The following is a 55,736-nucleotide window of genomic DNA, read 5'->3' as shown; positions in this document are numbered from 1 at the left end:
CCTGCGGGGCCGTGCGGAGTTGGCGATGCTCGCCGCGTACGGCTTCGCAGCGGCCTTCGCCTACGGCACGCTCATGAACCTGTCCGGCTGGCCCTTCATGAACGCACTCACGTCGAGCGTCGCCTTCGACCCGGAAGCGGACGTCGCCACCAACCTGACCCGTTTCATCGCGTACTGCCTGGCCACGTCCCTCGGCTGGGACCTCGGCCGAGCGACAGTGACGGTCGCCCTGACCCTCACCCTGGGCACGACCGTCCTCAAGGCGCTGCGCCGGGCCACCCGCCGGGCGGCTTTCGAAACGCCGGTCACATTCGAGCGCTCGTAGATCCGCCGGCCGTGCACACCCAGCAGATCGAAAGTAGTACGAATTCCCGTACCAGTGCGGTACGATACTGAGTACCAGTCTGCGAGAGGATGGCCGCCATGACCCTCACCGCCAGCGAGGCACGCAAAGAACTCTTTCCCTTGATCAAGAAGGTCAACGACGACCACGCGCCGGTACGCATTCACTCCAAGAACGGCGACGCCATACTGATGTCCGCCGACGACTACGACGCCTGGCAAGAGACGATCTACCTTCTGCGATCGCCGGCCAACGCCCGCCGTCTCATGGAAGCTGTCGCCCGCGACCGTGCAGGCCAGACAGGAATCACCAAGACCGTGGATGAGCTCCGCGAACTGGCTGGCGAGGAGTGAGGGACGTCAACTTCGACCCGGGCGCCTGGGCGGACTTCGAGCACTGGCTGGAGACCGACCGCAAGATGGTGCGGCGCGTCGTTCGTCTCATCGGTGAGATCCAGCGCGATCCGTTCAACGGCATCGGCAAGCCCGAACCGCTCAAGGGGGACCTGTCCGGCTACTGGTCGCGGCGCATCGACGACGAACACCGCCTCGTCTACAGAGCAGACGACAAAGAGGTCAAGATCCTCAAGGCTCGCTACCACTACACCGCCTAGTGCTGTAACCGCCCAGGTTCACCGGGGCGGGTGGTGCGGACTGTTCCTCGTGGCCCCGGTCTCACCTCTGAGTGCCCTTCAGGAGCCGGTGTGCCGCTCCAGCAGGGGCCGGACGCTGAACGGCTGCACCTCGACCAGGACGATGACGGTGTTGGACCGGACAACCCCCGGCGCTTCGAGCAAGAGGTTCGTGATGCGGTGCAGGTCCTCGGTGTCCCGGGCCACGACGCGCGCGAGCAGGTCGCCGTCGCCGGTGGTGACGAGCAACTCCACCACCTCGGGAATGCGCAGGATCGCCTCACGGGTGGGCTGCCCCACGCGCTGGCTGATCGACAGCGTGATCAAGGCGAGCAGCGGATAGCCGAGACCCGCGGGTGCCACGCGCCGACTGGGCTCCCTGAGTTGACCGCTTTCTTCGAGTCGCTTCAGACGCGCCTGCACGGTGTTGCGGGCCAGCCCAAGGCGATCGGCCAGAGCAACCGTGGTGGCCCGTGGGTCCGCGTCGAGCGCCAGGAGGATCCGGGCATCGAGGCCGTCGACATCTCGCATAGTGCTCAGTGTGACACAGCATGCGCGCATCACATTGAGCATTCTGCTTATAAATTCTGCTGCATATTGCGCATTCCGATGAGCCTTTCTAGGTTCCCGCCATGCAAAGAGCGCAATGCGACAACACCTCGGCGAACAAGGAAACCCACGTCGACAGTCGGGTGTGGGGTGATGAGGACGAGATCGTGGCGGCCGCCATGGACTACGCCTGGCGGCGCATCCTGCAGGCTCCGGATCCAACGGCAGGGGCCCGCCCCGCCGCCGACCTCGCTCTCGCGGCCGGCACGGCCATCACCGCCTGGGGCATCGGCGGCGCCGCGGCCCTCAAACTGTTCGACCAAGTCCTGGCACCCGCCACCCGCGCCCAGAACGGATCGACGAACCTCGCGTACATCCCTGCGGCTCCCACCCGTGCCGCACTCGCCTTCGACGCGGTCACCGGTGCGGCGAACATCTTCGCGGGCACCTGGGAGTCCGGAGCCGGTGCCATTTACGCCGAGAACGAGGCACTGAGCTGGCTCACCCATCTACTCGGATGGCCCAGCACCGCGGCAGGATGCTTCGTCAGCGGCGGCACCATAGGCAATCTGTCGGCTCTCATCACGGCACGCGCCGCTGCCGCCGCATCCCGGCCCCGGCCGGCAGACGGCTGGAAGATCGTGTGTGCCGACAGCGCCCACTCCTCGATCAGGTCCGCAGCACAAGCAATGGACGTCGAGGTCGTCACCGCACCCGTGGACCAGCGGGGACACCTCACCGGAGCCGCCGTGAACACGGTCCTGGACTCCACGACCGGCGTCTTCGCCGTGGTGGCGACCGCCGGGACCACCAATGCCGGTCTCATCGACGACCTCGCCGACATCGCCGACGCGTGCGAACGCCACCACGTGTGGCTGCACGTCGACGGTGCCTACGGCGGAGCAGGCCTGGCCGCCCCAAGTGTGCGGCACCTCTACACCGGCATCGAACGCGCCGACAGCTTCATCGTCGATCCCCACAAGTGGCTCTTCGCGCCCTACGACTGCTGCGCACTGCTCTACCGGGATCCCGCAGCCGCACGCGCCACGCACAGTCAGTCGGCGCACTATCTCGACGCCATCGATCGCGACGTCCACAATCCGGCGGACCTGGCCCTCCACCTCAGCCGCCGTGCCCGCGGTCTGCCGTTCTGGTTCAGCCTGGCCGTCCACGGAACCGAGCGGTACTCGAATGCCGTGGAACAGACGCTGAACACCAGCCGACTCGTCGCCGATGCCATACGCGCCAGTGACCATCTACGCATCACGATCGATCCCGAGTTGTCCGTGATCCTCTTCGAGCGCCCCGGGTGGGGCCCGCAGGACTACGCTTCATGGTCCGCCCGGGCGGCCGAAACGGGCGCCATGCTGTGCGTGCCGACACAGTGGAACGGCGCAACGGTTCTGCGCATGGCCTTCGTCAACCCGCACACCCGTGCCGGCGACGTCATCGACATACTTCGCACGCTCCGCTAGTGCTGTGACCGCACAGGTTCGGCGGGTCGCTCAGGCCGCGGCGGCGCAGGGCCGTCCGCCCCGGCGGATGCCTTTCTCACCGGCTGCTCTGTGGGCTGTAGGGCTGGAGGAGTTGGTCGACGGGTGCGTAGTCGTCGGTGAGCAGTGGGGCATCGTCGATCCAGGAACTGAGGTCGTCGCCGGTGGCGATCTTCCAGCCGGTCTGCCGGGCGTCCAGCGCTTTCTGGGTCGCGCGCAGGTCGACCGGCCGGTTGGAGGCGAGCACCACCAGATTGCCGCCCTCGGAGGTGGCGGTCGGGTCGAGACCGATATCGGCGGGTTCGCCGACGAGGGCGACGTGCTCGAAGGTCTCGCTGAGGGTGGCTACTTCGGCACGTGCGAAGTCCATGCCCCCGTGGTCGATGAGGTTGGCAACGTACAGGCCGTCGTCGTCGAGCACCCGCCGTACGTCAGTCATCGCTTCCATCGTGGTGAGGTGCCACGGCACACTGACGCCCCCGAAGGCGTCACCGACGACGAGGTCACGACTCTCGGCGTCCAGTCGCCGCAGGCCGAGCCTGCCGTCCTCGACGCGTACGTCGATACCGCGTCCTGATCTCAGACCGAGTTGCTCACGGTTGATGCGTACGACCCCGCCGTCGATCTCGGACACCAGGCTGCGCGTCCCGGGGCGCGTGGCCGCGAGGTAACGGGGAAAGGTGAGCCCGCCGCCGCCCAGGTGGTGGGCGACAAGTGGCTCACGTTCGGGAAAGGCGGCGTCGACCACCGACGCGATGGCGCGCACATACTCGAACTCCAGGAAGGTCGGGTCGTCGACGTCGACGTAGGAGTGCCGCAAGCCGTCCAGGACGAGTGTGCGACCGCCGTCCCGGTCGAGGTCTGCGACGACCCGTGCGCAGTGGTACTTGGTCTCCGTGTCGCAGGCACCGGGCGCGACCGTGGTGGCGAGGCCGCCGGCTACGACCACGAGCGTGAGGGCAGGGGTTCCGGTCCACCCGCGTGTACGCCACTCAGTCAGCGCCGCGCCGACCACCAGCAGCGTTCCGAGGCCGATCAGTATGCCGCTGACCGGCAACCGCGATACGAGAACGAAGCCGGTGAGGACGGTGCCGACGATGGCGCCGACGGTGCCGACGCCGGAAAGCCGGCCGACAACCGTTCCGGTCTCGGCGAGGCTGGTGAGACGCAGCTTGGTCACGATCGGCGTCACTGCGGAGAGCAGCGCGCCCGGCACGAGGATGGTCCCCGCCGCGATCAACAAGAGCAGCGGTGCTGCCCACTCCGCAGTGGTGCGCAGCACGGCAGGGGTGAGCGCCACGACCGCTCCCGACACCCCGAGCGAGGGGCCTATGAGCCGGCGTGGATCAACCTGGTCGGCCATGCGCCCACCCAGCCAGGAGCCGGCGGCGATCGCGGAGAGGGCGATGCCGATCACCATGGTGCTGGTCTCCAGGGTGAGGCCGAGGTAGGGAGCCAGCAGCCGCAGAGCGACGATCTCGACCACCAGGACCGCGGCCGAGGACCCGAACACAAGGACGACAGCGGCACGGGAACCCAGGCCGTAGTTGCCAAGCGTGCCCTCGGCAACAGACGAGGAAGACGACGATCCGGTCACGGACGACATCCTTGCATGCGGCTCAGCGACCGAACGGCAAGGCGAAAATTGTGGACTTCGACCCGGACCTGCGACCGATCGACGATGTTTTCGACGCGCTGGACGAGCAGGCCGTCGTGGTCCCGGGCATCGGCACGCTCCATCCGGGTCCATCCCGCGGGAAAGACGGTGACGGCCCTCGTGCCGTGTCCCACCGCCGTCCGCCGCAGGACCGACTCGGCTGAGTCGGCTGCCTTTGGACTCACAGGTTCCACGGAGCACAAAGTGGTACTCGGCGGGAGCAGGAGGCCACGCTGCGCCGACGATTACACCGGCGTCAGGCAGTGGTCGCACTGGAGGTGTTTCTTCGGACGTGGGACTCCGTCGCCCCGGTAGCGCAACGAGATGACGGCCGAGAGGCCGCGGGCCTTGCGAAGGAACCCCTGATGAGCGCCGACGACGCGTACGACAGCAGCCACATCACCCAGTGGCTGCTGGAAACCGACTCACTGGAAGACTTCCTGCAGACATTGGCCGACGCAGCCCTCGAACTGTCCCGCGCCCAAGGCGCCGGCCTCACACTGCAACGGAACGGCCGCCCGCTGACCGTGGTCAGTGCCGGCACCGCGGCGACAAAGCTGGATGAGAAGCAGTACGGCCAGGGCGACGGCCCCTGCCTGCAGTCGTTGCGCACCGGCGTTGAACTGCTCATCAACGACATGATCGAGGAGACCCGGTGGGGCGACTACCCCGCCTATGCCGACGCCTGCGGGATCCGTTCCTCCCTCTCCCTGCCGATCGCCGCCCACACCTACTCCGCCGGCGCTCTCAACCTGTACGCCGCGCCGCCGAAGGCGTTCGAACAAACCGATGTCACCGCCTTGCGCGCACTCGCCTCGCAGGCCACCGGCGCCATCGCACTGGCCCAACGCCTCACCGACACGCAGGAATTCGCCACCCAGCTCCAGGACGCCATGAAGTACCGCAGCGTCATCGACCAAGCCCTCGGCGTGGTCATGGGTCAACGCAAGTGCACCGCCGAGGACGCCTTCGGCGTCCTGCGCTCCGCCTCCCAGAACCGCAACATCAAACTCCGCGACCTGTGCACCGAACTGATCACCAACCTCACCGGCGAGCCCCCCACCGCACCCGAACTGCGCTCCCGACCCTGAGCTCGGCCTGGCCCCGGAGTCGAACAAGGGATGGTGGACATGGTGCCGCCGCCTTCGGTCCGGGGATCTGGGGCAGGTCAGGTGAGGTCGACCGGGATTCGATGGTCCGGCTGCCCATCCTTGGCCAGGATCGAGTGCTCGTTGGCCACCGCGCGGTACAGCCTCAAGCCGACGGCGTCGCCCACGTCGGCGGCCGTCCAGACGCCGCCGCCGTGCGAGAGCGAGCGGCGGGAGAACACCTCGAGCGCGTACTCGGTCCCTGGGCCGTCTACCGGTTCGGCTACGGCGGGCATGTACACGCCTTGGCCGGTGCCGATCGGAGCCGACGAGTCGAAGATCGCGATGCCCACCTCGGGGCGCACCGCGATGTTGCGTGAATGTACGGCCTGGGGCGAGGAGACCCAGAGGAACTCGCGGCAGTTCAGGTGAGCGAAGTAGACCGGCGAACTCCACGGCCGTCCGGCCGCATCGGCAGTGGCGAGCACCATGTACAGACTCGCGTCAACGATGCCCCACGCGATCTCGGCAGGTGATGCAGGCGATCCAGGCGATGTATCGGGACTCATCTCAGCGGCTCCTGCGGTACGTGAAGTCGAAGTCCTTCTCCCATACGGCCGAACCGTCGGCGGCCGAGCCGTCGTACGCCTTCTCCCAGACGCCACGGATCGTGTTTCCGTCCTCACTCACATGCCCGGTGAACCGCTGCCGGAACGCCGGCGGCGAGAAGTCCGGCGTCTCCCGCAGCAGCCGCCGCACTCCAGTTCATACAACGCTCGTCGTGATGGACCGCGCTTCCGTGGCGCCCACGGGTGACCCAGCACCATCGCCCCGTGGCGTGATTCCTTCGTTTCTTGTGGAGAGTTCAGGCGCCTTCTGTTCACTTCGTTGACACGAGTCATCTCCGGTCATAGTTTCCGCTGCGTACTCGTGGTACCTGACGGCACGTCAATCACCCTGGCCCTCCGGTGGGTTCAAAGGTCGAACGTCGACTGCTGATGGCACGTGTACACGAGGTCCCACAACGACGTGCCCGCGCACCGAAGGAGTGACGGCTCATGTCCGACACCGCGTCCCGGCGATCGGCCCTGCGTCTGTTGGGCGGCGCGATACCAGCGGCTCGCTATGCGGGCGGGAGAGGAACGCCGGGTTACCGTACGCGTCGACGAACGCGCCCTCTCCTCATGGGACGCCGAACGCCACGGCTGGGGGCTCGGAACCGGCCGCCGCACCGTATCGGTCGGAGCCTCACGGGCGAGCTGCGCCTGCGTACGGTCGCGGAGGTGCACACGTGATGCGCCGCCTCACCATGCGCCGTCTCGCTGTCGTGCTGACCGCACTGGCCACCGTCGTCCTCACGGCCGGGTCCGCCGCGGCGGCGCCCGCCCCGACCGCGCAGAACCCCGCCCTCGTCCGGACGGAGTCCGGCTGGGTCCGCGGGGAGACCACCGCCGAGGGGCGGCAGTTCCTCGGCATCCCCTACGCGAAGCCGCCCGTCGGCGAGCTCCGCTGGCGAGCCCCACGGCCCGTCGAGCCGTGGTCCGGCGTACGCACCGCGGAGGACTTCGGCAATCGCTGTGTACAGACGGCGAGTTGGGACCCCGGCTACGAGAATCCCAGCCACACCGAGGACTGCCTCGACCTGAATGTGTACGTCCCCGAAGGCGCCGGACAGCGGCCGGTCATGGTCTGGCTGCATGGCGGCGGGCTCACCGCCGGCGCGGGCGAGGACATCGTGCCGGACACCTTCGCGCGGCAGACCGGCACGGTCGTGGTGACCGTCAACTACCGCCTGGGCGCGATGGGTTTCCTCGCCACCTCCGGCCTCGACCGCGAGGCGCGCGATCACGTCTCGGGCAACTTCGGGATGCTCGACCAGCAGGCGGCCCTGCGCTGGGTGCGGGCCAACATCGGCCGCTTCGGCGGTGATCCGGGCCGCGTCACCATCGCGGGCGAGTCCGCGGGGGGCCGCTCGGTCTGCACGCAAATGGCCTCGCCGACCTCAAGGGGCCTGTTCCGCGCGGGGATCGTCCAGAGTGGTGCGTACGCGGACTGCGCGGCCCGCACGCACAAGGAGGCGGTGGCTCAGGGCGCGGACTTCATGGAGAAGTTGGGGTGCGCGAGCGTCGCGTGTGTGCGCGGCAAGACCGCCAAGGAAGTCCTCGCCGCCCAGGCCGACTTCGACTGGGGGCCCGTGGCCGGCGGCGACTTCCTGCCGGTGCAGCCCTTCGAGGCGTATGCGACCGGGGCGGCCGCCCGTGTCCCCGTACTCAACGGAGCCAACCAGGACGAGGGGCGGATGTTCGCCTTCGCCCAGTTCGACGCGAACGGGACGCCGCTCACGGCCGAGCGATATCCCGAGGTGGTGCGAGCTGTGTTCGGTGCGGAGCAGGGCGAGCGGGTGCTCCGGCGCTACCCGGTCTCGGACCACCCTTCGCCGAGCCTCGCGTACGGCACCGCCTATGGGGACTTCCTGATGGCCTGCCCGGCGCTCCGGCTCAACGACGTCCTCGCGGCCCGCGGACCGGTCTACGCGTACGAGTACGCCGACCGCACCTCGCCACCCTTCGCGTCGCTGCGGAACCTCGGCACGGACTTCGACTTCGGCGCGACCCATGTGAACGAGGTGCAGTACCTCTTCAAGCACTTCGGTCTGAAGTCTCCGCTGAACGCCGAGCAGCGGGTGCTCTCGCGGCAGATGATCCAGTACTGGGGGTCGTTCATCCGGGACGGCGTGCCGCGTGCCGACGGGCAGCCGACGATGCCGGACGGGCAGGAGAAGGTGCTCTCCCTGCGAACCGCCTCACAGGGCGGCAACAGCCAGAGCACCACTGTCCACCGTGAGCATCAGTGCGACCTGTGGGACCGAGACCGTCCTTAGAGACTGTGGCGGCGGCCTTCGATCCCTGGGCCGCCGCCTTCCCTCTACAGGCGCTGGATGATCGTCCCGGTGGCCAGCGCCCCACCCGCGCACATCGTCACCAGCGCGAACTCCTTGTCCCTGCGCTCCAGTTCGTGGAGCGCGGTCGTCAGGAGCCGCGCCCCTGTCGCGCCCACCGGGTGACCCAGCGCGATCGCGCCGCCGTTGACGTTCACCTTCTCCAGGTCCTGCTCGAAGACCTGGGCCCAGCTCAACACCACTGAGGCGAAGGCTTCGTTGATCTCGACGACGTCGATGTCCTTCAGCGACATGCCCGCCTTGCCGAGCACGGCGCGCGTCGCGTCGATCGGCCCGTCGAGGTGGAAGTGCGGGTCCGAGCCCACCAGCGCCTGGGCCACGATCCGCGCTCGCGGGCGGAGTTTCAGCGCCCGGGCCATCCGCTTGGACGCCCACATCAGGGCGGAGGCACCGTCGGAGATCTGCGACGAGTTGCCCGCAGTGTGCACGGCCGTCGGCATGATCGGCTTCAGGCCGGCCAGCGCCTCCCTGGACGTGTCGCGCAGCCCCTCGTCCCGGTCGACGAGGCGCCACATGCCCTGACCGGCGCGCTGCTCGTCCTCCGTGGTGGGCACCTGCACGGCGAACGTCTCGCGCTTGAAGCGCTCCTCGGACCAGGCGATCGCAGCCCGCTCCTGGGAGATCAGCCCCAGCGCGTCCACATTCTCGCGCGTCAGCCCACGGTGACGAGCGATCCGCTCCGCCGCCTCGAACTGGTTCGGGAGGTCTACGTTCCACTCGTCGGGCGTCGGCTTCCCGGGCCCATGCTTGGAGGCCGACCCGAGCGGCACCCGCGACATGGCCTCGACTCCGCAGCTGATGCCGACGTCCACGACCCCGGCAGCGATCATGTTGGCGACCATGTGCGAGGCCTGCTGCGATGATCCGCACTGGGCGTTCACGGTCGTCGCGGCCGTCTCACAGGGCAGCCCCATGGCCAGCCACGCGGTACGTGCGGGGTTGCCCGACTGTTCGCCGGCGTGGGTGACGGCGCCGCCGACGACCTGCTCGACGCAGTCGGCGGGGATGGCCGTACGGCCCAGGAGTTCACGGTAGGTCTCGCCCAGGAGATAGGCGGGATGCAGATTGGCGAGCGCGCCACCGCGCTTGCCGATCGGAGTGCGTACGGCTTCGACGATGACGGGTTCCGCGACCATGCTCTCGCCCCTTCCTTGCGCCGAACTAGAACGCGTACTAGTTCTCACTGCAGTCTGCTGAGCGGACGCCCGGCACCGCAAGGGTCTTGCACCCTCCGAAGTCGCGATCTGCACGAACTCCGCACGCAATTAGCCCTGTCGTGCCTCTTGCTACTTCTAGAACCCGTTACTACCTTCACGGCAATTCACATTTCCTGATGGTCCGTCAGAACCTCGATCGCCCCGAGCGCTTCCGACCTCCAGAGCTCCAGACCAGCAGAGCTCCAGACCAGCAGAGCTCCAGACCGCCAAAGCTTCCAACCTCCAGAACCCGACCGTCGCACGACCCGGAGTTGCCGATGCCCTGTCCAGCGCTGCCCGACGGGTTCGATTTCACCGATCCCGATCTGCTGCACCACCGCGTGCCTCTCCCGGAGTTCGCCGAGCTGCGTCAGGCCGAACCGGTCCACTGGATCCCCCAGCAGCCCGGCATCGCGGGCTTCGAGGACGAGGGCTACTGGGCCGTCACGCGGCACGCTGACGTCAAGTACGTCTCCACGCACCCCGAGCTGTTCTCCTCCTGGCTCAACACCGCGATCATCCGCTTCAACGAGCACATCCCGCGCGACGCCATCGAGGTCCAGCGGCTGATCCTGCTCAACATGGACCCGCCGGAACACACCCGCGTCCGCGGAATCGTGCAGCGCGGCTTCACCCCGCGCGCGATCCGCGCCCTGGAGGACACGCTGCGCCGGCGCGCCCACTCGATCGTCCAGGAGGCCGTCGCTCAGACCGGTCCCTTCGACTTCGTCGCCCAGGTCGCGTGCGAACTCCCCCTCCAGGCGATAGCCGAGCTCATCGGCATCCCGCAGGAGGACCGCCTCAAGATCTTCGACTGGTCCAACAAGATGATCTCGTACGACGATCCGGAGTACGCGATCACCGAAGAGGTCGGCCAGGAGTCGGCCACCGAACTCATCTCGTACGCCATGAACATGGCCGCCGACCGCAAACAGTGCCCGGCCAAGGACATCGTCACGCAACTGGTGGCGGCCGAGGACCAGGGCAACCTCACCTCGGACGAGTTCGGCTTCTTCGTCCTCATGCTGGCCGTCGCGGGCAACGAGACGACCCGTAACGCGATCACGCACGGCATGCACGCCTTGCTCACCCACTCCGACCAGTGGGACCTCTACAAGAGGGAACGCCCTTCCACCACGGCCGAGGAGCTCGTCCGCTGGGCGACCCCCATCGTGTCCTTCCAGCGCACCGCGACCCAGGACACGGAACTCGGCGGACAGCAGATCAAGAAGGGCGACCGCGTAGGCCTCTTCTACTCCTCCGCGAACAACGACCCCGCCGTCTTCGACTCCCCGGAGGTCCTTGACATCACCCGCGACCCGAACCCCCACCTCGGTTTCGGTGGCGGCGGACCGCACTACTGCCTCGGCAAGTCCCTGGCCACCCTCGAGATCGACCTCATCTTCAACGCCATCGCCGACGCCATGCCCGGCCTCCGTCTCGTCGGCGACCCACGCCGACTGCGCTCCGCCTGGGTGAACGGCGTCAAGGAGCTCCAGGTCAGCGCCAGCTGACCTACGGGGTCTCGCAGATCAGGAGGCGGGGGCATACCCCTACGCCCCGCCCCCGCCTCCTGCCACCGCGTCGACGTGGGCCGGAAATGCGGCAACCACTGAAGGCGGAAATCGGAGTGACCGCAGTCCCCTTCGCGTCGTTGCATGGCTCGTGAGTGCGAGCCTCCCGGGCCACCTGTCGGGAATCAGTGAACGTTTTCATTCGAAAGCACGTCTTCGCACCTGATACAGCAAGCACACAGCCTCGAAGACTTCGAACGGAAACGCTGACCGTGGTCTCTGCCGCCGAGCTGTCCCCCACCCGTCCCCCTTCGCGTCCGGTCGAACCGGCCGGTTCGCGGAAGGAGTCGTTCCGGGAGCTCAAGGGGTTCTGGCGGCGGCATCGTGTGCCGTTGCTCGCCATGCTCCCGACGGTTCCGTTGTACGGGGTGTGGTTCGCGTTTCTCGCCACCGGTGGCGGGGATCTCGCGGCGCAGCAGGCGTGGGCGGAGTTCGCTTCGCGGCACGGGGGCTCGGCGTACAGCCTCTTCTGGTACGGCGGGATGCACACCGCCAACTACAGCCTGATCTCGCCGTACCTGATGGCCACCTTCGGCGTGCGCACGGTCACGGTCGTCGCCGGGCTGCTCGCCACCTGGCTGGCCGCGGTGCTGCTCGTGCGTACGGGGATCCGCCGCCCCCTCGGCCCCGCGCTGCTCGCGTCGCTCGCCCTGTGGTGCAACGTCGCGTCCGGCCGTACGACCTTCGCGCTCGGCGTCGCCTTCGGGCTCGCGGCCTGTGTGCTGCTCACGCCGGAGCGGCGGCTGCCGCTGGCCGTGGCGTACGCGGCGCTGGCGACCATGGCGAGCCCGGTGGCCGGGCTGTTCCTGGTGGTGGCGGGGGCCGGTCACGCCCTCGTACGGGACCGGGGGCGGGCCTGCGCACTCATCGCGCCGCCGTTCGTGGTGGTCGCGGTGACCACGCTGCTGTTCCCGTTCCGAGGCGAGCAGTTGATGCCCGCCGACCGGATCTGGCCGCCCGTCCTGTTCGGTGCCGTGCTGTTCGCCCTCGCTCCGCGCCGCTGGCGGGTGCTGCGGTGGAGCGGTCTGGTGTACGCGGCCGGGACGGTGCTGACGTATCTCATCCCCTCGCCCATCGGCACGAACGTGGAGCGGCTCGCCGAGCTGTTCGCACCCACCGCCCTGCTCGCCGCACTGCTCACGCAAAGGGAGAAGAAGGGGCCGAGACACAGGCTCGTCGCCCTCGCCGTGACCCTGGTCGTCTCCGTGGCCTGGGTCGGCACGAAGACCGTCGACGATCTGCGGATCTCCACCCAGGTGCCCGCCTGGGCTGCCGACACGCGCGGTGTCGTCCGCGCCCTGGACCGGCTCGGCGCCGAGCGCACCCGGGTCGAGGTCGTCCCGGCCCGCAACCACCGCGAGGCCACCGCGCTCGCCCCGCATGTGAACCTCGCCCGCGGCTGGAACCGGCAGCTGGACATCGAGCGCGGGCGGCTCTTCTACGACGGAACGTTCTCGGAGTCGACGTACCGGGCCTGGCTGGACCGCTGGGCCGTCGGCTTCGTCGTCCTGCCCGCCGGGAAGCCGGACGGCTTCGCCGAGGACGAGGCGCGCCTGGTCAGGAGCCGGCCCGCCTGGCTGGAGCCGGTCTGGCAGGACGCGAACTGGCAGGTGTACCGGGTGCGCGGCGCGGTGCCCCTGGTGTCGTCGCCCGGCTCCGTCGTACGGGCCTCCAGCGCCGAGGTCGTCGTCCGGATGCGGAGGCCCGGCTCGGTCACCGTGCGCGTCGCCTACTCGCCGTGGCTGTACGCCGAAGGCGGCTGCCTGGAGAAGCGCGGCGAGTTCACGCGGCTGACGGTGACCGAACCGGGCGTGTTCCGGATCAGCTCGGGGTACGGTCCTTCTCCTGGTCCGGCTCCGCGATGTTGATCTCCGCGGGTTTGGCGCGCGAGCTGACCCGGGGTCCCTGGAGCAGGTAGGTCAGCGCGAAGCCGGCACCGACGACGGCCGCGCCGCCCGCCGCGTCCAGCACCCAGTGGTTGGCGGTCGCCACGATCGCCGAGACCGTGAACAGCGGATGCAGAAGCCCCAGCCCCTTCATCCACCACTTCGGCGCGAGGACCGCGATCACCAGACCGCACCACAGCGACCAGCCGAAGTGCAGCGAGGGCATCGCCGCGTACTGGTTCGTCAGTGCGGTCAGCGTCCCGTAGTCCGGCTGGGAGAAGTCCTGCACGCCGTGCACGGTGTCGATATAGCCGAGGCCCGGCATCAGGCGCGGCGGAGCCAGCGGATAGAGCCAGAAGCCGAGCAGCGCGAGGATCGTCGCGAAACCGAGTGCCGAGCGGGCCCAGCGGTACTCGGCGGGGCGGCGCACATAGAGGATGCCGAGGACGCTCAGCGGCACCACGAAGTGGAACGACGTGTAGTAGAAGTCGAAGAAGACCCGCAGCCAGTCGACGTTCACCACCGTGTGGTTGACCCAGTGCTCGATGTCCATGAACAGGAACTTCTCGATCGCCAGGATCTGCTCGCCGTGCTGCTCGGCGGTGGCGCGGGCCGCCTCGTTGGAGCCGCCGTGCGCCTCCAGCCTGACCTGCTGGTACGCGGAGTAGCCGACGCGGATCAGCAGCAGTTCGAGGAGCAGGTTGGGGCGGGTGAGGACCCGGCGCAGGAAGGGCAGCAGGGGTACGTGTTTCCAGCGGGCCTCGACCGGTGGCGCGTACTGCGTGGGGATCGGGACCTGGTAGTGCGGAGAGGTGCGGGACAGGAACGGAACGGCGCAGGCGGCGGTGAGCGCGGCGAGCAGGACGACGTTGTCACGCAGTGGGTGGAGCACCGGCATGTTCGGCAGCATCATCTTCGCCGGGAGCGTCATCACCAGGACGACGGCTACCGGCCATACGTACCGGTCCGAGGCCCTCTTGCCGACCCGGCCGACCAGCGCGAGCAGCACCCACAGCAGCTGGTGCTGCCAGGTCGTGGGCGACACCGCGATCGCCACACAGCCGGTCAGCGCGACGGCGAGCAACAGCTGCCCGTCACGCGCGTAGCGCACGGCACGGCGGAGGCCCAGGACCGCGACGGCCCCGCCCACCAGCAGGAACAGAGCGATCTCCAGCGGCCCGGTCAGGCCGAACCGCAGCAGCGCGCCGTGCAGCGACTGGTTGGCGAGGTCGTCGGCGGGCCGGCCGAGGCCGACTCCGGCCAGGTGGTGCACCCAGTACGTGTACGAGTCGTGCGGCATCGCCGCCCAGGCAAGGGCCGTGCAGGCGGCGAAGGTGACGCCGGTGGAGACCGCGGCCCGGCGACGGCCGGTGAACCACAGCAGCGGAGCGAAGAGCAGCACGGTCGGCTGGAGGGCTGCGGCGACGCCTATCAGCAGCCCGCTGGTCCGCTCCCCCCGGACCGCGAAGCAGCCGAGCAGCACCAACAGCACCGGGATGATGCTGGTCTGGCCGAGATACAGCGTGTTGCGCACCGGCAGGGACAGCATCAGCAGGCTGATCGCCACGGGGGCGGCGAGCAGGGCCGTGCGTCTGCTCACGGGCTGCGGCAGGGCGCGGGCCGCGACCAGTCCGAGCGCGACGACCAGCAGCAGGGTGCCGAAGGTCCAGCCCCAGCCGAGGGCCTGCTCGGCCGCGCGCGTGAGCGGTTTGAGGACGAGTCCGCCGAATGGCGTGCCCGTGAAGCGCGTCGAGTCGTACAAGGATCCGTTCACATGCAGCACGCCGCCCGGACCGACCCAGGTCTCCAGATCCGTCAGGCGTTCCCCCTTCGGCGTGCTCAGGACGACGGTGACCTGTCGTACCGCCAGTACGGCGGCGATCAGCCAGAGGGCCGCGCGCACCATGCCCAGCCGTGCCTTCGCCGTGCCCGCGGCTCCCGCCGCGAAGGCATCGCCTGGTCGTCCGCTGTGCTCCACATTCGCCACGCCCCGTCGGCCCTCCCGCCCCGTTGGTCACCCGAGTCCCATGGGTGTCATCTGTTCGTTTTCACCATGCGAACCCTATGAGGCTCGCACTACCCCCGCGGAGAGACGCAGGCAACCCCCGATTTACCTGACGTCCTTCCATCTTTTGTCCGGAAGAGGGTGTGGCGCGACCGGAGGTTGCGGTGGCGTCCCTACGGGTTGCGCGACCCGGCGTTAACGCCGGGCGAACAAGGCGGTAGCGGGCTATATTCGACGCGAGAACTAGTTAGACCCTCTAACTAGGCAGACGAAAGGCATGGTGCATGACCGAGCCACGGCTCTGGAACGACGTGGACGACTACCTCACCGCGCTCCTCGCCCCACCCGACGACGCCCTGTCCGCCGCACTGCGCGACAGCGACGCCGCCGGCCTGCCGCACATCAACGTCGCCCCGACCCACGGCAAGCTGCTCCACCTCCTCGCCGTGATCCAGGGCGCCCGCCGCATCCTGGAGATCGGCACCCTCGGCGGCTACAGCACCATCTGGCTGGGCCGCGCCCTCCCGGCGGACGGGCGCCTGATCAGCCTCGAGTACGCCGAGAAGCACGCGGAGGTGGCACGCCGCAACCTCGCCCGGGCCGGCCTCGACAAGATCACCGAAGTGCGGGTGGGCCCCGCTCTGGACTCGCTGCCGAAACTGGCCGACGAGGACCCCGCTCCGTTCGACCTGGTCTTCATCGACGCGGACAAGGTGAACAACCCGCACTACGTCGAGTGGGCCGTCAGACTCTCCCGCCCCGGCAGCCTGATCGTCCTCGACAACGTCGTACGCGGCGGCGCCGTCACCGACGCCACCACCGACGACCCGACCATTCGAGGCATCCGCGCGGCCCTCGAACTCTTCGCATCCCACCCGAAGTTGGACGCCACGGCGATCCAGACGGTCGGCGTGAAGGGGTACGACGGCTTCGCGCTGGCGCGCGTACTGCCGTAGGCCCTGCGCCGCCCGGCCTCACGCCTCGTGGTAGAAGCCAACATTCACGCTGCGTGGGGCCGTGCGGTCCCGGACGATCAGTTCGCCGGAACCGTTCCGGGGCAGCTTGGCCGTCCCGCCGTACGGCAGGGGCTGCGGGGTCCCGCCGACCAGCACGAGCCGCACCTCGGACGAGGGGTCGGCGTGCGAGCCCCGCAGCCACGTCACCTGCCACGTCCCGTCGGGCCCGCACAGGAACTCCAGGTGCACCCGCGAGACGAACAGCCAGTCGTCGGGCGTCGCGAGGCGGCAGAAGCCCCGGTCCCGCCCCACCCGCAGCACAGCACCCGGTTCACTGGGCGAGTCGGCCATCTGCATCCCGGCCGTCGCACCCGCGTCCGCCTCCGACACCGTGGCCATGGTGAGTTCGAGCACGTGCGCTCCTTCGGTTCCCGCAAATCCAGTGGTTCGGCGCCGGAGCATGGTGGGGCCCTGGTCGGGCCCCACGCTCCGGCGACGTATTGCGGCCGAATGATAGATCGCCCGGGTGACATGCCGTCCGGCACACTTGACACATGACCGAGCGAAAACCTCCCGGGGTCAGCTTCGAGTCCTGGGTCGACAAGCAGATCCGCGAGGCGGAGGCGCGTGGGGAGTTCGATCACCTCCCCGGCGCGGGGAAGCCACTGCCTGGCGGCAGCGACACCTCGTACGACGAGTTGTGGTGGATCAAGCAGAAGATGGCTCGCGAGGGGCTGTCCGTGCTGCCGCCGACGCTGGCGTTGCGCAAGGAGGCGGAGGATGCGGTTGCGCGGGCGTTGGACGCCCCTTCCGAGCGGGTGGTTCGGGAGATCATCACGTCGATCAACGTGAAGATCCGTGAAGTGATGTTCAAGCCACCGCCGGGGCCGCCGTTGGGGCTCAAGCCGTACGACGTCGAGGCGGTCGTACGGGACTGGCGGGAGCGTCGCTCCGCTGGGAGCGCGGATTGAAGCTGCGGGTTCGTTGGTCGCGCCCCGCGGCGGAGCCGCATAGGTCACAGCCCCGCGCCTCCAAAGGGGCGCGGGGCTCGCGGTGTGCGGGAGTTCAGATGCGCAGTAGGCGTTCCGCCAGCTCTCGGTAGTCGCGTAGGGCCAGGCGAAGTTGCTCCGTGTCGGCCTTTTCGTCGCCGGTGGTCTGCCAGGACGTGCGCAGGGTGCGGCGGCGCTGGGTGACGGCTTCTGTGAAGCGGGCCGCCACCTCCTCCAGGACCTGGTCTGCCTCTTCGAGGGACTCCCGCGGGCCGTCGACGAAGCCGGTGACCGCGTGCTGGAGGCGCAGGGTCCACTTGTCGGCCTCGTCGTGGGACATCAGGCGACCGCCGGAGACTCCAACTGCCGGGTTGTCAGTCATTCGTCTCAACTCCCCTTCGCGTGGTGGCGCCTGTTGAACGCCCACGGCGTGTGCAGGCGTTCGCCGAGGCGGTTCGAGCGGGTGGGGGCGGGCTCGTCGGCCTCGCGGTGGTGCCTTGTGTCCTCGCGGACCGGTGCCACCAGGTCCTCGAAGAGGGCGCGGGCCTCGATCATGGCCTCGCGGAGTTCCTCCGTACCGGTGCGGCTCTCGTCGCCGTCGGCGAGGGGCGCGTGTGCGGCCTGGTGGATGCGCCGGTAGCCGTGGACCTGGTGTCCGTGGTGCACGGAGAGCGCGGAGAGCTGCTCGTCGTAACGGTTGCCGTCGGGGAAACCGCGGGCACCGGCCAGTTCGCCGAGCAGCCGGTCCGCCTCGGCCACGGCCTCCCGTGGCGAGTCGACGAACCGCTCCTGAGCGGCGGCCCAGCGCGCCTCGTACCGCTCCCGCGCCGCGGGCTCCAGCGGCTGCGTGCGCAGCGAACCGTGCCGCTTCACACGGTCCGTAAGCTCACGTTCGGCGGCCTTGGCGTCGCCGTCGTGCTGGGCGACGGCCCGGTCGTACTCGGGCCCGAAGCGCCGCCGCAGATTGCGCCCGCCGCCCGCTCCGCGGGGCATGGCGAGCCAGACAGCCGCGCCGATGATGATCGCCGCGACCACGATCAGAACGATGATCACGCCTGTGGACATGGAATACCTTCCGGTTACGGCCCGTTGGGGCCGGCTCCCTGCCCGAGTTGCCCTCAGAACGCCGGCCAAACGACTCCCGCGCCCGAGTAATTGGCTTGCGGGCGGCGGACCGTACATACGGACAATGCCCGCCATGACCACTCGCACGACGACGTCGACGTCCTGGACCGTCGCCCCCGAGCCCTTCGACTCGCCCGCCGCGGCTGCCCTCTGGCGGGCGTACTACACGGAGGTCAGCGACCGCTGGTACCTGCTCCACCGCGGCCACACCACCGACCCGGTCGAGCTGGAGCGCGAGATCGCCGCCGAAACCGGGGCCGCACTCGCCCCGCCCACCGGAGTGTTACTGCTCGCCCGGTACGACGGCGAGCCGGCCGGCACGGCGGGCGGGCGGCTGCGGGACGCCCGCACGGGCGAGCTCAAGCGAGTGTTCGTACGGGAGGAACTGCGCGGCAAGGGCGGCGGCGCCGTACTGCTCACGGCGGCCGAGGAGGCGGCCCGCGGCCTCGGTGTCGAGCGACTGCCTCCGGCGGTTGAGCAGGGCGCCCACCAGGTGGGTGGGTTCGGTTCATGGGCGAGTGCGGATTCGTTGTAGCTTGTCGCGCCCCGGGAAAGCCCGTACCCCCAACTACCCGCGCTCTCCCGCCGGCGGGAGGGGACGTGGGCCGGTGCGTCGTATGCCCGTCGCGTAGGTTCTGTCTCAGGCCACCCTGCGCCCTGTATCAGCGAAGGGCCGTATGCCCACCCAGCGACGGGCTGACGACCGGCCCACGGCCCCGACCCACCACCCACCCCAGGGGCGCGAGGAACTGCGCGACAAGCCACCCACAAACCCGCACCCGAAAACGAACCCCCCTGCTCAACCGCCGGAGGCAACCCGTGGGCGCTCCGCGTCCGAGCCGCACATTTCAGCGTTCAGTTCCTTGATGAGCTGGGCGAGGTCGGTGGGTCGGTCCGGGGTCCACCAGTCGCCCAGCAGTTCGGCGAGGGATTCCTCGCGGGCGTTGGCGAGTTGGCCGGCGACGTCCCGGCCCTCGGCGGTGAGGACGAGGTCGAGGCCCTCGCGTACCGCCAAGCGACGTTCCTCGACCTGGCGGGCCGCCGCCATGATGACGTTCAGCGGGACGGCGCTGTGCTCGGCGAGGACGCCGGGCTCGGCCCAGCCGTAGCGCCGGATGCGCAGCAGCAGCCAACTAGCGGCAGGCAGCAGGTCGTAACCGGCGCGGGCGGTGATCTTCTCGTAGATCGCGCGCCGCCCCTCGCGCGTACCGAGCACGGACAGCGCGCGGCACACCTCGTCGTACGAGGAGCGCTCCACCGGATTGCTGGCCAGCGTCTCCGTGGCGTCGGGCACCGTCACCGAGCCCCGCAGCTTGTCCTCGCGCAGGAACCAGGCCAGTACGAAGCCGAGTACGGCGACGGGAGCCGCGTACAGGAAGACGTCCGTGATCGCCGAGGCGTACGCCTGCACCGCCGACAGACGCAGCACGGAAGGGAGTTCGGCGATGCCGCGCGGGTCGCTCTCGAGGGAGTCCGGGCCGATACCGGGCGGCAGCGGCTGCCCGGCGAGCGCGGTCGTCAGCTTGTCGGCGAGGCGGCCGGCGAAGATCGTGCCGAAGATGGCGACGCCGAACGCGGCGCCGATGGACCGGAAGAAGGTGGCGCCGGAGGTGGCGACGCCGAGATCCTCGTACGAGACGGCGTTCTGCACGATCAGCACCAGGACCTGCATGACCAGGCCGAGGCCGAGGCCGAACACGGCGAAGTACGCGCTCATCTCGAACGTGGAGCTGCTCTCGTCGAGCTGATGGAGCAGCAGCAGGCCGAGCGCGGTGATGCCCGTGCCCGCGATCGGGAACACCTTCCAGCGGCCGGTCCGGCTGACGATCTGGCCTGACACCGTCGAGGCGAGCAGCAGACCGGCCACCATCGGCAGCATGTGCACGCCGGACATGGTGGGCGAGACGCCCTGGACGACCTGCAGGAACGTCGGCAGGTACGTCATGGCGCCGAACATTGCGAAGCCCACGATCAGGCTGATCACGGCGGCGAGGGTGAAGGTGCGGATGCCGAAGAGTTTCAGGGGGAGTACGGGCTCGGCGGCCTTCCGTTCGACGGACACGAAGGCCGCGCCCAGCACGACAGCGAGCACCGCGAGGCCGATGATCTGCGGCGAGGCCCAGCTCCAGGTGGTGCCACCGAGGGAGGCGACGAGGACGAGGCAGGCGGCGACGGCCGCGATCAGGAACGTACCCAGATAGTCGATCGTGTGCCGCGTGGCCCGGACGGGGATGCGCAGGACGGTGGCGATGACGGCGAGCGCGACCACGCCGACGGGGAGATTGACGTAGAAGACCCAGCGCCAGCTCAGATGCTCGGTGAACAGCCCGCCGAGCAGCGGGCCGAGCACACTGGTCGCACCGAAGACGGCACCGAACAGGCCCTGGTACTTGCCCCGTTCGCGCGGTGGGACGAGGTCGCCGACGATCGCCATCGACAGCACCATCAACCCGCCGCCGCCGAGGCCCTGGAGCGCCCGGTAGCCGATCAACTGGGGCATGTTCTGCGCCATTCCGCAGAGCGCGGAACCGATGAGAAAGATCACAATCGCCGTCTGGAACAGCTTCTTGCGTCCGTACTGGTCACCGAGCTTGCCCCAGAGCGGGGTGGCGGCGGTGGCGGCGAGCAGATACGCCGTGACCACCCAGGACAGATGGTCCAGGCCGCCGAGTTCGCTGACGATGGTCGGCAGCGCGGTGGACACGATCGTCTGGTCCAGCGCCGCGAGCAGCATGCCCAACAGCAGGGCGCCGATCGAGACGAGGACGCCGCCCCGTACGTACTCCTGACCGGGGGCGCCGCGGGTGTGGTCACGGGGCGGTGGCGGGTGGCCCCCGTCCGCCGTCTCGTGGGCGTTCGTACGGTGCACTTCCTCGGCCATGCAGACCTCCCGGCCGCGAGGGTCCCTCGGGTCCCCGTCGTCCTTTGCATTCTGGTCGGTGTGACCGGTTATGGCCCGTTGAATCCACAGAGGAGTTCGAGATTCCGGTGGTAACTGGGAGATGGTGTGGAGGAGGTCTGCACAATCACTGAAGTACGTTACGGGAGGGATCCATACGTGAGTGGCCGGAGCGTGTACGTCTGCCCGGAATGCGGGACACCGCGTGAGCCAGGAGGCGCACCGTCGTGCGCATGCGCTCAGCGGGCGGCGGACGAACTCCTGGAGACCCGCTCCGCGGAGGCTGCCGCGGCGGAGGACTTCGACCCGTTGCGAATACGGCCCTATGTGGATCTGGACGCGGATGAGTTCGAGGTCGACATGGAGGAGGGCCCGGGCAACGGGCCACCGGGGTTGTTAAGCGGGCTCGGGTCCTCGGAGGCCACTGACCCGCTGGTCGAGCCGATGCCCTCGGAGGCCACTGACCCGCTGGTCGAGCCGATGTCCTCGGGGGCGGGTGACGCACTTGGCGAGCCCGGGGGCTCGGGGGCAGCTGACCCGCTGGCCGAGCCCACGTCGCCGGGGGCGGGTGACCCGTTCGTCGAGCACATGCCCTCGACGGCGGGCGACGCGCCGGTCGAGCCGGGCGCGCCCGCGGGGCCGCCGCGGCCGTCCGGTCCGCCCGCAGAGCAGCACCGGTCCGGACCGCCCACGGTCCAGCACCGGCCCGAGCCGCCGTCGATGCCGGGCTCCTCTCCGGCGGGCCAGGCCCCTCCTCCGACCGTCCCGTATCCGGCGTCACAGGCCCCTTCGCCCGACGACGCCCCGACGGCAGGCCTCCACCTGACGGACCTCCACCGGTTCGAAGCACCGGCCCCCGGCCCGGACCCCGTAACCGGCCCTCAGCCTCTGCCCGAGCCCGAGCAGCCCGCCCGCAGGCGCGGCCGTCGGCGTCGGCTCGCCTTCGTCGGTACCGTGGTCGGCGCCGTGGTGATGACCGCCGCCGGGTTCGCAAGCGGACTGTTCTCGTACGACACGCCGTCTCGGGACAGCGCGGGCCCGGGCGACATGCGCGCGAGCATCCCGGAGGCGTCCTCGCCGCAGCCTTCGTCCCCGTCTCCGTCGAAGACGACACCGCCGGCGCAGCCCCCGTCGGCCCCACCGACCGAGCGGTCCGAACCAGCCACCCCGAGCACGTCCCCGCCGCAGGAGCCCACGGCCGAGCCCACCCCGCCCCGCGAGACCCCCTCGACACGCCCACCGTCGACCGAGCCCCCCTCCGACTCGGCACCGCCCGGCTCCGGTGGAGGCAGCGAGCGCGACAACCCGGGGGTCCTGCGCCCGGGCGACAACGGCGCCGAGGTAACGGAGCTTCAACTCCGCCTACGCCAACTGTTCCTCTACGCAGGCCCCACCACAGGCACGTACGACGACCAGACGGAAAACTCGGTACGAAGCTTCCAGGGCTCCCGAGGCGTCGACGACGAACTGGGCATATACGGCGAGCCAACACGAGAACGTCTGGAGTCGGAAACGGACGAACCGTAGGTCCCGCCGGGCTTCGGGGCTGTGCCAGTGTGCGGCTCCGCCGCCTGGGCGCGACCAGCCACAACGACCCCGCAGCCGCCGGACCGCCCTACCGGACCGAGCCCTCACACGCCCACGAGCACTCGAATCCCCCTGGCGCCCGCAGCCTCCACCCGCACCTGCGTAAGGTCCTGCACCACCACATCAGGCCGATGAAACCCGGCCCGGGCCCCCACCCCGACAACCCGCATCCCCGCGGCGCGCCCCGCCGCGATCCCCGCCCCCGAGTCCTCGAACACCACACACTCGGAAGGCGCGACCCCCAACTCGGCCGCCGCCTTCAAGAACCCCTCAGGATCGGGCTTGCTCGCCCCGACGGACTCGGCGGTGACCCGCACATCGGGCAGCGGGAGCCCGGCGGCAGCCATCCGTGCGGTCGACAGCGGCACGTCCGCCGACGTCACCAGCGCATGCGGCAACTCCCGTAGCGAGGCCAGAAGTTCCGCGGCTCCCGGAATCGCGACGACGCCCTCCATGTCAGCCGTCTCCTCGGCCAGCATGCGCTCGTTGTCCGCGATGTTCTTCTCCATGGGCCGATGGGGCAGCAGCAGAGCCATCGACGCATGCCCCTGCCGGCCGTGAACGACCTTCATGACGTCGCCCCCGTCCAGCCCGTTCCGCTCGGCCCACCGATGCCAGACGCGTTCGACGACGGCATCGGAGTTGACGAGGGTGCCGTCCATGTCCAGCAGCAGGGCGCGGGCGGTCAGCACGGTCGTGGCCGTCATCGGCATGCTCCAAAGCGTGGGAGAGGGGGCCGAGGGCCCCGGGACAAGGTGTCCCCAGGACAAGGTGGTCCCGCCCACCGGTCAGGGAAAGCGGGCGGGAGCCACTTTGTTCCCTCACGGTACAAAACCGATGGGCAATCCCGCCACCACTCAGAGGACCCGATTTCGCGGAACTTCGCGTAACAAAGGGCCGGCCAAAAGCCCAACAAAGGCACGCACGAGCCCAAAGCTCCGCCGACCCCGGCGCCGTACCCCTTGTTATGTCATGGCCACGACATTAACTTCTCACCCGGCGCACATCTCCCCGAAACGCGGCACCGCAAGCATTCGCACGCACCGTCAACTTCCCATCCCCCCAAAGGGAGTTCGCATGCCGAAGGTCTACGCGCGTCGACGGCTCAGCATACTCGCCGCCGCCGGCGGATTGATAGCCCTGGTCGGGCTGTTCAACGGTCCGACCGCCTCCGCCGCCCTGCCCACCCCCGTGAGCGCCTCCACCGCCCGCTCCTACCTGTCCCAGCTCACCGTGGCGAACGAGGACCGCACCGGCTACAACCGCGACCTCTTCCCGCACTGGATCACCCAGTCCGGCGCCTGCAACACCCGTGAGGTCGTCCTGAAGCGCGACGGCACGAACGTCCAGCAGGACTCCAGCTGCGCCGCGACCAGCGGCAGTTGGTACTCCGTCTACGACGGCGCCACCTGGCGCGCGGCCTCCGACGTCGACATCGACCACCTCGTCCCGCTCGCCGAGGCCTGGGACTCCGGCGCCGACAGCTGGACCACCTCGCGACGTCAGTCCTTCGCCAACGACCTGACCCGCCCGCAGCTCATCGCGGTCACGGACAACGTGAACCAGGCGAAGGGCGACAAGGACCCGGCGGAGTGGATGCCGTCGGTCAGCTCGTACGCCTGCACGTACGTACGCGCCTGGGTCCAGGTGAAGTACTACTACGACCTCTCCGTCGACTCCGCGGAGAAGAGCAAGCTGACCTCCGTGCTCAACGGCTGCTGAGCCGTCCGCAGTCCGAGAACCTCCACCGGAACCTCGCCACTGACCTCCGTCGTTCCGTACCGTACGGGGCGACGGAGGAGGGTGATCACGTGGCGAGGCTGCGGCTGGGACCACTGCTGAGGTACGTCGACGGTTCGTCCGCGACCGTCTGGGTCGAGGCGAGCCGTCCGTGCAGCGCCGAGGTGCGCTGCGCTGACGGCACCGGCGGCGAGACCCGCACCTTCCAGGTCGCGGGCCATCACTACGCCCTGATCCCGGTGACCGGGCTGACACCGGGCACGTCGACCGCGTACGAAGTGCGGCTCGACGGTACGACCGTGTGGCCGCTGCCCGGCTCGCCCTTTCCGCCCTCGCTCATCCACGCCCCGGCCTACGACCACGCACCGGTGCGGGTGGCCTTCGGCTCGTGTCGCTGGGCCGCTCCGCCCGCCGACGAGAAGGACCCGGTGGGCCCGGACGCGCTGGACACGCTGGCCGCACGCCTCGCCTCGGATCCGGGGGCCGAACGGCCCGACGTACTGGTGCTGTTGGGCGACCAGGTGTACGCGGACGAGACCTCCAAGGCCACCCGCCGCTGGCTGGAGGCCCGCCGCGATCTCTCGGATCCACCGGGCAACGAGGTCGCGGACTACGAGGAGTACACCCGCCTCTACTACGAATCGTGGCTCGACCCCGAGGTCCGCTGGCTGTTGTCCACGGTGCCCAGTTGCATGATCTTCGACGACCACGACGTCATCGACGACTGGAACACCAGCGCCGCCTGGCTCGCCGACATGCGGGCCACGCCCTGGTGGCGTGAGCGCCTGTTGAGCGGCCTGATGTCGTACTGGGTCCACCAGCACCTCGGCAATCTCCCGCCCGAACGCCTCGCCGCCGACCCCCTGTACGCAGCCGTACGCGCCACCCCGGACGGCACGGACGTGCTCCGCACCTTCGCCGCCGAGGCCGACGCGAACCCCACCTCTGTCCGCTGGAGCTACCGCCGCGACTTCGGCCGGGTACGCCTGCTGATGATCGATACGCGCGCGGCCCGCGTCCTCGACGAGAACGACCGCGCCATGCTCGCGCCCAATGAGCATGCGTGGCTGCGGGAGCAGGTGTTGGAAGGGCGGAGGGCTGGGGCCGCGGGCGCCGCAGGCAATAGGCCCGACGCCGTCGTCGCCGCATCCGGCACGAGCGACGAGGTGCGTACGGCACCCGGCGCGCCGTCACCTGCCTCGGCGGCCCAAGGTGGCCCGGACAGCATGGCGAAGGCCTCGGCCCGGCCGGCCGACGGCGGCACGAGCGACGAGATGGGCGGCGCCCCGGCGCGGTCGGCCGAAGGCCACGCCGCCACCGCCCGCACCCCCTACGACCACCTCCTCATCGGTACGTCTCTGCCCTGGTTGCTCCCCCATCTCGTGCACGACGCCGAGGCGTGGAACGCCGCGTTGTGCCGTGGGGAACGCGGGCCCCGGTGGGCGCGGTTCGGGGAGGATCTGCGGCGGCGGGCCGATCTGGAGCACTGGTCGGCGTTTCCGGCCTCGTTCGACGCACTGGCCTCGCTCATCGCCGAGGTCGGGTCGGGGCCCGAGGCCCCGGCGACGGTGTGCGTGCTGTCCGGGGATGTGCACCACGCGTACATCGCCGAACCCTCGTGGCCGCAGGGCGCCTCGGCGCCCGACGCGCGGGTGCTGCAACTGACCTGCTCCCCCGTCCACAACTCCATCCCGATGTCCATCAAACTCGGCTTCCACTTCGGCTGGAGCAGAGTGGGCCGAGCCCTCGGCCGCCGTTTCGCCGGACACGGCGGCGTCCCGCGCCCGCCGATCGACTGGCGCAGAACGGGCGGCCCCTGGTTCGGCAACCAGCTGATGACGCTGACCCTGCGCGGCCGCTCGGCACGACTGCGACTCGACCAGGCACGGGCGGAGAAGGGCGGCGGCGCCCGACTGCGGACGGTCGTCGAAACCGAGCTCACCCCATAGCCTCGGTCCGCAGTCCCCGCGACGCACCCGCAGCCCCGTAACCTCACACAACTCCCCGCACACTCCGCGTGCGCGAACACGCCCAATCCGCCAAGTGCATACGTGTATCGCGTACGTTGCCCCCCTATCGCGCCCGTTGCCCTTGATGCTCGTGAGGCATCCCACACCGGGCGCCGGTGATCCGCTCAAGTGCTCGGATCCCGTGGCGTACGACGGCATGATGATGCGGACCGTCCGCTTCCATCGGACGGTTTGCCGCTCAGCGCCCCAGATGCCCGGGAGTCACACCTTTGTCTGCAGCGACCGCGGAATCCTCGGCGAGCGCCGGGTCCGACGAGGTCTCCGTCGCCCTGGTCGGCGCAGGACCGCGCGGCACCAGCGTGCTGGAACGCCTCTGCGCCTCCGCGCCCGAGCTCCTCGCGCCCGGGGTCCGCCTGACGGTCCACGTCGTCGACCCCTCGCCGCCCGGCCCGGGGCGCGTCTGGCGGACCGACCAGCCGGCCGAGCTGCTGATGAACACCGTGTCCTCCCAGGTGACCCTCTTCACTGACGACAGCGTGGACTGCTCGGGTCCGATCCGCCCTGGCCCGAGCCTGCACGACTGGGCCGGCGGCGAGCTGGACCCGGACGAGTACCCGACCCGCGCCCAGTACGGGCAGTATCTGGAATGGGTCTTCGCCGAAGTCGTGCGCGGGGCACCGGCCTCGGTCCGCGTCGAGACGCACCGTGCCCGTGCCATACGGCTCGACGACGCGCCCGACGGCCACCAGCGACTCGTACTCGACAACGGCCGCACCCTGCGCGACCTCACCACCGTGGTCCTCGTCCAGGGCCACCTGCCGACGGTCGCGGACCGGACACAGCAACACCTCGCCGACTACGCCGACCGTCACGGCCTGCGCCATGTGCCACCCGCCAACCCGGCCGACCTCGACCTGTCCCCGCTCGCCCCCGGCGAACCCGTCCTGCTGCGCGGCCTGGGCCTCAACTTCTTCGACCATATGGCCCTGTTGACGACGGCCCGCGGCGGCCGTTTCCTCCACACGGCGCAAGGTGGCCTGCGTTATGCGGCGTCGGGCCGTGAGCCGCGCCTGTACGCGGGTTCCCGGCGCGGCATCCCGTACCAGGCCCGCGGCGACAACGCGAAGGGCCCGTACGGCCGTCACCTCCCGCTCGTCCTCACCCCGGACGTCATCTCCGCCTTCCGTAAGCGTGCGGACTCCGGCGACGCGCCCGACTTCCTTGCGGAGATATGGCCGTTGGTCGCGAAAGAGGTCGAAACGGTCTACTACGAGGCGCTGTTGGGGCGGGGCAGCGCGACAGTAGCGGGCGATGCAGCGACGGTACGGGGCTTCCGTGAGCGTTTTCTCGCCATTGCCCACCGCGACCCCCAAGAGGCCCTGCTCCTCGACAAGTTCGGCATCGCCAAGACCGATCGCTGGTCCTGGGACCGCATTTCGCGCCCGTCTGCGGGGCAGGTCTTCAACAGCCCGGCGAACTTCCGGAGTTGGCTGCTCGGGTATCTGCGCGAGGACGCCGAACAGGCGGCGCTCGGCAATGTCGACGGCCCTCTCAAGGCAGCCCTCGACGTACTGCGCGACCTGCGCAACGAGGTGCGCCTGATCGTCGACCACGGCGGCCTTGCGGGCACCTCGCGGCGGGAGCACCTGGACCGCTGGTACACGCCGCTCAACGCGTTCCTGTCGATCGGGCCGCCCCGGCGCCGTATCGAGGAGATGATCGCGCTGATCGAGGCGGGCGTCCTGGAGGTCCTCGGCCCACGCCTGGAGGTGCGGGCCGAGGACGGGGCGTGGGTCGCGCACTCCCCCGACGTGCCTGACTCGACGGTCCGGGTCACCACCCTCGTCGAGGCACGGCTGCCGGAACCGGAACTGCGGCGGACCGCCGACGACCTGCTCGCCCGGCTGCTGAAGACCGGCCAGTGCCGACCGCACACGGTGGACGGTTACGAAACCGGGGGGCTGGACGTAACACCGCGCCCATACCGTCTGATCGACCGCCGAGGACGCGCACACCCCCGGCGGTTCGCGCTGGGCGTGCCCACGGAGGGCGTGCACTGGGTGACCGCAGCGGGGGTCAGGCCGGGGGTGGACTCAGTCACACTCTCGGACACGGACTCGGTGGCGCGGGCAGTGCTGCACACGGCTTCACCTGCAAAAACGCCGGAAGAGACTCCGAAAATCCGGCCATATGTTGAACTTGCAACAATCGATTAGGCTAACCTAAAATCGATCACTCGCTCGGTTTACGTCCCCACCGGCGGTCCCCTCGGACCGCACCAGACCGAAGGAGTTCCCCCACCATGACCGGACGCTTAAACAGCGCCCAGCCGTACGCCATCGGCCTGTTCCGCATCGTCATCGGTCTGCTCTTCACCTGCCACGGCGTCATGTCGCTCTTCGGCGAGTTCGGCGGCGCCGACGGCAAGGGCGGCACCATCGAGCCGACCACCTGGCCGAACGGATACGCGGCCGTCATCGAGCTCGTCGGCGGCAGCCTGGTCCTGCTCGGCCTCGGCACCCGGTTCGCGGCGTTCATCGCCTCGGGCGCCATGGCCTACGCGTACTTCAAGGTCCACCAGCCGCAGGCGCTCTGGCCGATCGAGAACCAGGGTGAAGGCGCGGCCATGTTCTGCTGGTCGATGTTCCTGCTGGTCTTCACCGGCTCGGGCGCACTCGGCCTCGACCGGCTCTTCTCGCGGCGCGCCTCATCGTCCACGGCGAACCAGCGCAGCTCGGAACCTGTCGCGGCCTGACGCCCCGTACGAAACGGCGCCCACCTCTGTCGCTCCGGGGGTGGGCGCCGTCGTCGTATCCGGCCGCGCATACGGGAGGCCGTGCGGGCCACCCATCCGAACGGCACCGTGGCGGCCGGGTGAACGTGGTGTAGCGATCACACGTGCCCCCTGTGGATCTCCTGCCCGGCCCCCGGCGTACGCTGTATGGCTGTCACAGGCCGCACCTGCCGCTCCCCCGCGACATCGCGGTTCTCGGCACGGTTCGCGCCTACGGGGGAGACACAGGGGAGTTCGGGTGCTTGAGAGTGTGGGGCTGCTGACCGGCAGCCCATGGATCTACGCCGTGGTGGCCCTGTCCGTGCTGTTCGACGTGTTCGTGCCGGTGTTGCCGAGCGGAGTCCTCGTCATCGCGGCGGCGACGGCGGCCGCGGCCGGCTCCGGCGCGGCGACCGGGAACGTACCGGACCTCCTGCCGCTGACCCTCTCCGCGGCCACCGCCTCGGTCCTCGGCGACCTGATCGCCTACCGGCTGGCCCGGCGCGGCGGCGAGCGCCTTGACCGGGCCCTCGCCCGCTCCCGCCGCCTGACCGGCGCGCAGGAACGTCTCGGCGCGGCCCTCGCACGCGGCGGCGGCGCCCTTGTCGTCATCGCCCGCTTCGCGCCCGCTGGGCGCTCACTCGTCTCGTTCGGCGCGGGCGCAGCCCACCGCCGCGTCCGCGAGTTCCTGCCCTGGTCGATCCTCGCGGCCCTGGCGTGGGCCGCGTACAGCGTCGCCCTCGGCTACTTAGGCGGCCACCTGCTGGGGACGACGTGGCTCGCCACAGGCGTTTCGCTGCTCGCGCTGTTCGGTGCGGGAGCGGGGGCGGCGTACCTGATACGGCGGCCGGTGGCGGAGACGGGCACGAGCGTCTGAGGGCTACGGATTCGAGGCATCAAACGGCCGGCACCTACGGGCTGCGTACGGGGTCAGCCGGCCCGTCGCGCGGCCGTCTGCCCCCGCACCTCGAGCCCGTCCAGCAGCTCGGCCGTCGCCTCCGCGATCGCGTCGACCGCCCGGTCGAACACCTCACGGTTGTGAGCAGCCGGAGCCCGGAACCCGGACACCTTGCGGACGTACTGAAGGGCGGCGGCCCTGACGTCCTCCTCGGTGGCCTCTTCGGGGAGTACGGGCGGGCGGAGAGTCTTGATGCTTCGGCACATAGGTCCAGTTTCGCGCGTGGGCGGGAATTATGGGGGCCGGATCAGCCGCACCTTTTGGAAGTGGGAGCGGCGGTACGCCTCCAGGGACGTACCGCCGCTCCCGACCAGGTCGTCAGCCCTCGGCGATCTCGCGTACCTCGACCGTGAGCGTGAACTCCGCCGGGTGGATCTCGAGGAAGCGCTTGGCCCACTCCATGGCCTCGGCCTTGTCCTTGCACTGGGTGACGGAGTAGCCGCCGATCACTTCCTTGGTCTCGGTGAACGGCCCGTCGACCTGGTTGAACTTGCCGCCGGACCAGGTGATCCGGGTGCCCTCGGAGGTCGGGTGGAGCCCGGCCGTGTCCAGCATGACCCCGGCCTTGGTGATCTCCTCGAGCAGCGCCTCCATACGCTCCCCGAACTCCGGGCCCATTCCCTCGACGGGTACGTCGTTCTCCTCGATACGGACCAGCGTCAGAAAGCGCGGCATGGTGACTCCTCGGTCGTCGCGGTTGTCGCGGTGACAAGGACGGGGCTTCTCCCCGCCTCTCACCTGTGCGTCGAGCGGGCGACGGCGGGATCGACAGCCACCCCGAAGAATTTTCCGGGACCCCCACGTGACGTGCGTCACAAAGGGGTTACGCACTCGTCAGCGCAGGTCGAGCCGCATCAGGACCCGGGGATGACCGGCCAGCACAGAGGTGGTGTCGGCGGCGTGGACGAACCCGGCGCGTTCGAAGTTCTTCCGGATCCCGGCGTACGCCATGGTCAGGTCGACCTTGGCGTCACCGCTGTCGAGCGGGTACGCCTCGATCGCCGGCGCACCGTGGGCGCGGGCGAACTCGACGGCGCCGGCGATGAGGGCGTGCGAGACCCCCTGCTTCCGGTGACCCGGGCGTACGCGGATGCACCACAGCGACCAGACCGGCAGGTCGTCGACGTGCGGGATCTTGCGGTTGCGCGCGAAGGACGTGACCGAGCGCGGTGCCACGGCGGCCCAGCCGACCGGCTCGTCACCGTCGTACGCGAGAACTCCCGGAGGCGGATCGGCTCGGCACAACCCGGCGACGTACTCACCGCGGGCCGGTCCGCGAAGCTCGTTGTTGAGCCTGGACGGGATCCGGTAGCTCAGACACCAACAGACGTTGGCCGTGGGCGACTTGGGCCCGACCAGGGCACGGACATCTTCGAAGACCGAAGCCGGGCGAACCTCAATGGCCATGGATCCCACGATGCCACGGCGCACGGGGCGCCGTCGCTCGGTCTTCGGCAGCACGGAGCGGCCGGGAGTCACACCCGTCCGTGTGAAGTCCCCCAAGGAACTCGCATCCCAAATTCGAACAGGCGTAGCATTGGCGTGTGGCTGAGACCTATGACTTTCCGAGTGACCTCCTGGCCGGTCAGGAGGAACTGCATCAGGTCCGGGCCGAGCTGCTGGCCCTGCTGAAGCGACTCCCCTGGTCGGTCGAGCCCATGGAGGGCATCAGCGACAACCACGGCTGGCGCAAGGTGGAACTGCCCGCCTCACCCGGCTGGACCGCCGACGAACAGGCCGAGGTGGAGAAGCTCCGCGAGCGGGAGCGGGAGCTGGCCGTCTTCGTGACCTGCCACCGCTTCTGGGCCGAGGTCACGGGCGCGGAGAAGGTGGACGCGAGGATGCGCCTGAAGCACGTACGGGAGGCGGAGGAGGAGGGGCGGCCCTCGTGAGTCAAGGACCGCCGAGCCGTCGCGGGCGGCTCCGTGTTCAGGCCCGCAAGGGGTTGGTGCGCGTCGCCGCCAGCAGGTACCAGGCGGTCGCCCCACGGCGGCATGCCGGTACGGGTATTGACTTGCACCTCGGGCTGAAGCCCGAGGATTCTGGCCTTCCGTTCCGTTGCCGTGCCGCTACGCGGCACGGGGTTCGGTCGGGAATCCGTGGCTTCCTGTTTCTTCGCGCTGTGCCAGAACAGGTTCTGGTCTTACCGGCGCTCCGCAGGCCGATGCCGCCAGTCCGGCGGCCGTCTTCACATTGAGTGCGGCGTTGATGTCCCGGTCGTGGACGGTGCCGCAGGCGATACAGGTCCACTCCCGCACATCGAGGGGCTTGGGTCCGTCCACGGTGTCGCAGGCCGAGCAGACCTGACTCGTCGGCTCGAACCGGCCGATCTTCACCAGAGTGCGACCATACCGTTCTGCTTTGTAGGCCAGCATGCTGATGAACGAGGACCATCCGGCGTCGTGCACGGACTTGGCCAGCCTCGTGCGGGCCAGTCCCGCCACCGACAGGTCCTCCACGGCGATCGCTTGGTTCTCGCAGATCAGCTTCGTGGAGAGCTGGTGGTGGAACTCGCGGCGGGCGTCGGCGACCTGGGCGTGGGCGCGGGCGACCTTCAGGCGGGCCTTGGCCCGGTTCCTGGATCCCTTCTGCTTGCGGGACAGCTCCCGCTGGGCTTTCTTCAGTTTCTTCTCCGCGCGGCGCAGGAAACGCGGGGAGTCGATCTTCGTGCCGTCGGACAGGACCGCGAAGTGGGTCAGGCCGAGGTCGATGCCAATGGTGCGGCCGGTTTCGGGCATCCGGGTCGCGTCGGCGGCGGGGTCGGTGTCGATGACGAAGGACGCGAAGAATCTGCCCGCACTGTCCTGGATGACGGTGACCGAGGTGGGGGTGGCGGGCAAGGCACGGGACCACTTCACCTTCACCGCCCCGATCTTCGGCAGGTACAGCCGGCCGCTGTCGGTGATCTTCCAGCGGGCGTTCGCGGTGAACCGGATCGACTGCCGGGCGTCCTTGCGGGACTTGAAGCGGGGCGGGCCGATCCTGGGGCCCTTGCGGGTGCCCTTGAGGGAGGCGAAGAAGTTGCGGTATGCGGTCTCGGCGTCGCGCAGGGACTGCTGCAGGACCACCGCGGAGACCTCGCCCAGCCAGGAGCGTGAGGTGGTCTGCTTTGCCTGGGTGATCAGGCGGGTGGACAGCTCGCCGATCTTCGGGAACGGCTGCTGGGCCTTGCGGGCGTCCTCGCGGGCACGCACCGCGTCGTTGAACACGACGCGGGCTCACCCGAACGCCTTCGCCAGCGCCCTCTGCTGGCCGGTGTCCGGGTACAACCTGAAGGCGTACCGGAGCTGCATGCCGATCACACTAGAGACGCCGAACAAGCGCCGTCACCGGGAACATGTGAGCGACTCATCACCGGTGGTGAAGCGAAGTCCGGCTCCGCCGGAACGACACCGCGACGCTCCGCGTCGCAGGTATGAGCTTCGCTTCACCACCGGGGTGAACCCCGGCGCACTGCGAATGAACCCCGGTAGCCGCCGAGAGGTTCGTCCGTACGACCGTTCCGCTCGATCCACGTACCGATCCGCACCGCACCGGCGAGGAAGCGGCGCGTCCCGGTCCGGCGGGCGAGGGCGCTCAGCGCGATGCCCGCCCAGGCCATGTCGCCCACCGCCGTACCCGTGAACCCGAACTGAGTGCCGACGTCGGCCGTCCCGTCCGCCCGCACGAAGCCGTCCGGCTGACTCGTACCGTCGAAGAAGGTGTAGGCCCGACGTTGTAGGCCTGGCGCAGCCTGCCGTCGTCGTACGCCGGATCGTGGGCCTGGGCATAGAGCAACGCGTCGCCGAGCGCCACGGCTCTGGCCCGGCCGTCGGCGGAACGCACCGCGAGGTGGGCCAGGATCGTGAGGGCGTTGTCGTACGTGAACGCCGTGCTGAACAGACCCGCCTGGTCGGTGTAGCTCTGTCAAAACGATCGGCACACAGAACCAGCCAGGATCCCGATGGGCATCCTGGCTGGTCAAACGCGTGGGCGCGGACGGTTTCGAACCGCCGACATCCTGCTTGTAAGGCAGGCGCTCTACCCCTGAGCTACGCACCCGGGACGAGCCGACAGCCTACCTTGCCAGGGGCGGTGCCCGGCAAACACGTATCGGGCAACGTATCGGGGCGCGATCCCGCGCGAGGCGGGGGTTTCCCCACCTGGGATCCGGGGGCTAGCCGGATCACGCCATGAGCCCCCGCTCCGTACGGTCGAAGAGCGTCCCGGGCATGCCGAAAAGGGCCACGGAGTCCACGGTCGGGGCGCCCGACAGCAGGGGGAGCCCATCATGGCCGTACGTATCCGCCGTTCCGCAGCCGTGGCCACCGCGGCCGTCGCCGTCGTCACCCTGTTCGCCGCCGGGTGCGGTGCCAGCGCGGGGGACGACGACGAACCCGAGCACCGTTCGTTCGCGCTGGAGGGCCGCACGCTGACCGTCGACTCCGACGACTCCGCGCTCGAACTGGTCGCCGCCGATGTCGACAAAGTGAAGGTCACCCGGTGGTTCCAGGGCAGCGTCGTCGTCGGCGGAGACCCCAAGGTGACCTGGGCGATGGAGGACGACAAGCTCACGCTGCGGATGAAGTGCGCGGGCGTGGTCGCCGACTGCGCTGCCAAGCACCGGATCGAGGTGCCGCGCGGTATCGCGGTCACCGTGAAGGACGGGGACGGCAGCGTACGGGCGAGCGGCTTCAAAGAGGCCCTGAACGTCCTCACGGGCGACGGTTCCGTGCACGTCAAGGACTCCAGCGGGTCCCTGACCCTGCGCACCGGCGACGGCTCGGTCACCGCGACCGGCGTCGGCTCCAGGCGCGTGGACGTGCACACGCGGGACGGTTCCGTGCGGCTCGGCCTCGCCGCCGTACCCGACCGGGTCGCCTCGCGCAGCCAGGACGGCTCCGTCACCATCGAGCTGCCCGCGGAGGCGACGTACCGCGTGCAGACCGAGACCGGCGACGGCAGTGTCGATGTTTCCGTGCCCCGCGACGAGCGCAGCGCGCACGAGGTGTCCGCCGAGACACGGGACGGGAAAGTCACGGTGCGTACGGCGAACTAACCGGGCCGTGTGTTCGTCCCTACCTGGTGGGAGAATGACACCGGGCAGGGTGGACCACAGCACGGGAGAGGGATGTGACGGCGACACCTTCAGAGCCGTACACGCCGTTTGTGCCATGGGCACAGCAACTACCTCGCCACCGTGCCGATTTGAGGGCCGCGAGGGCCCCGAGCACGCGCGGCGCCGCCCGTGACCTGCTGACGCTGGTCCTCCTTCCGCTCCCGCTGCTCGTGCTCACGCTCCCCGCCGCGTTCACCGGCGGCGGGACGCGGCGGTGGTTCGGCGGCCGTTCCGACAGCCAGCGGGCCGAGGCGCAGACGGCCAAGGACGCCGCGGCGGCCGCTTTCTACGAACTCGACACCGCGCAGCGCGATCTGCGCATCTCGATCGAGACCATCACGGCCGTCGACGACTCCCCCGCGGCCCGGCGCGCGGTCGCCGACTTCGAAGCGCTGGGGCGTCGTATCGACGAGGTCAGCCATGCGTACATCAACGCGATCGACGCCCACGACCTCGACCGCGACGACCTGGAGGCCTCCGTCGCGGCCCGGGCGCGTACGGAGCTGACGAAGGCCAAGGACGAGCTGGCCCGCGTCAAGCAGGAGCTGGACCGGTTCGCAGGCGGGCTCGGCCCGCTGCTCGGCAAGGCCGAGACCCAGCTGGCCCGGCTCGCCCCGGCCGTCGAGCGCGCCCGCCAGGCCCTCCTCGCCGCCTCGAACGCCCTTGACGCCGTACGGGGCTCAGGGCTCAAGGCCGACGACCTGGCAGCCCGCCTCGCCATCCTCGGCCCCGAGCTGACCAAGCTCAATCAGGGCGCCGGGCAGCACGGCGTCCCGGAGACTCTGGAGCGCGCCGACCGGGTCGCGCGCGACGCCGAGGCGGTGCGCGCGGAGGCCGAGCGGCTGCCGGAGCGGGCCGCCGAGATCGACCGCCGCCTGGTCTCGCTGCGGACGCGCGCCCAGGCCCTGACCACCCGTTCCGGGCAGGTGGATCCGGTGCTGAGCGAGCTGCGGCGCCGGTTCACTGCCTCCTGCTGGCAGGACCTTCAGCACGTACCGGATCAGGCCGCCGAGACCGTACGGCAGGCCGAGTCGAAGCTGACGGAGGCGCGGGCGGCGCGCGACGAGCAGCGCTGGGCGGACGCGACGGCACTGCTGTCCACGGTGCGGGCGCTGCTGAACACGACCGACGAGGCCGTGTCCGCGGCCGGGGACCGGCTGCGGCAGCTGAACGAGGTGCAGAAGGATCCACAGCGCGAGATCGACCGCACACGCTTCGCGATCCGCGACGCCCAGCGGCTGGCGATGGCAGGCCGTCATACGCCCGACCCGCGCCACGCCCGCCCGCTCGACGACTCGGTGGGCCGTCTGGAGCGGGCCGTCGCCACCTTGGAGGGACGGCACCCTGATTACTGGCACTTCCTGACCGAAACGGAGGGCGTGCGGCGGACGGTGTCCCGGGTGGTGGCGCAGATCCGCGAGGAACGCGGCCACCCCTCATGAAGCGCCCGCCCCTTCGGAGCCCCGCCGACCGCTAATCTGTCCGTATGCCTCGCTACGAATACCGCTGCCGGACCTGCGGTGACACCTTCGAGAAAAGCCGCCCCATGGCCGAGTCGTCCGCCCCCGCGGCCTGCCCGGCCGGCCACGACGACACGGTGAAGCTGCTGTCGACGGTCGCCGTCGGCGGATCGGCCTCGGCGCCCGCGACCGCACCGGCGCCCAAGGCGAGCGGCGGAGGGTGCTGCGGCGGGGGCTGCTGCGGCTGACTCCTGGCGGCTTCCGGGCGCCGCCGCCGCGGAGGTGTCGCCGTGCCACGCAGCCGCGGTCCCATACTCGCTCCGGCCTTTCGGGCTCCCCAGAAGCCTCAAGTCCCCAAGTAGCGAAGTACGGCCAGCACCCTGCGGGAGTAGCCTTCTGCCCCGGTCAGTTCGAGCTTGTCGAAGATCGCGTTGATGTGCTTCTCGACTCCGCTGAGGGAGATGTGCAGCCGTTGCGCGATGGCCGCGTTCGTATGCCCCTGCGCCATCTCCGCCAGCACGTCCCGCTCGCGCGGGGTGAGCCGGTTCAGTAGGTCCGCGCGCTCGCTGCGGCCGAGGAGCTGACGCACGACCTCGGGGTCGAAGGCGGCTCTCCCCTGGCTCACCCGCTCCAACGCGTCCAGGAACTCGTCGACTTGGACGACACGGTCCTTGAGCAGATAGCCGACGCCTTCTGAGTCTCCGGTCAACAGCTCCGTCGCGTACCGCTTCTCGACGTACTGCGAGAGCACCAGCACGCCCACGTCCGGCCAGCGCTCGTGAATCTCCAGAGCGGCTCGCAGGCCCTCGTCGCTGTGGGTGGGAGGCATCCGTACGTCCGCGACGACCACGTCCGGCTGGTCCTCGGCGACAGCCGCCAGCAGCCGCTCGGCGTCGCCGACCGCGGCCAGCACCTCGTGCCCCTCCTCGGCGAGCAGGCGCACGAGCCCCTCTCTGAGCAGGGTCGAGTCCTCGGCAAGGATCACGCGCATGGCAGCTCCGCGGAGATGACGGTGGGCCCGCCGGGCGGACTGAGCACATGGAATCCGCCGTCGAGGGCGTCGACCCGCCGGGCCAGCCCGAACAGCCCGCTGCCCGTGGGACTCGCGCCACCCATGCCGTCGTCCTCGATCCGTATGCAAAGGACGCCCTCGGCCGCCCACAGGTGGACGGTGATATGGCTCGCCACGGCGTGCTTGACCGCGTTGGTCACAGCCTCGCAGACCACGAAGTACGCCACGGACGCCGTCGCCTTCTCCGGCTCAGCAGCCAGCTCGTACTCCACTCTCACCGGCACGGACGAACGCTCGGCGACCGTCTCCAGGGCCGCTCGCAGCCCCGCCTCGTCCAGCGTGGTCGGGTAGATCCGCCAGGCCACCTCGCGCAGATCGGCCAGCGCCTGCCGGCTCTCGTCGTGGGCCTGGCGCAGCAGCCGGTCCGCGCGCTCCCGGTCCTGACTGCGCAGGGCCCGGCCGAGCAGCATGCCGAGGGCGACGAGCCGCTGCTGTACGCCGTCGTGCAGATCCCGCTCGATACGGCGTCGTTCGTCGTCGACGGCGTCCACCACCGCGGCGCGGCTCGCGGCCAGCTCGACGATCCGCTGCTCCAACTCCTCCTGGTGGCTGGGCCCGAGGAAATGCCGGGCCAACTGCCGCTCCAGCTCGGCGACTCCGAAGACGCCCTGCACCGCCAGGAAGAGCAGGAAGAGACCGCCGAAGCCCGAGAAGACGATCGCCCAGGGGTGCTCGACGCCGCCGACGATCCAGGCGAACATCCAGTACGTGCTGTAAAGGAGTCCGGCCGCCACCGACAGCAGCACAATCGCACCCAACGCCCCGAGCGCCCAGCGGCACGCGATGTAACGCAGGGCGCGCGCGTCCTCATACACGGGAGAGACGGACACGCTCAGCCAGGTCCCGAGCCGTCGGCGCTCGAACTGCGTCAGCCTCCGTGCACCCGCGAACACGGGTCGGAGCGCGGCCTGCCGCCCGCGCGGCCAGGCCAGTACGGGTAAGAGGGCGAGGCCGGACAGAACGATGAAGAGCAGCTCGACGGCGGCCGAGGCGGCTCCGGTCATGAGCCCCACCCCGCACCACGCCCCACGTCGTGCCACATCTCGCATGATCGCCACGCTAGCCGGGCGTCAGGTCCGCGCGCACTGCGGAAAACCGTAATTCCGAGCTGCGGTTGACCGCCTGGAATCTTGCGGTCGCCCTCAGGGTCTCTTCAGCTTCGGTTTTCTAACGTGAGCGGCATGACACCCATCGCAGCCGGCGTCGCGGCGGACAGCGGCGCCCCTCAGTGGATCAACAGCCTTATGGACACGCTCGGTGCGCCGGGCGCAGGCATCGCCATCGCCCTGGAAAACCTGTTTCCACCCCTGCCCAGCGAGGTCATCCTGCCGCTCGCGGGGTTCGCGGCGAGCACCGGGCAGATGAACCTGTTCGCGGCGCTGCTGTGGACGACGGCTGGTTCCGTCATAGGCGCGCTCGCGCTGTACGGAGTGGGGGCGCTGCTCGGCCGTGACCGCACGGTGGCGATCGCGGCCCGGCTGCCGCTGGTGAAGGTCGCGGACATAGAGAAGACGGAGGCGTGGTTCGTCCGGCATGGCACCAAGGCCGTGTTCTTCGGACGTATGATCCCGATCTTCCGGAGCCTGATATCCGTGCCCGCGGGTGTCGAGCGCATGCGCCTGCCCGTCTTCCTCTGCCTGACCACGCTGGGCAGCGCGATCTGGAACACCGTCTTCGTCCTCGCCGGCTATCTGCTCGGCGAGAACTGGACGGAGGTCAGCGGCTATGTGTCGGCTTACTCGACGGTGGTGCTGCTCGCGGCGGTACTGGCGGTGCTGCTCTTCGCGGGCGTACGCCTCTTCAGGCCCGGGCGGGGTGGGCGAGGGCGCGCCCCGGACCGGGAAGCCCCCATGGCCTCGTCCTTCGCAGCTGCGGCGGAGGGCCCTGGCCCTGGTTCTACCGAGCTTCTCGTACCTCCCGGAGGAACTCCCGCAGAATCCGCTCACCCGCGGCGACACCCCGTTCCGGAAGAGAGGTGATCCCGGGGGCCGTCCAGCCCACGTCGGCCAGTTCGCCGTGGCCTGGGCGCCAGCCGCGGTCCGCGGCGAGGAGAAGGTCGGCGTCGAGGAGGGAGTCGCCGGCTGCGAGGGTGAGGTCGGCTCCGGTGCGGCGGGCGATCTCGTGCATCGCGGCGCTCTTGGTGAGTGGCTTCGGTACGGCGTAGATCTTGCGGCCCTGGAGGGAGACGGTCCAGCCGCGGTTCTCCGCCCAGACGGCCAGTTCCTTCACCCAGTCCTCGGGGAGCAGTTCGCGCTCGACGACGACGTATGCAAAGAGGTCCTCGGCGACACGGTGCTTGCGCACCCAGGCGGGGTCGGAGGTGGCGGTCATATGGTCCCGGACCTCGGCGAGCGGGGCGCACTCGCCGGCCAGCCGCTCGGTGACCTGCGCGTGCCACTCCGGGTCCGAGGCGCCGTCGACGAGGAGATGGCCGCCGTTGGCGCAGATCGCGAACTTCGGGGCGGGGCCGGGCAGTTGGATGCGGCGGTACTGCTGACGCGTACGGGTCGTGGTCGGTACGAAGAGGGCTGTCTCGCCGAGTTCGGCGAGCAGTGCGGCCGCGGTCTCGGTCATGTACGAAAGGGGCCGGCTCTCGTACACCTCGACGCACAGCAGCCGCGGCGCCCGCTCGTCCGGCAGGGGCAGCGCGAGTGCGGCGGCGGAGTAGATGAGCGTGCGGTCGAGGTCGCTTGCCACGAGCACCTTCGGCGAGGTCATCAGACCGTCACCGCCCTGCCGTCGGCGCCGGTCGCCCCGCGGGTGTACTTGGGGTGGATCAACCCGACGCAGGTGTACGGAAGTTCGGCGACCTCCTCGACGGGCACCCCGCGCTGTTCGGCGAGCAGGCGTACGTGGTCCAGGTCGGCGCCCGCTCCCGCACGGGCGAGGATCTTCCAGGGGACGCGGCGCAGCAGTACGCGGGTCGTCTCGCCGACGCCCGGCTTGACGAGGTTCACATCATGGATGCCGTACTCCTCGCTGATCCGCTCAACTGCCGCCCAGCCCTCCCAGGTTGGGCTGCGGTCCATGGAGAGCAACTCCTTGACCAGGGCATCGACCGCGTCGCCGACCTCGTCGAAGCGGTCGGAGATGGCGTCCAGGAAGTCGACGGAGACGTCCGATCCGGCGAGTTCGCGGTAGAACTTCGCGCCGTGGAAGTCGTGCTCCCCGACCAGGTCGGCACGGAGCACCGTACGCGAGATGAGTCCGGAGACTGTCGAGTTGAGGCAGGCGGAGGGGATGAGGAAGTCCTCGCGGGTGCCGTAGGTGCGGACGCAGGAGCCGGGGTCGGCGAGCACCGCGATCTCCGGGTCGAAGCCGGTGATGCCGTCGGAGGTCTCGAACTCCTCGATGGCCTGGGCGAGTTCGCGGGTGATGGCGCCCTTGCCGGTCCAGCCGTCCACGAAGACGACATCGGCGGGGTCGTGGTGGGCGGCCAGCCAGCGCAGCGCGTTGGCGTCGATGCCGCGCCCTCGCACGATGGAGACGGCGTAGTGCGGCAGGTCGAGCGCGTGCCGGTGCTGGGCCCAGCGGCGCATCAGGATGCCAATGGGGGTACCGGCGCGGGCGAGCGACACGAGGACGGGGCGCGGGGACCGCTCTGCCAGCACGGTCTCCGTAACGGCGCCCGCCGCGTGGGCGATGCGGGCGGCCGAGGTGTCCAGCGCGGCGCGGAACAGCTCCTGGTAGCGCCGGCTGGGCTGGTACTCCACCGGAAGCGACTCCGCGTAGTGCGCGCCCCCGCTCTGGATCGCCTCCTCGCGCTCCTCCGTCGGCGCCTCCAGCGTCACGTCCGAGAGGTCCTGGAGCAGCCAGCCGACCTCGTCAGGGGCGTACGAGGAGAAGTCGGGGCCGCGAAGGGGCTCGGACAGCATGGCGGGCCTTTCGGACAGCTGTGGGGTGGGGGCGTACGACGGGGTGTACGAGGGGACGACGGCGAGCAGCACGCTCGGGGTGTGTGCCGCGAGCCGCGCCAACAGGCCGTCCGAGGCGTGCAGTTCGTGCGTGTCTGCGACCGAGTCGACCACGGCGACGACGGCGTCGAATCCGGCGCCCGCGACGTTGTAGGCGTAGCGCTCGCCGGGGCCGTCGTCCGGCTTGTCGTGGGCGGGGAAGACGAGGCGACTGCGGATCGCGTAGCCGGGGTCGTCGACGGCGAGGACCGGGGAGCGGGTCGTGGTGGAGTAGCGGACCTCGGCGTCGGTCAGCTCCTCCAGCTGCTCCAGCGCGACGCCGAGCCGCAGCGGCGCGTACATCAGCTCCTCGAAGCCGAGGACGAGTACGCGGCGCGCCCCGTCCGGCAGCGCGTCCGCGAGCCGCGCGGCCATGGCGGGCAGCGCGCCCTCCAGGCGTATGCGGTGCTCGGGAGTGAAGCCGTGCCGGCCGCCGTCGGGCAGGTCCTGCGGCCAGCCGAGTTCCACGCGCGCGACGGTGCCGCGCTCCGCAAGCCCTGGCAGCTGTTCCAGGGCCGACTCGTGCTCGGCGACCAGGGCCTGCCCCTTCTCCAGTACGTCGTCGGGCAGCCGCACCGTCCCCGATGCCGCCGCCACCAGGTCCACGCGGGCGCCGATCTCCTGGGCGAAGGAATCGAGGCGGCCCTGGTCGGCGGGGGAGCGCATGTCGACGAGCGCGACGATCACGTAGTGCTCGCGCGGGTAGCGCTCATGCAGCGCGCGGATCGTGTTGAGGACGGTGTTGCCCGTGGAGAACTCGTCGTCCACGAGGACCAGCGCTCCGTCGCCCGCGAGCAGCCCGGGCTTCTCCGGCAGCAGCAGATGCGAGGTGGCGTGCGAGTGGGACTCCTCGAAGCCGCCCGCGCGCTCGACTCCCTCGACGGGGCGCCGCGTCGAGTGCAGGTAGGGCGCGAGGCCCAGGCCGTCCGCGACCGAGTGGCCGAGGCCCGTCGCCGTCTCCGCGTACCCGAGCACCACGGCCCGGCTCGCCGCTGCGTCGCCGAGCAGTTCACGCACCCGGTGGCCCAGTTCGTGCCCGGTCTGCCACACCGTGAGCGGGCTCTGCGGTACGTGCTTGCCCAGCACGTTCGACACCAGCAGATGCGCTCGCTTGGGGTTGCGCCGCAGGGCAAGCCCCAGCAGCTCGCTCAGCTTCTCTTCGCCGACGAGTTCGACGCCGAGCCGCTCGGCGACCCAGGTACCTGTCCACACCACGTTTCTCATTAAATCCCTGTGTTCGGCCGGGCAGCCCGGCAGCGAGCAGCCGGGCACATCGGCGGTGAGTTCGGCCGGGCGGACCCGGCGGCAAATCCTTATGTCTGGCCGGTCAGCCCGGCGGCGAGCAGCTCCACGAAGCCGATGTCCTCGTTCGCGACGCCGAAGACCTCGGCGCGCTGCAGGGTGCGCTCGGCCCAGGCGCGGTGCGGCTTCACCTCGTTCATCTTGTTCGTGTACGCGGACCGCATGACGCCTCCGCCGCCACGCTCGGGCCGCAGTATGTCCTGGGCATCGCTGTACTCCTCGCGACTGACCACGGACAGAGCGTGAACAGGCAGTACGTGCGAGGGGTGGATGCAGGTCTTGCCGAGCAGACCGTTGGCCCGGTCGAGAGAGATCTCGCGCAGCAGCCCGTCCATGTCGTGCTCGATCAGCGCGTTGCGCAGGTCCTCGGCCTCGGGGGTGAAGGGGCTGCGGCGCAGCTGCGGCTTGAACATACGTTCCTGGACCCGGAAGTACTCCCACACGGGCCCCGTCACCGTGAATCCGGTGCCGTCGGCCCGCCCCAGCACGTTCACCACGTCGGCGATCACGGACGCCACGATCTGCACGTCGTACGCCGTCATGTCGGGCGCCCGGCGCAGCCCGTAGGAGGAGCAGAAGTCGGTGACACCGAGCCTGAGCGCGAGGACCCGGTCGCGGTACTTGTCCACGGCGCGGAAGATGCCCGCCAGGGTCTCCACGCGCGACTCGCGGTACAGCAGTTCCGGCGATTCGAGGACGGGCATGGCGAACAGCCGCCGCTCACTCGCGGCCTCGGCCGCGGTGAGCGCCTCCAGGAACGGCACTCCCCGCTCCTCGGTGAACTTCGGCAGCACGAAACCGGACAGCAGCCAGGCCGCGTCGCCGAGCCGCTCCACGAGATCCGGGATCTGCTCCGGCGTACGAACGCGGATGAACAGCAGCGGCAGTTCGGTCTCCGGGCAACGCTCGGCCAGGTCTCGCAACTGCCGGACCAGGTTCTCCTCGGCGCCCGCGACCTCCGCGTCGTCTATGGAGTCCTCCAGGCACAGCACCATCGAGACAACGCCGCGCCCGGTCTGCTTCACGATGTCCTCGGCCAGCCGCTGTCTGGTAGCGGGGCTGTACAGCGTGGCGCCGAGGGCCGCGGAGAGCATCCGGGCCGGGGATTCCGCGGTGAAGACGCAGGGTTCCTGATGGAAGAGGCGCTGCCGCACCTCCGGAGCGATGTGCCCGAAATGACGCATGAGACTCCCCGGGGCGGCTGAGCGGCCTGACGATATGTGGCCGGTAATAGTACGTAGAGTTCCATGTCCGAGGTTCCCGCCCGGCATGAAATTCAGGTAACGCACACGAACACAGCCATATCCTCCAGCCTCACATCCAACGGGTTGTGACGCACCCGCGTTGTCGTGACCAGGACCGAGAAGGCAGGATGACCGCATGACGCACGCGATGCTGAAGGGGTCGAACGTACCGCTGGACGCCAAGGCGGTACGGTCCGTGCTGCGCTGGGCGCCGGGGCAGGGCGTTCCCGAGGTGGACGCCTCGGCGCTGCTCCTCGGGCCCGACGATTGCGTGCGATCCGACGAGGACTTCGTCTTCTACAACCAGCCCCGCCACCCCTCGGGCAAGGTCTGGCGGCTCGGCAAGAAGCGGGTCACCGAGGGGCTCACCGACACGATCCAGTCGGATCTGGCGGGCGTCGACAGCGCCGTGAAACGGATCCTGCTGGTCGCCTCGGCGGAAGGCGTCACCTTCGACCGCGTACGCGCCCTGCGGATCCTGCTGTACGACGCCGCCCTCCCCGACAGTGAGCCGCTGGCGTACTTCGACATCAAGCCGGAGACCGGCGAGGAGACCGCGCTGATCTGCGGCGAGCTGTACCGGCGCGGGGAGGGCTGGAAGTTCCGCGCGCTCGGCGAGGGCTATTCGAACGGCCTGGAGGGTCTGGCGAGCGACTTCGGCATCGCGGTGGACGAGTCCGAGCCCGCGTCCGCGGGCAACTCGGTGCCGCTGCCGCCCGAGCAGCCCGCCGCCTCCGGTCTGCCCCAGCAGCCGTCGCAGCCCGCCTACGGCTACCCCCCGGAGTCCACGACCCAGCCGGCGTACGGCTATCCGCAGCCGGCCTCCCCCGGCTCGTACGCCTACCCGCAAACCGCCCCGCCCCAGCCCGCCGCGGCGACGACCCAGCCCGCGTACGGCTACCCCCACCCGGTCCCGGCCCTCCCCGACCCGGAGTTCAAACTGCCGCCGCAGGGGCCGCAGTTCGTCGGGCGGTGAGCGCGGCTTCGTCGCCGGCACACCCGCTTCGGGAGAGGGATCGAATCCTTGATCGGGGGGTTGGTTCATGCTGGGAGGTGCTGTCCTTGCAGGTCAGCACTGCCCGGCATGATCCTTGATCCTGGTCATGACGGCTGCTGTCCGGCCATCCGCTCACGCGCGGAGGTTCCCGGCCGGCGTTAGGTGGGCTCTTGCCGCAGTGCTCGCGTGCCGTCGGTTACTCCAGGCCCGGTCGCGGGACATGGGCGGCTGGGCGGCGTCATCGAGGGGCTCGTCCCTGGAGGACGAGCCGCGCGTCCGAACTCGTCGCGAGCAGCATGGTTTCGGCGATGCTGCTTCCGGAAGAAGCGGGTCAGGAAGCCGAACCGTCGAGGCCGAGGCGGATCACGGCTAGTGCCTCGGCGATCTCGACGGTCATCTCGTCCTCGGGGCCGAACACCATGGACATGTCCTCGTGGAGCGGTTCGAGGACCTGCCGGGCTTCGGCGGCCCGGCCCTGGGCGAGCAGCAGCATCCCGATGTTGTGCCGCAGCTCCACGGCTTCCTCGCTCACGTCGCTGTCGACGGCCCGCACGACGTTCAGCACGCCCTGGAGCGCGGCGAGCGCATCGGTGACCTGGCCGAGTTCGGCGCGGCACCGGGCCGCCTGGGCGCGGCAGGCGCGGGCCTGCTCGCCAGTGGGTCCGGCGATACGGGCGTAGGCGTCGGCGAGGACGTCGAACTCGGGCAGGGCGGCCCGGTAGTCGCCCCCGAGGAGTCGGATCGCCGCTCGCTGGCGCCGCAGCGCCAGGACCTGCTTGCTCTCGGAGCCGAGGGCGAGGGCCGCGGGTTCGATGACCTCGCCGAGCACCTCGGCGGCCTGCGCGAACCGCTCCTCCTCCAGCAGGGCGTCGGAGTGGGCGTACGCCTCTTTGATGTCCTCGCGCAACTGGGCGGGGACGGGCACCGGCTGGGCCCCCGCGAGGACGGCTGTCGGCGTCGAACCACCGGGCGCGGGGGCCTGGGCGCGGGCGCGGGGCGCGAAGGGGTGACGGAACACGCCCGTCGGGTCGGGCGCACCGGCTGGCCCGGCATCCGCCGTGCCCGGCTCCTGGCCCGGCGGCGGGAGGAACGGCAGCAGCCGCGCGTACACCTCCTGCGTGTCGGCGGGCCGCGCCTCGGGCGCCTTGCGCAGCAGGTGCAGGACCAGCTCCTCCAGCGCCTCGGGGACGTCGGGCCGCAGCTGTCGCAGCGGGGTGGGGGCGGCGTTGACGTGCTGGTACATCAGCAGGTACTCGCTCTCCGCCTCGAACACGAGGCGCCCGCTGAGGAGTTCGTGCAGCACACAGCCCAGCGCGTACAGATCGGTCCCCGGGGTGATACGTCCGCCGCGGACCTGCTCGGGCGACATGTACTGGTGGGTGCCGATGGGGCTGCCGGTGGCGGTCAGCTTGGTGACGTCGGTGCGCAGAATCGCCGCGATGCCGAAGTCGAGGACCTTCACGGTGCCGTCGCGTGCGACAAGGATGTTGCCCGGCTTGAGGTCCCGGTGGATCACCGGCACGTCGTGCGCGTACGACAGCACGGTCGCGACCTGCGCGGCGACGGCGGCCGCCCAGCTGACCGGCAGCGGCCGGCCGGGGTCGAGGTAGGCGGACAGCGGTACGCCGTCGACGAGCTCCATCACCAGGAACAGCCGCTCGTACGACGCGTCGAGCACCGCGTCGTACACCTGCGGCACACCAGGGTGCTGAATACGCGCGGTGATGCGGGCCTCGCGACGGAAGCGCTTGGCGAACTCCTCGGCCAGCTGCGGGGAGGTGACCGACGCCTGCCGGATGAGCTTCACGGCGACGGGCCGGTCGAGCACCGCGTCGTAGCCGCGCCACACGTCGCCCATGCCGCCGTGGCTTAGCTCCTCCAGGAGTTCGTAACGGTCGGAGATCGCCTCCTGCGGCACCTTGCCCCCGGTGTGCGTGATGAACAGTCACGGTCTGGGGTCAAGTGTGACCGCTGTGTCGATCTGCCGTCCAGGGCTCGCGGTGCTACAGGGGCGCGGACGCGGCGGTGGACGACGGCAGAAGCGTGCGGCCACCGGTGGCGGCCGGTCGGCCTCCCGCCGGTAGGACGTACTCCGCCCAGACCGTCTTGCCGGGGCCGTCCCGGCGCGGGTGCCAGTCCCAGCGGTCGGAGAGGTACTCAACCAGGAGCAGGCCGCGACCGGTGTCGCGGAGGTCCGTGGGCGTCGCCACGACCGGTACGCCTTCGGTGCGGGTGTCGGTGACCTCGATCCGTACGGTAGTGGCGTCGCATGCCAGCGAGAGGTGGAAGTCGCGGCCGGGGACCCGGCCGTGCCGGACGGCGTTGGCGGCGAGCTCGGCGACGATCAGCGTCAGCGCGTGGTGTGCGTCGCAGTCGTAGGGGATGTCCCACGCGTCGAACCGCTGTCCGGCAAGCCGCCGAGCCAGCCGAGCGCCGCGAGGGGTGGAGCTGAAGCGCATCGCGAAGTGGCCAGTGGGGCTGGTGGGCCGGGGAGCGCAGTTGGGGGGCGCGGTCTCACTGTTCATGCCCTCAACGCTCCCGACGGTGGCGTAGCGTGACCAGTGGTGACGCGCCGTCGTGTTCTGGTTGTACGCGACGGGGCGGGAGGTGTACGAGGCGCGCTGCGTGACCGGCTCGGGGCGGGTGCGTTGGGCCGGGGAACTGGGCCGGGGAGGCGGTGGAGCCGATGGAGTCGGTGGAGCAGGGCGAGGGCGAGGGTGCGCGGGAGGACGCGGGGCCGAGGCCGGAGGACGAGCCGGGATCGGGCGTGGTGACGGCGTTCGGGCGGCAGTTGAAGCTGCTGCGGGTACGGGCGGGCCTGGAACGGCGGGAGTTCGGGAAACTCACGGGCTACGCGGGCCAGTCGATCGCGTCCTTCGAGCAAGGGCGGCGGATTCCCTCGCCGAGATTCATCGACCGCGCGGACGAGGTGCTGGACGCCGGGGGCGTCCTCAAGGCGCTCAAGGAGGAGGTGGGGCGGGCACAGTATCCGGCGTTCTTCCGGGACATGGCGCGGTTGGAGGCGGAGGCGGTCGAACTGTACGCATACGACACGCAGGTGATCAATGGACTGTTGCAGACGGAGGAGTACACACGGGCGTTGCTCGCCATGCGGCGCCCCCTCCTGGACGAGGAGACGATCGAGCTGCGGGTGGCAGCGCGGCTCGCCAGGCAGACGATCTTCGAGCGCTGGCCTGCGCCACTACTCAGCTTCGTGTTCGAAGAGTCCGTGTTGCGCAAGCCCTTCGGTGGGAAGGCAGTGCTGCGAGGGCAGCTCGAACAGGCGCTGCTCATCGGCCAGAAGCGCAACGTGGAGATCCAGGTCATGCCGCTCGACCGTGAGGACAACGCCGGCGTGGACGGCCCATTCACGGTGATCACGCGGAAGGGCGGAGAGCAGTTCACGTACATGGAGGTCCAAGGGCGAAGCAGCCTCCTGACGGACCGAGAAGAGGTGCGTCTCGCCGCCGCGCGCTATGGAATCATCCGGTCCCAGGCTCTCACTCCGCGAGAGACCCTGGGATTCATCGAGAAGTTGCTGGGAGAGCTATGAACACCGCAGAGAGTCCGGACGCCGCTCTGGAACTCGCCTGGTTCAAGAGCAGTTACAGCGGCGCCGAGGGCGGGCAGTGCGTGGAGATCGCAGCCGCCGTCGACGGCATACACATCCGGGACTCGAAGGTCCGATCCGGACCGGTTCTGACGGTCGCCCCCGAGGCGTGGGCCGGGCTCGTCCGGCTGGCCGCCGACCAGACCATCTGAGCCGTACCCCCGTAACCCCCGTGGGTGCCCAGTCGCACAGGCGGCTGGGCACCACCCACGTCTTGGACGGTTAGACGAGACAAAGAACGCCCCCGCTCCGAATAGCCGGGCGACCGCCGGATCAGACTCAGCTTTCCTCGGCGCCTTCCTCCTCTTTCCCGCGCCGACGGCGCGCTCGCTCGGCGATCCCGCTGGAGAGCTTGCCCTTTACCGAGCTGGCCCGATCGAGGGTCCCGTTGCCGAGGCTCCTGGCGGCATCGACGCCCTTTGCTCCGGTCTCGAGCGCCTTGTCCCTTGTCTCCGCGGCCGCGTCCACCCATCGTCTCGCATCCGATGACCGGCGACCGGACTCAATCCCGAGCCGCCCGTGGAAGTCATGGACGCCGGTTGCGACATGGTTGCTCGACCGGACTACAGCCGGGGACTTGGTCGGGTGCAGCAGCACCTTCGCATTGGCTGTGCCAGCAGCCTCATTCAACCGGGCCACCAGACGCTCGGTGCTCCGCGAGATGAGATCCAGCCGGTTCTGTCGGGCAGCCCGAAGCCCCAGGCGATGCCGGTCCAGCTCTTCCGGAGCCGTGTCCAGCACTCGGTCGAGTTCGAGCACGGCGATCGCGTCCTGCAGTTGGAAGCAACGAGCCAGAACAGCGAGCCACTCCTGAGCCCTGGACTCGGCTTCATTGGCCGCCGTGGCGAGATCGCCGATTTTGGACTTGCTCTTGCGCTCCACCTTCTCCGCGAGTGCGTCAAGTTGACGCAACGCGTACGCCTGGGTATCTGCGATCGTCGCCGGCGCGGCCTGCACCTTCGACCACGTGACCTCGGAGACCCGGCCCACCTGCTCTCGGATGGTCATGGTCTCCTCGATCACGAGGTCCACGCCGATCATGCGGGCCAACATAGCGTCCTTCTGGGCGCGGAGCACGTCGTCGACCTTCTCGTCGATCGTGGCGAGGTAGTCGGTGATCTCGTCCATGGTCTGCTGCATCGCGAGCTGAGCCATGATCCCCGCGGCACCAGCCAGACGCGCGGGGTTGGTCAGAAACGAGCCGGCCCCCTTCTCGATCTGGAGCCATGACTTGATTGAGCCAGGTTTCCCCACCATCGCGTGGCTGACGCCTGGTGTCTTGCTTTCCATCAGCCCGAACTTCTTGACACGCTGCGCGGACTCCGTGGTCAGCTTCACCCAGCGACCGGAGTTGGCGGCGATCTCCGAACCTGCCTGCGTCACTGCAGCCCCGGTACCGAAGACAGACTTGAGTCGTTGCAGCCCGAGGTCCTTCGACGACAACCCCTCCGAGACGAGGAAGCGTTCGACATCCGTCGGATTCCCGATGACCGCCAGTCCATCACCGTCGCTGATCAGCTGAATCGCGTTGTCCATTGCCCGCTCCTGAAGTGGCTTCTCGTATTTGAGGGTCGTCGGGGTGCGCGCGATGATCGCCGGGCAGGGGCCGAGGTCTTGCTCCAAAGGGTGCCCCGGCCGCACATCCAGCCGGGGCGTACGCATCAGACGTCGTCGTCCAGGCCCTCCTCGCGGCGGATCATCCGCCACGCGGCCTTGCGGGCGCTGCGGTCCAGGCTGGACTTGAAGCCCTTGTCGGGGCCGAAGTACTGGCGGCCCAGGCCTGCGATGGTGTCGATGTGGTCGGCCATCTTGTCCGCGAAGACGTTGTCGTAGACGAGGCCGAAGTTCTCCTCGTCGTTGACGACAGCCGCCGCCCGCACCTTGGGGTCGGCCATGGCCTCCTCGAAGGGCCGGATGAAGTCCTGCTCGGTGAAGTCCGTGCCGAAGCGCTCGTTGAACTTCTCGATCAACTGCGAGAGCAGCGACTTCTCCGCTTCCTTCGCACCGCCCGAGCCGTCGCCGAAGCCCTGCATCGTCGTCGGCCCCTCGGCGGTGAGGGAGACGTCGTACTCGCCGGTCCTCTCCACTCGCATATGGCTGAGGTCGATCTCGCCTATGTCCACACCGCCGTCCGCACGGCGCGGCAGCCGGTTGAGGAGGTAGCGGCCGTAGAGGTGCAGCCGCTCCAGCTCGGCGTCCCGGTAGGGGACGATCTGCGCGAGGAAGCCGTACTTCCTGACGTAGTCGTTGAGGTCGGCGCGGAAGCCCTCCGCCGTCTCCTCGTCGTCCTCGTCCTCGCTTTCGAGCAGAGCGGTGAAGCGGGCGACGGCGGGAGAGAGCAGCCGGTACAACTCGGCGTGCAGCTTCTCCCACTTGGACTGCGACCCCGCTGCCTTCTCCTTGGCGGCGAAGTACGCGGCGGCGAACTCGTCCATCTCCTGTCCGGACAGGATCGCCGCCTGCATGACCCGGCTCTGCGCGGTGTAGAGCAGGTTGGGGTCGGAGGGGAGGGTGTTCGCCTCCTCGAAGTACGGGCGGAAGGACTCCTGTATGTCGTTTGCGTCGTTGACGAAGTCCAGGACCGCCAGGTCCGCCTGGGTCTTGCGCTCGGCGGTCCGGTTCAGCCGGGACAGGGTCTGCACGGCGGAGATACCGGTCAGGGTCTTGTTGACGTACATCGTCGTCAGCAGCGGCTGGTCGAACCCGGTCTGATACTTCTCCGCCACCACCAGGATCTTGTACTCGCGCTGGCCCGCGCCGCCGGCTCGGGCGGCCTTGTCGTCGGCACGCGTGTACGCGAACGCCTTCGGCAGCGCGCTCTCCGACAGCCCGCCGTTCTCCTTCGGCTCGGTGGTCTCCTCGCCGTCGACGGTGAGCGAGCCGGAGAAGGCGACCAGGACACCGAGGTCGGGGTACTTGGTGTCGTAGTCCCGGTCCTTGATGTAGCTCTTGATCGCTCGCGCCATCTGCACGGCGGACTGCCGGGATGCGGTCACCACCATGGACTTGGCCCGCCCGCCGAGACGGCCCCGGCTGTGCGCCACGAAGTGCTCCACGATCACTTGGGCGTGCTGGGCGACCGTCGAGTCATGGGTCAGCGCGTACCGGGCGAGCAGGCCGTTCGCCTTCGACGGGTCGACCTCCCGCTCGTCGGGGTTCTGGTTCACCAGCTTCCAGTACGTGTTGTACGTGACGTAGTTGCGCAGCGGATCGAGGATGAAGCCCTCCTCGATCGCCTGCCGCATGGAGTACGTGTGGAAGGGCCGGTAGGCCGCCTTGCCGTCGATGTCCTGGAGCGTGCCGAAGAGTTCGAGGGTCTTGGCCTTCGGCGTGGCGGTGAACGCGAAGTAGGAGAGGTTCGCGGCGCGGGAACGCTGCTCGGCCCTCTTCTTGAGCTGCTCGTCCAGGCTGGCGGCTTCGCCCTCGGCCTTGACCGTGGTCGCGCCCGCGTCGTCCGAGTCGGAGTCCAGGCCGAGATCGCGCAGGGCGGCCCGTACGTCCTTGGCGGCGTCGCCGGACTGCGAGGAGTGCGCCTCGTCCACGATGATCGCGAAGTGGCTGCCCCGGATCTCGGTGGGGTTGCGCTCGATGTACGAGATCAGCGCCGGGAACGAGTGCAGGGTGACCGTGACGATCTTCCCGGTGTCGCGGGACAACGCCTTGGCGAGCTGCTCGCCCTTCGCCCCGTGCTTCTCGTCGATCTTCACGACGAGGCCCGCGGTCTGCTCGAAATTGCCGACCGTCTCCCGGAGTTGAGCGTCCAGGTTGCGGCGGTCGGTGATGACGATGACCTTGTCGAAGACCGGCACGCCCGGCTTGAGGCCCTTGGCCACGGCCTCGGGGTCGAGTTCGCGGGGGTCGGTGGGGGTGTGCAGGTCGCTGAGGCGGTGCGCGAGCCAGCCGATGGTGTTCGACTTGCCCGAGCCGGCCGAGGCCATGACCAGGTAGTCGTGCCCTGCGCCGTGCGTGGCGGCGTGCGCGGTGAGCTTCTTGACCGCGTCCCACTGCTGGAACCGGGGGAAGACCATCGTCTTCGTCGTGCCGCCGCCGGGCGTCTTGCTCTTGTGCAGGTGCACGAACCGCTGGAGCAGGTCCAGCCAGTTGTCCGGCTGCCAGACCTGCTCCCAGAGGTAGGAGGTCGCGTACGTGCCGAAGGCGGTCGGGGCCGGGTTGCCTGCGCCGCCCGGCTGACCGGGGCCGTTGGAGCCGGTGTTGAACGGGAGGAAGCGGGTGTTCTTGCCCTTGAGCTGGGTGGTGACGAAGACCAGGTCCGGGTCGACGGCGAAGTTCGCGACGACGCGGCGCGTGAAGATCAGCTCGGTGGGGTCGCGGTCGGTGCGGTACTGCTCCTTGGCCTGCTCCACCCCTTGCTTGGTCAGCGGGTTCTTCAACTCGGCCGTGGCGACCGGGATTCCGTTGAGGAAGAGGGCGAGGTCGAGCCGGTTGCCCCAGTCGGCCTGCTTGGTCGCGTACTCGAGTTCACGGACGACGGTGAGGCGGTTGGCCCGGTAGCCGTCGAGCACGGAGTCGTGGGCGACGAGGTTCGGCTTGAAGTAGGCGACGCGGAGCAGGACACCCCGGTCCTTGACGCCGTTGCGGAGGACGTCGAGGAGCCCGTTGGTGGCGATGGCCTGGTCGAGGCGTCCGGCGAACCCGCGCTGCGCCTCGTTCGGGTCGCCGCCGTAGACGGTGAGCAGCTCGCTCCACTCGTCGGGCTGGGTCGCCCCGATGAAGGTGAACAACTCGTTGGTGTCCAGGCCGAGGTCAGCCCGGTAGTCCTGCGGCCGCGCCTCGCGCCAGCCACGCTCGACCATGGCGGCGACGATGGCATCGCCGAAGGCGGACTCCGTGTGGATGGGGCTCATGACTACGCGCTCACTCCGTCCGTTACGTTGCGTCCACTGGCGGTGGAGACGTCGAACTGGCCGGTTACGGCGGCGGTGATGAGGGCTTGGCGGCGTTCGGCGATCAGCGCTCGCTGCCGTGACAACTCACCCTGCAGGCTTTCGACCTGAGACACCTGGCTCTGCAATTGCGCCAAGCGTTCTTTCGCCTCTGCCGGTTGCAAAACGGGAATGGGAACGCCACGCAGCCTGTCGGCCTTGATGCCCAAGGCGGTCGATCCGGTGGCCCGGAGTTCCAACTCCGCCTGGCCCTGGGGCGAACGCAGGTACCAGTAAAGCCATTCCGGACTACAGAACCTCCGATCGGCCCTGAGTACAATTACGCGCTGCGCGAGAGCCACACCTGGATCATCGACCATTGCCACCTGTCCGAGCGGAGCCTCAGTGGTCAACAACACGTCGCCGCGCATGAGCAGCCCACGACGCATCCAATCGCTGTAGGCGTTTTCGGCAATGAACTCGCGACTTGCAGCCATGTCGATCTTTCCATCGCGAATGTTCTTGGCAGTGACCAATGGGATCCCGGATGCAGTCTTCTCAGGTGTTGCCCCGCGATAGTCGATCCACCGATTTACGACACGTCGCAATGCAAGATTGACCGGAGGCGTGCCGTCAGCCACCGTTGTGCGTGACGAGAAGCAATTCGACAGCAGCGACGCCTGCCGCTCGCCTAGGAGGCGTGAGAGCTCACTTGAGAGGAGCTCGATTCGAGCTAGCTTGCTGATCTCGGTGTCGAGGAAGTCGGCGATGCGGCGCTGCTCCTCCAACCCCGGATATGCCCACGGCGAAGAAAAGAAGGCTCCAGCATCCAAGTTTTGGATACCCGTGGTCTGCTTGATCGCACTCTGAGTCAGCCCCTGACCGTATGCAGCGGCAAATACGTAGGTCAGGAAGCGAGAGTCGACATCGAATCCGGGGGAAATTCGAGAGCAGAAATTGGAGCACACTGCCTTCTCTGCTCCCTCATAGAGAACAGCCATGCCGACAGGCTGCTTTTCGCCTCCCCCTGACTTTTCGAGGATCAGGTCGCCAGGATGCAGGAGGTGCTGCCGTAGCGATGATGCGTCGATGCTTCGCAACGGAGCCCCATCGGCCTTCGCTCGACGCCCCACACGGTCGAAGTCCGCAGCGCGAATGCAGCGGACATCGCCGCCATCTTCGGCAGGTTCGCCCCCCCAAGTTCCATTGGTTGCTGATGTGATGAGATTCTTAATGCGCCCACGCGTCCATCGACCAGGCGCGCCTTCGATCCAGCCGTCCTCGGTGATGGTCATTCCGTCACCTCGCCCAACAGCGCCTGAATCTCCGCCTCCAGTGACTTCAACTCCGCGTCGATCTCCTCCAGCGGCCTCGGCGGCTTGTAGACGTAGAAGTGCCGGGTGAACGGGGTCTCGTAGCCGATCTTCGTCTTCGTGTGGTCGATCCATGCGTCCGGTACGTGTGGCAGTACCTCACGCTTGAGGTAGTCCTCGACGTCCTCACCCAACGGTACGTTCTCGTAATCCCGCAGCTCGGCGTCCGGCTCCGGCTTGCCCTTCACGCTCTGGACCTCGCCCTCCGGGTCCCGTACGCCGATCGCGTCCCGCAGCGCCTTGTTGAACGGCGCGCCTGTCGGCCAGGTCGACCCGGCCTGAACGACCGCGTCCTTGAGCGCCAGCCACGCCTCCGACTTGGTGGCCCAGGATCGAACCTGCATTGACTCGATGGCGTCGAAGAAA

51 protein-coding genes, 1 tRNA gene and 3 pseudogenes (2 of these 55 cut by a window edge) are annotated in these 55,736 nt (G+C 69.4%); 27 read left to right on the top strand and 28 right to left on the bottom strand.

What is annotated here, in order from left to right:
* The 3 genes from ACFYO0_RS08610 to ACFYO0_RS08600 form a co-directional block, all read left to right on the top strand.
* On the top strand, positions 1–325 hold the 3' end of the coding sequence (locus ACFYO0_RS08610; protein WP_388672585.1) for an ECF transporter S component. Its footprint begins 512 nt before the window's first position; the window shows 325 of its 837 coding nt (coding positions 513–837); the start codon falls outside the window, past its left edge; it ends in the stop codon at positions 323–325.
* Between the two features lie 98 nt (positions 326–423).
* Positions 424–696 carry a type II toxin-antitoxin system Phd/YefM family antitoxin gene (locus ACFYO0_RS08605; protein WP_388672583.1) on the top strand — a complete coding sequence of 91 codons (273 nt, stop codon included), beginning with the start codon at positions 424–426 and terminating at the stop codon, positions 694–696.
* Positions 693–956, top strand: a complete 264-nt coding sequence (locus ACFYO0_RS08600) for a Txe/YoeB family addiction module toxin (RefSeq protein WP_388672581.1) — start codon at positions 693–695, stop codon at positions 954–956. Before ACFYO0_RS08605 ends, ACFYO0_RS08600 begins: the two co-directional genes overlap by 4 nt.
* Positions 957–1,034: 78 nt before the next feature.
* Here the strand turns inward: ACFYO0_RS08600 and ACFYO0_RS08595 are convergent, their stop codons facing one another.
* Entirely contained in the window at positions 1,035–1,505 is a 471-nt protein-coding gene (locus ACFYO0_RS08595; RefSeq protein ID WP_388672579.1) for an Lrp/AsnC family transcriptional regulator, read from the bottom strand.
* 101 nt (positions 1,506–1,606) lie between these two features.
* Between ACFYO0_RS08595 and ACFYO0_RS08590 the strand changes: the two genes are divergently transcribed.
* Positions 1,607–2,998, top strand: coding sequence for a pyridoxal phosphate-dependent decarboxylase family protein (locus tag ACFYO0_RS08590; RefSeq protein ID WP_388672577.1), 1,392 nt, complete (start codon positions 1,607–1,609; stop codon positions 2,996–2,998).
* 76 nt (positions 2,999–3,074) lie between these two features.
* Here ACFYO0_RS08590 and ACFYO0_RS08585 read toward each other — a convergent pair whose 3' ends face one another.
* Positions 3,075–4,622 (bottom strand): fused MFS/spermidine synthase, encoded by a 1,548-nt coding sequence (locus ACFYO0_RS08585; protein WP_388672575.1) that lies wholly within the window; start codon positions 4,620–4,622, stop codon positions 3,075–3,077.
* Positions 4,623–4,663: 41 nt separating this feature from the next.
* On the opposite strand from ACFYO0_RS08585, the gene ACFYO0_RS08580 reads away from it, so the two are divergent.
* Together ACFYO0_RS08580 and ACFYO0_RS08575 are read left to right on the top strand one after the other, a co-directional pair.
* Complete coding sequence (locus tag ACFYO0_RS08580; RefSeq protein ID WP_388672573.1) at positions 4,664–4,837, top strand: hypothetical protein; 174 nt, start codon at positions 4,664–4,666, stop codon at positions 4,835–4,837.
* Between the two features lie 201 nt (positions 4,838–5,038).
* Positions 5,039–5,764, top strand: coding sequence for a GAF and ANTAR domain-containing protein (locus ACFYO0_RS08575; RefSeq protein ID WP_388672571.1), 726 nt, complete (start codon positions 5,039–5,041; stop codon positions 5,762–5,764).
* Positions 5,765–5,841: 77 nt separating this feature from the next.
* Here ACFYO0_RS08575 and ACFYO0_RS08570 read toward each other — a convergent pair whose 3' ends face one another.
* Both ACFYO0_RS08570 and ACFYO0_RS08565 read right to left on the bottom strand, forming a co-directional pair.
* Positions 5,842–6,330, bottom strand: coding sequence for a pyridoxamine 5'-phosphate oxidase family protein (locus tag ACFYO0_RS08570; RefSeq protein ID WP_388672569.1), 489 nt, complete (start codon positions 6,328–6,330; stop codon positions 5,842–5,844).
* Between the two features lies 1 nt (position 6,331).
* The gene (locus ACFYO0_RS08565; protein ID WP_388672567.1) at positions 6,332–6,520 is read right to left on the bottom strand and encodes a hypothetical protein; all 189 of its coding nucleotides are present in this window, start codon (positions 6,518–6,520) and stop codon (positions 6,332–6,334) included.
* Between the two features lie 246 nt (positions 6,521–6,766).
* Here ACFYO0_RS08565 and ACFYO0_RS08560 point away from each other — a divergent pair.
* Positions 6,767–7,000, top strand: a pseudogene (locus ACFYO0_RS08560) (fibronectin type III-like domain-contianing protein); the annotation flags it as partial.
* A 55-nt stretch (positions 7,001–7,055) separates the two neighbouring features.
* Positions 7,056–8,642: a carboxylesterase/lipase family protein gene (locus ACFYO0_RS08555; protein ID WP_388672565.1), complete on the top strand. Its 1,587-nt coding sequence runs from the start codon at positions 7,056–7,058 to the stop codon at positions 8,640–8,642.
* A 44-nt stretch (positions 8,643–8,686) separates the two neighbouring features.
* On the opposite strand, the gene ACFYO0_RS08550 is transcribed toward ACFYO0_RS08555, so the two are convergent.
* Positions 8,687–9,856 (bottom strand): steroid 3-ketoacyl-CoA thiolase, encoded by a 1,170-nt coding sequence (locus ACFYO0_RS08550; RefSeq protein ID WP_388672563.1) that lies wholly within the window; start codon positions 9,854–9,856, stop codon positions 8,687–8,689.
* A gap of 338 nt (positions 9,857–10,194) precedes the next feature.
* On the opposite strand from ACFYO0_RS08550, the gene ACFYO0_RS08545 reads away from it, so the two are divergent.
* A complete protein-coding gene (locus ACFYO0_RS08545) occupies positions 10,195–11,430 on the top strand; it encodes a cytochrome P450 (RefSeq protein ID WP_388672561.1) in 1,236 nt (411 codons plus the stop codon).
* Positions 11,431–11,696: 266 nt separating this feature from the next.
* Entirely contained in the window at positions 11,697–13,358 is a 1,662-nt protein-coding gene (locus ACFYO0_RS08540; protein ID WP_388672778.1) for a hypothetical protein, read from the top strand.
* Here ACFYO0_RS08540 and ACFYO0_RS08535 read toward each other — a convergent pair.
* Positions 13,312–15,363, bottom strand: coding sequence for a bifunctional glycosyltransferase 87/phosphatase PAP2 family protein (locus tag ACFYO0_RS08535; RefSeq protein WP_388672559.1), 2,052 nt, complete (start codon positions 15,361–15,363; stop codon positions 13,312–13,314). The genes ACFYO0_RS08540 and ACFYO0_RS08535 overlap by 47 nt on opposite strands.
* Positions 15,364–15,665: 302 nt before the next feature.
* On the opposite strand from ACFYO0_RS08535, the gene ACFYO0_RS08530 reads away from it, so the two are divergent.
* Positions 15,666–16,337 carry an O-methyltransferase gene (locus ACFYO0_RS08530; protein ID WP_388672557.1) on the top strand — a complete coding sequence of 224 codons (672 nt, stop codon included), beginning with the start codon at positions 15,666–15,668 and terminating at the stop codon, positions 16,335–16,337.
* 18 nt (positions 16,338–16,355) lie between these two features.
* Here the strand turns inward: ACFYO0_RS08530 and ACFYO0_RS08525 are convergent, their stop codons facing one another.
* Complete coding sequence (locus tag ACFYO0_RS08525; protein ID WP_386356475.1) at positions 16,356–16,751, bottom strand: hypothetical protein; 396 nt, start codon at positions 16,749–16,751, stop codon at positions 16,356–16,358.
* 140 nt (positions 16,752–16,891) lie between these two features.
* Between ACFYO0_RS08525 and ACFYO0_RS08520 the strand changes: the two genes are divergently transcribed.
* Complete coding sequence (locus ACFYO0_RS08520) at positions 16,892–17,308, top strand: DUF1992 domain-containing protein (protein WP_388672555.1); 417 nt, start codon at positions 16,892–16,894, stop codon at positions 17,306–17,308.
* Between the two features lie 94 nt (positions 17,309–17,402).
* Here the strand turns inward: ACFYO0_RS08520 and ACFYO0_RS08515 are convergent, their stop codons facing one another.
* Together ACFYO0_RS08515 and ACFYO0_RS08510 are read right to left on the bottom strand one after the other, a co-directional pair.
* Positions 17,403–17,708, bottom strand: coding sequence for a hypothetical protein (locus ACFYO0_RS08515; RefSeq protein ID WP_388672553.1), 306 nt, complete (start codon positions 17,706–17,708; stop codon positions 17,403–17,405).
* A gap of 5 nt (positions 17,709–17,713) precedes the next feature.
* Entirely contained in the window at positions 17,714–18,391 is a 678-nt protein-coding gene (locus tag ACFYO0_RS08510; RefSeq protein WP_388672551.1) for a hypothetical protein, read from the bottom strand.
* A 133-nt stretch (positions 18,392–18,524) separates the two neighbouring features.
* On the opposite strand from ACFYO0_RS08510, the gene ACFYO0_RS08505 reads away from it, so the two are divergent.
* Positions 18,525–18,986, top strand: coding sequence for a GNAT family N-acetyltransferase (locus ACFYO0_RS08505; protein ID WP_388672549.1), 462 nt, complete (start codon positions 18,525–18,527; stop codon positions 18,984–18,986).
* Between the two features lie 264 nt (positions 18,987–19,250).
* On the opposite strand, the gene ACFYO0_RS08500 is transcribed toward ACFYO0_RS08505, so the two are convergent.
* Positions 19,251–21,332 (bottom strand): DHA2 family efflux MFS transporter permease subunit, encoded by a 2,082-nt coding sequence (locus tag ACFYO0_RS08500; RefSeq protein ID WP_388672547.1) that lies wholly within the window; start codon positions 21,330–21,332, stop codon positions 19,251–19,253.
* A gap of 177 nt (positions 21,333–21,509) precedes the next feature.
* On the opposite strand from ACFYO0_RS08500, the gene ACFYO0_RS08495 reads away from it, so the two are divergent.
* On the top strand, positions 21,510–22,877 hold the full coding sequence (locus tag ACFYO0_RS08495; protein ID WP_388672545.1) for a peptidoglycan-binding protein: 1,368 nt from the start codon (positions 21,510–21,512) through the stop codon (positions 22,875–22,877).
* A 104-nt stretch (positions 22,878–22,981) separates the two neighbouring features.
* Here ACFYO0_RS08495 and ACFYO0_RS08490 read toward each other — a convergent pair whose 3' ends face one another.
* Complete coding sequence (locus tag ACFYO0_RS08490) at positions 22,982–23,650, bottom strand: HAD-IA family hydrolase (RefSeq protein WP_388672543.1); 669 nt, start codon at positions 23,648–23,650, stop codon at positions 22,982–22,984.
* A gap of 364 nt (positions 23,651–24,014) precedes the next feature.
* Here ACFYO0_RS08490 and ACFYO0_RS08485 point away from each other — a divergent pair, with 364 nt between their 5' ends.
* The 5 genes from ACFYO0_RS08485 (at position 24,015) to ACFYO0_RS08465 (ending at position 30,297) form a co-directional block, all read left to right on the top strand.
* Positions 24,015–24,659 (top strand): HNH endonuclease family protein, encoded by a 645-nt coding sequence (locus ACFYO0_RS08485; protein WP_388672541.1) that lies wholly within the window; start codon positions 24,015–24,017, stop codon positions 24,657–24,659.
* Between the two features lie 89 nt (positions 24,660–24,748).
* Complete coding sequence (locus tag ACFYO0_RS08480; protein WP_388672539.1) at positions 24,749–26,626, top strand: alkaline phosphatase D family protein; 1,878 nt, start codon at positions 24,749–24,751, stop codon at positions 26,624–26,626.
* A gap of 290 nt (positions 26,627–26,916) precedes the next feature.
* Entirely contained in the window at positions 26,917–28,863 is a 1,947-nt protein-coding gene (locus tag ACFYO0_RS08475; RefSeq protein ID WP_388672537.1) for an FAD/NAD(P)-binding protein, read from the top strand.
* Between the two features lie 86 nt (positions 28,864–28,949).
* The gene (locus ACFYO0_RS08470) at positions 28,950–29,402 is read left to right on the top strand and encodes a DoxX family protein (protein WP_388672535.1); all 453 of its coding nucleotides are present in this window, start codon (positions 28,950–28,952) and stop codon (positions 29,400–29,402) included.
* Between the two features lie 277 nt (positions 29,403–29,679).
* Positions 29,680–30,297: a DedA family protein gene (locus ACFYO0_RS08465; RefSeq protein WP_388672533.1), complete on the top strand. Its 618-nt coding sequence runs from the start codon at positions 29,680–29,682 to the stop codon at positions 30,295–30,297.
* A gap of 53 nt (positions 30,298–30,350) precedes the next feature.
* On the opposite strand, the gene ACFYO0_RS08460 is transcribed toward ACFYO0_RS08465, so the two are convergent.
* From ACFYO0_RS08460 to ACFYO0_RS08450, 3 genes are all read right to left on the bottom strand, one after another.
* Positions 30,351–30,584, bottom strand: coding sequence for a DUF2277 domain-containing protein (locus tag ACFYO0_RS08460; RefSeq protein ID WP_388672531.1), 234 nt, complete (start codon positions 30,582–30,584; stop codon positions 30,351–30,353).
* A 112-nt stretch (positions 30,585–30,696) separates the two neighbouring features.
* The gene (locus tag ACFYO0_RS08455; protein WP_388672529.1) at positions 30,697–31,053 is read right to left on the bottom strand and encodes a YciI family protein; all 357 of its coding nucleotides are present in this window, start codon (positions 31,051–31,053) and stop codon (positions 30,697–30,699) included.
* 159 nt (positions 31,054–31,212) lie between these two features.
* Positions 31,213–31,785: a GNAT family N-acetyltransferase gene (locus tag ACFYO0_RS08450; protein WP_388672527.1), complete on the bottom strand. Its 573-nt coding sequence runs from the start codon at positions 31,783–31,785 to the stop codon at positions 31,213–31,215.
* A gap of 137 nt (positions 31,786–31,922) precedes the next feature.
* Between ACFYO0_RS08450 and ACFYO0_RS08445 the strand changes: the two genes are divergently transcribed.
* On the top strand, positions 31,923–32,270 hold the full coding sequence (locus tag ACFYO0_RS08445; RefSeq protein WP_388672525.1) for a hypothetical protein: 348 nt from the start codon (positions 31,923–31,925) through the stop codon (positions 32,268–32,270).
* Positions 32,271–32,447: 177 nt separating this feature from the next.
* Here the strand turns inward: ACFYO0_RS08445 and ACFYO0_RS08440 are convergent.
* The 3 genes and pseudogenes from ACFYO0_RS08440 to ACFYO0_RS08430 all read right to left on the bottom strand — a co-directional run bounded on the left by ACFYO0_RS08440 (position 32,448) and on the right by ACFYO0_RS08430 (position 34,419).
* Positions 32,448–33,671: pseudogene (locus ACFYO0_RS08440) on the bottom strand (RNA-guided endonuclease InsQ/TnpB family protein).
* A gap of 173 nt (positions 33,672–33,844) precedes the next feature.
* Positions 33,845–34,284 (bottom strand): annotated as a pseudogene (locus tag ACFYO0_RS08435) (Tat pathway signal sequence domain protein); the annotation flags it as partial.
* 63 nt (positions 34,285–34,347) lie between these two features.
* A tRNA-Val gene (locus tag ACFYO0_RS08430) sits at positions 34,348–34,419 on the bottom strand.
* A 229-nt stretch (positions 34,420–34,648) separates the two neighbouring features.
* Here ACFYO0_RS08430 and ACFYO0_RS08425 point away from each other — a divergent pair.
* The 3 genes from ACFYO0_RS08425 to ACFYO0_RS08415 all read left to right on the top strand — a co-directional run bounded on the left by ACFYO0_RS08425 (position 34,649) and on the right by ACFYO0_RS08415 (position 37,184).
* Positions 34,649–35,416: a DUF4097 family beta strand repeat-containing protein gene (locus ACFYO0_RS08425; protein WP_388672523.1), complete on the top strand. Its 768-nt coding sequence runs from the start codon at positions 34,649–34,651 to the stop codon at positions 35,414–35,416.
* 74 nt (positions 35,417–35,490) lie between these two features.
* Positions 35,491–36,918 carry a hypothetical protein gene (locus tag ACFYO0_RS08420; protein WP_388672521.1) on the top strand — a complete coding sequence of 476 codons (1,428 nt, stop codon included), beginning with the start codon at positions 35,491–35,493 and terminating at the stop codon, positions 36,916–36,918.
* Between the two features lie 44 nt (positions 36,919–36,962).
* Entirely contained in the window at positions 36,963–37,184 is a 222-nt protein-coding gene (locus tag ACFYO0_RS08415; RefSeq protein WP_386356530.1) for a zinc ribbon domain-containing protein, read from the top strand.
* Between the two features lie 98 nt (positions 37,185–37,282).
* Here the strand turns inward: ACFYO0_RS08415 and ACFYO0_RS08410 are convergent, their stop codons facing one another.
* Together ACFYO0_RS08410 and ACFYO0_RS08405 are read right to left on the bottom strand one after the other, a co-directional pair.
* A complete protein-coding gene (locus ACFYO0_RS08410; RefSeq protein WP_388672518.1) occupies positions 37,283–37,927 on the bottom strand; it encodes a response regulator in 645 nt (214 codons plus the stop codon).
* Positions 37,918–39,012 (bottom strand): histidine kinase, encoded by a 1,095-nt coding sequence (locus ACFYO0_RS08405; RefSeq protein ID WP_388672516.1) that lies wholly within the window; start codon positions 39,010–39,012, stop codon positions 37,918–37,920. Before ACFYO0_RS08405 ends, ACFYO0_RS08410 begins: the two co-directional genes overlap by 10 nt.
* 177 nt (positions 39,013–39,189) lie before the next feature.
* Between ACFYO0_RS08405 and ACFYO0_RS08400 the strand changes: the two genes are divergently transcribed.
* Positions 39,190–39,987, top strand: coding sequence for a DedA family protein (locus tag ACFYO0_RS08400; RefSeq protein ID WP_388672514.1), 798 nt, complete (start codon positions 39,190–39,192; stop codon positions 39,985–39,987).
* On the opposite strand, the gene ACFYO0_RS08395 is transcribed toward ACFYO0_RS08400, so the two are convergent.
* The 3 genes from ACFYO0_RS08395 to ACFYO0_RS08385 form a co-directional block, all read right to left on the bottom strand.
* Positions 39,905–40,726, bottom strand: coding sequence for an HAD family hydrolase (locus ACFYO0_RS08395; RefSeq protein ID WP_388672512.1), 822 nt, complete (start codon positions 40,724–40,726; stop codon positions 39,905–39,907). The two genes, ACFYO0_RS08400 and ACFYO0_RS08395, sit on opposite strands and share 83 nt — an antisense overlap.
* Positions 40,726–43,185, bottom strand: a complete 2,460-nt coding sequence (locus ACFYO0_RS08390) for a phosphoribosyltransferase (RefSeq protein WP_388672510.1) — start codon at positions 43,183–43,185, stop codon at positions 40,726–40,728. Before ACFYO0_RS08390 ends, ACFYO0_RS08395 begins: the two co-directional genes overlap by 1 nt.
* Positions 43,186–43,274: 89 nt before the next feature.
* Positions 43,275–44,447, bottom strand: a complete 1,173-nt coding sequence (locus tag ACFYO0_RS08385) for an HpcH/HpaI aldolase/citrate lyase family protein (RefSeq protein ID WP_388672508.1) — start codon at positions 44,445–44,447, stop codon at positions 43,275–43,277.
* Positions 44,448–44,643: 196 nt separating this feature from the next.
* Between ACFYO0_RS08385 and ACFYO0_RS08380 the strand changes: the two genes are divergently transcribed.
* Positions 44,644–45,483, top strand: a complete 840-nt coding sequence (locus tag ACFYO0_RS08380; protein WP_388672506.1) for a TerD family protein — start codon at positions 44,644–44,646, stop codon at positions 45,481–45,483.
* A 352-nt stretch (positions 45,484–45,835) separates the two neighbouring features.
* Here ACFYO0_RS08380 and ACFYO0_RS08375 read toward each other — a convergent pair whose 3' ends face one another.
* On the bottom strand, positions 45,836–47,422 hold the full coding sequence (locus tag ACFYO0_RS08375; protein ID WP_388672504.1) for a serine/threonine-protein kinase: 1,587 nt from the start codon (positions 47,420–47,422) through the stop codon (positions 45,836–45,838).
* A gap of 85 nt (positions 47,423–47,507) precedes the next feature.
* The gene (locus ACFYO0_RS08370; RefSeq protein ID WP_388672502.1) at positions 47,508–48,029 is read right to left on the bottom strand and encodes an ATP-binding protein; all 522 of its coding nucleotides are present in this window, start codon (positions 48,027–48,029) and stop codon (positions 47,508–47,510) included.
* A 161-nt stretch (positions 48,030–48,190) separates the two neighbouring features.
* On the opposite strand from ACFYO0_RS08370, the gene ACFYO0_RS08365 reads away from it, so the two are divergent.
* A complete protein-coding gene (locus ACFYO0_RS08365; RefSeq protein ID WP_388672776.1) occupies positions 48,191–49,057 on the top strand; it encodes a helix-turn-helix domain-containing protein in 867 nt (288 codons plus the stop codon).
* A complete protein-coding gene (locus ACFYO0_RS08360; RefSeq protein WP_388672500.1) occupies positions 49,054–49,266 on the top strand; it encodes a DUF397 domain-containing protein in 213 nt (70 codons plus the stop codon). Before ACFYO0_RS08365 ends, ACFYO0_RS08360 begins: the two co-directional genes overlap by 4 nt.
* 127 nt (positions 49,267–49,393) lie before the next feature.
* On the opposite strand, the gene ACFYO0_RS08355 is transcribed toward ACFYO0_RS08360, so the two are convergent.
* The 4 genes from ACFYO0_RS08355 to ACFYO0_RS08340 form a co-directional block, all read right to left on the bottom strand.
* The gene (locus tag ACFYO0_RS08355; protein WP_388672498.1) at positions 49,394–50,650 is read right to left on the bottom strand and encodes a hypothetical protein; all 1,257 of its coding nucleotides are present in this window, start codon (positions 50,648–50,650) and stop codon (positions 49,394–49,396) included.
* Between the two features lie 125 nt (positions 50,651–50,775).
* Positions 50,776–53,979, bottom strand: coding sequence for a type I restriction endonuclease subunit R (locus tag ACFYO0_RS08350; protein WP_388672496.1), 3,204 nt, complete (start codon positions 53,977–53,979; stop codon positions 50,776–50,778).
* A gap of 2 nt (positions 53,980–53,981) precedes the next feature.
* Positions 53,982–55,292: a hypothetical protein gene (locus ACFYO0_RS08345; protein ID WP_388672494.1), complete on the bottom strand. Its 1,311-nt coding sequence runs from the start codon at positions 55,290–55,292 to the stop codon at positions 53,982–53,984.
* Positions 55,289–55,736, bottom strand: the 3' end of a protein-coding gene (locus tag ACFYO0_RS08340; RefSeq protein ID WP_388672492.1) for an N-6 DNA methylase. Its footprint extends 1,562 nt past the window's final position; only the last 448 of its 2,010 coding nucleotides appear in the window; its start codon lies off the right edge, out of view — the gene reads right to left on this strand; it ends in the stop codon at positions 55,289–55,291. Before ACFYO0_RS08340 ends, ACFYO0_RS08345 begins: the two co-directional genes overlap by 4 nt.

The organism is Streptomyces sp. NPDC006365 (assembly GCF_042870755.1).
Lineage (GTDB): Bacteria > Actinomycetota > Actinomycetes > Streptomycetales > Streptomycetaceae > Streptomyces > Streptomyces xiangluensis.
This window is presented reverse-complemented; position numbering and strand designations above follow the sequence as displayed.

What these genes read in the sequence shown, in the direction of transcription:
- ACFYO0_RS08605 (WP_388672583.1), top strand. Translation starts at nt 424, where the DNA reads ATGACCCTCACCGCCAGCGAGGCACGCAAAGAACTCTTTCCCTTGATC.
- ACFYO0_RS08595 (WP_388672579.1), bottom strand. Translation starts at nt 1,505, where the DNA reads ATGCGAGATGTCGACGGCCTCGATGCCCGGATCCTCCTGGCGCTCGAC.
- ACFYO0_RS08590 (WP_388672577.1), top strand. Translation starts at nt 1,607, where the DNA reads ATGCAAAGAGCGCAATGCGACAACACCTCGGCGAACAAGGAAACCCAC.
- ACFYO0_RS08585 (WP_388672575.1), bottom strand. Translation starts at nt 4,622, where the DNA reads ATGTCGTCCGTGACCGGATCGTCGTCTTCCTCGTCTGTTGCCGAGGGC.
- ACFYO0_RS08575 (WP_388672571.1), top strand. Translation starts at nt 5,039, where the DNA reads ATGAGCGCCGACGACGCGTACGACAGCAGCCACATCACCCAGTGGCTG.
- ACFYO0_RS08570 (WP_388672569.1), bottom strand. Translation starts at nt 6,330, where the DNA reads ATGAGTCCCGATACATCGCCTGGATCGCCTGCATCACCTGCCGAGATC.
- ACFYO0_RS08555 (WP_388672565.1), top strand. Translation starts at nt 7,056, where the DNA reads ATGCGCCGCCTCACCATGCGCCGTCTCGCTGTCGTGCTGACCGCACTG.
- ACFYO0_RS08550 (WP_388672563.1), bottom strand. Translation starts at nt 9,856, where the DNA reads ATGGTCGCGGAACCCGTCATCGTCGAAGCCGTACGCACTCCGATCGGC.
- ACFYO0_RS08545 (WP_388672561.1), top strand. Translation starts at nt 10,195, where the DNA reads ATGCCCTGTCCAGCGCTGCCCGACGGGTTCGATTTCACCGATCCCGAT.
- ACFYO0_RS08530 (WP_388672557.1), top strand. Translation starts at nt 15,666, where the DNA reads ATGACCGAGCCACGGCTCTGGAACGACGTGGACGACTACCTCACCGCG.
- ACFYO0_RS08520 (WP_388672555.1), top strand. Translation starts at nt 16,892, where the DNA reads ATGACCGAGCGAAAACCTCCCGGGGTCAGCTTCGAGTCCTGGGTCGAC.
- ACFYO0_RS08515 (WP_388672553.1), bottom strand. Translation starts at nt 17,708, where the DNA reads ATGACTGACAACCCGGCAGTTGGAGTCTCCGGCGGTCGCCTGATGTCC.
- ACFYO0_RS08510 (WP_388672551.1), bottom strand. Translation starts at nt 18,391, where the DNA reads ATGTCCACAGGCGTGATCATCGTTCTGATCGTGGTCGCGGCGATCATC.
- ACFYO0_RS08505 (WP_388672549.1), top strand. Translation starts at nt 18,525, where the DNA reads ATGACCACTCGCACGACGACGTCGACGTCCTGGACCGTCGCCCCCGAG.
- ACFYO0_RS08500 (WP_388672547.1), bottom strand. Translation starts at nt 21,332, where the DNA reads ATGGCCGAGGAAGTGCACCGTACGAACGCCCACGAGACGGCGGACGGG.
- ACFYO0_RS08490 (WP_388672543.1), bottom strand. Translation starts at nt 23,650, where the DNA reads ATGCCGATGACGGCCACGACCGTGCTGACCGCCCGCGCCCTGCTGCTG.
- ACFYO0_RS08485 (WP_388672541.1), top strand. Translation starts at nt 24,015, where the DNA reads ATGCCGAAGGTCTACGCGCGTCGACGGCTCAGCATACTCGCCGCCGCC.
- ACFYO0_RS08470 (WP_388672535.1), top strand. Translation starts at nt 28,950, where the DNA reads ATGACCGGACGCTTAAACAGCGCCCAGCCGTACGCCATCGGCCTGTTC.
- ACFYO0_RS08460 (WP_388672531.1), bottom strand. Translation starts at nt 30,584, where the DNA reads ATGTGCCGAAGCATCAAGACTCTCCGCCCGCCCGTACTCCCCGAAGAG.
- ACFYO0_RS08455 (WP_388672529.1), bottom strand. Translation starts at nt 31,053, where the DNA reads ATGCCGCGCTTTCTGACGCTGGTCCGTATCGAGGAGAACGACGTACCC.
- ACFYO0_RS08450 (WP_388672527.1), bottom strand. Translation starts at nt 31,785, where the DNA reads ATGGCCATTGAGGTTCGCCCGGCTTCGGTCTTCGAAGATGTCCGTGCC.
- ACFYO0_RS08425 (WP_388672523.1), top strand. Translation starts at nt 34,649, where the DNA reads ATGGCCGTACGTATCCGCCGTTCCGCAGCCGTGGCCACCGCGGCCGTC.
- ACFYO0_RS08415 (WP_386356530.1), top strand. Translation starts at nt 36,963, where the DNA reads ATGCCTCGCTACGAATACCGCTGCCGGACCTGCGGTGACACCTTCGAG.
- ACFYO0_RS08410 (WP_388672518.1), bottom strand. Translation starts at nt 37,927, where the DNA reads ATGCGCGTGATCCTTGCCGAGGACTCGACCCTGCTCAGAGAGGGGCTC.
- ACFYO0_RS08405 (WP_388672516.1), bottom strand. Translation starts at nt 39,012, where the DNA reads ATGACCGGAGCCGCCTCGGCCGCCGTCGAGCTGCTCTTCATCGTTCTG.
- ACFYO0_RS08400 (WP_388672514.1), top strand. Translation starts at nt 39,190, where the DNA reads ATGACACCCATCGCAGCCGGCGTCGCGGCGGACAGCGGCGCCCCTCAG.
- ACFYO0_RS08395 (WP_388672512.1), bottom strand. Translation starts at nt 40,726, where the DNA reads ATGACCTCGCCGAAGGTGCTCGTGGCAAGCGACCTCGACCGCACGCTC.
- ACFYO0_RS08390 (WP_388672510.1), bottom strand. Translation starts at nt 43,185, where the DNA reads ATGAGAAACGTGGTGTGGACAGGTACCTGGGTCGCCGAGCGGCTCGGC.
- ACFYO0_RS08385 (WP_388672508.1), bottom strand. Translation starts at nt 44,447, where the DNA reads ATGCGTCATTTCGGGCACATCGCTCCGGAGGTGCGGCAGCGCCTCTTC.
- ACFYO0_RS08380 (WP_388672506.1), top strand. Translation starts at nt 44,644, where the DNA reads ATGACGCACGCGATGCTGAAGGGGTCGAACGTACCGCTGGACGCCAAG.
- ACFYO0_RS08370 (WP_388672502.1), bottom strand. Translation starts at nt 48,029, where the DNA reads ATGAACAGTGAGACCGCGCCCCCCAACTGCGCTCCCCGGCCCACCAGC.
- ACFYO0_RS08365 (WP_388672776.1), top strand. Translation starts at nt 48,191, where the DNA reads ATGGAGTCGGTGGAGCAGGGCGAGGGCGAGGGTGCGCGGGAGGACGCG.
- ACFYO0_RS08360 (WP_388672500.1), top strand. Translation starts at nt 49,054, where the DNA reads ATGAACACCGCAGAGAGTCCGGACGCCGCTCTGGAACTCGCCTGGTTC.
- ACFYO0_RS08355 (WP_388672498.1), bottom strand. Translation starts at nt 50,650, where the DNA reads ATGGACAACGCGATTCAGCTGATCAGCGACGGTGATGGACTGGCGGTC.
- ACFYO0_RS08350 (WP_388672496.1), bottom strand. Translation starts at nt 53,979, where the DNA reads ATGAGCCCCATCCACACGGAGTCCGCCTTCGGCGATGCCATCGTCGCC.
- ACFYO0_RS08345 (WP_388672494.1), bottom strand. Translation starts at nt 55,292, where the DNA reads ATGACCATCACCGAGGACGGCTGGATCGAAGGCGCGCCTGGTCGATGG.